This window comes from Corynebacterium sp. SA-MJD20WY100, assembly GCF_039822565.1.
Classification (GTDB): Bacteria; Actinomycetota; Actinomycetes; order Mycobacteriales; family Mycobacteriaceae; genus Corynebacterium; species Corynebacterium phoceense_A.
The window spans coordinates 57,672-115,342 of the sequence record NZ_JBCJKS010000007.1 but is presented as its reverse complement, the minus strand read 5'-3'; the positions used below and the strand labels follow the sequence as shown (position 1 = coordinate 115,342).

Here is a 57,671-nt window from a genome sequence, read left to right as displayed (position 1 = left end):
CATCGCGGATGAGTACGGCATTAACCTCGAGGTCGTCAACCCTGAGGTGGACGGCACTTTCCGCTTCATGACGCTCGACACGGACGGCAAGATCCGTATGGACTGCTCCTCGCCCAACGCCATGGCCTCGCTCGTGGCCAACCGCGACAAGTATGACATTGCGACGGGTAATGACGCAGACTCGGACCGCCACGGCATCGTCACCCCGGACGCGGGCCTGATGAACCCCAACCACTACCTCGCCGTCGCCATCGACTACCTGCTCCAACACCGCCCGGGCTGGGACGAGAACGTCGGAATCGGCAAGACGCTCGTCTCCTCCTCCATGATCGACCGCGTGGTCGAATCCCACGGCCGCCGCCTCGTTGAGGTCCCCGTGGGCTTCAAGTGGTTCGTGGACGGCCTTATCTCTGGCGAGATTGGCTTCGGCGGCGAGGAGTCCGCTGGCGCGTCCTTCCTTCGCTTCGATGGTTCCGTGTGGTCCACGGATAAGGACGGCCTCATCCTCGACCTGCTGGCCGCTGAAATCATCGCCGTGACCGGCAAGACGCCCTCCCAGCGCTACGCCGAATTGGCCGCCGAGTTTGGTGCGCCCGCCTACGCGCGTACCGATGCCCCCGCGAACCGCGAGCAGAAGGCCGTGCTCAAATCCCTGAGCCCCGAGCAGGTCACGGCGAGCGAACTCGCCGGCGAGCCGATTACCGCCAAGCTCACGGAGGCCCCTGGCAACGGTGCCGCCATCGGTGGGCTCAAGGTTGTGACGGAGAACGCATGGTTTGCTGCGCGCCCGTCTGGTACCGAAGATAAGTACAAGATTTACGCGGAGTCCTTCCTTGGAGAAGAGCACCTCGCGCGGGTTCAAGAGGAGGCCCAAGCTGTGGTTTCCCAAGTTTTAGGAGTTTAGGCGTAAAGTGAACAGGGTGAAATCTAAGTTAAATAAAACGCTGGCGTTAGACATCATCAGCTTCGTGGCCCGCTTCTATATGGCGTTCGTGTGGATCAAGGCTGGACTCCATAAGGTCAACACGTACATGGACACGAGCCAGTCGATCACCGCGTACAAGATTTTCACCCCGGAGTTTTCGGGCTATCTTGCGACCATCATCGGCCCTCTGGAGATTGCCGGCGGCGTCCTGTTGCTGCTGGGCATCTTCCTCAAGCAGTCTTCGAAGGTCGCAACCATCGTGCTCATCCTCTTTATCATTGGTATGGGGCAGGCGTGGGCGCGCGGTCTCAATATCGAGTGCGGATGCTTCGGCGTGCAGCCCAGCTCCAATCCCACGGCGGCGCACTTCGCGACCTCCATTGCCCGTGACTTCCTCTTTGTATTCCTCACGGTGTGGACCATCTACCGCCCGTTTAAGAAGTGGGCTATCCACGCATAATCTCTCGTCTGGCTGCGTGCTGTGCGTTACACAACCTGCACAAACGCGGCCCTTCATAGTACCCTGACAGACGTTTGCAACGACCTCGTCGTCATCAGACCCAACTAATAAGGAAATTTCGTGAGTACCAAAGTCACTGACCCGAACGCCAAGGGCTCCTCGGGCTTTATCTGGGCCATCGCTGCCCTGCTCGTTATCGTTGCCGCCGTCATCGGCTACATCGTGTGGAACGGCCAGGGTGCCAAGACGGCCAGCCTAGCCGAGCGCGAGCAGCAGGACGTGAACATGACCGTTGAGTACGCCGACGGCGCCATCACCCTGTCCTCGGAGAAGGCCACGAAGGACACTCCGACGGTCGAGCTCTTCGAGGACTTCTCGTGCCCACACTGCGCTGATCTGGCTGTCGCCACCGATGGCGACATGAAGACCGCCATCGAGGATGGCTCCCTCAATGTGGCTATCCGCCCGCTCAACTTCCTCGACGTCTCGGGCTCCCTCGACGAGGCCACCCTCGCCGGTGCTACCGGCCACTCCACCAAGGGCGTTGCCGCGACCATCGAGCTCGCCAAGTCCGGCAATGCTGCTGCCTACTGGAACCTGCGTAACACGCTCATGGTCGACCAGCAGGTCGTGTACAACAAGTGGGAGATGAAGGACTTTGCTGACGCCGCCAAGCAGTTCGGCGCAGACGACGCCACCGTCGACGCCATCAAGGACGCCGACCTCAAGGCAGACGGCGGCGACATCGCTGCGTCCAACGCCATGGAGCTGAAGGAGGAGACCGGCCAGGTCTCGTCCCCACGCGTCATCCACGACGGCAAGGACCTCATTGGCGACAATGAGGACATCACCACCTGGGTCGAAAAGGCTCAGGGTCTCAAGGATTAATACCTCGCAGGCGGTGCCTGCGTGCAGGCGATTTGGTAGCCTGCACGCACCGCGTGTACATTAATGCGAGTTGCGACTAGTGGAGATTCCTCCGGTAGTTCGCACCTCGTATGAGGGGCTATGGCGCAGCTGGTAGCGCACCACACTGGCAGTGTGGGGGTCACGGGTTCGAATCCCGTTAGCTCCACTTATATAATTTCATACCACTCAAGGGGCTATGGCGCAGCTGGTAGCGCACCACACTGGCAGTGTGGGGGTCACGGGTTCGAATCCCGTTAGCTCCACGTCACATGAAAGCCGCCACGCACTCGCGTGGCGGCTTTTGTACTCTTAAAGGTATGAGCAACCGCGACGACGTCTTTATCAAGCGCACCCAGGTGCCTGCCCAGGCTGGCTATGAGGCCGCGGGATTGGCCTGGCTTGCCGATGCCGTCCCAGGCTCCGTCGTGCCCGTCCTCAGCGTCGGCGGGACGGAGCTCACTATCGAAAGGCTCGCCGGGGTGCGGGCCACTCCACGCGCGGCGCACGAGTTCGGTGCGGCACTCCGTCGCCTCCACCAAGCCGGTGCGCCCGCCTTCGGCGCCCCTCCCGCGGGCTGGGCCGGACGAACGTACATTGGCAGCATCGAGCAGCCTTGCGAGCCGACGGATAACTGGGGCGAGTTCTACGCAGAGCAACGCGTGCGCCCCTTCGCCCGCGCCGCCGCACGGGTGGGCAACCTCACCGCGCAGGCCCTCGCCCTCGTGGAGCGCGCCTGCGACGCCATCGCTGCCCGTGACTGGGACGTCGCCCCCGCGCGCCTCCACGGCGACTTGTGGTCCGGCAACCTCATCTTCACCCCGACCCCGGGCGGGCGAGTGCGCGGCGTCATGATTGACCCCGCCGCGCACGGTGGTCACCCCTACACCGACTTGGGCATGCTCGCGCTGTTCGATGCCCCCTTGCTCGACGAGATCTTTGGCGGCTATGACGCACCGGAGGATATCTGGGAGCAGCTCCCGCTCCACCAGCTTCATCCGCTCGCAGTGCACGCGCAGACACATGGCCCCGCCTACGCCCAGCCACTGACGCGCGCGGCACAGGCGACGCTCGAGCTCTTGCGCTAGCGCCGCCTGCGGCGGAGTGTCCGCCTCATTGGTGACGCTTAATTAGTGACCGGACCGCCTGGCATGCGGCGCTTGTGTGCGCCGCGGCGCCACAGCTCTTCGATGCGCTCCTGCGCAGCGGGTGAGACCTCCTTGCCTTCCAGGAAATCATCGATGTCGGTATACGTCACGCCGAGCGCCTGCTCGTCCGGCAGCTGTGGCCTGTCCTCCTCGAGGTCGGCCGTGGGGACCTTTTTCCACGTGGAGTCCGGCGCGCCGAGAGCCTGGAGGAGCGCTGCACCCTGGCGCTTATTGAGTCCCTCAAGCGGCAGCAGATCCGCTGCGCCGTCGCCCCACTTGGTGAAGAATCCTGTGACATTTTCTGCGGCGTGATCCGTTCCGAGCACGAGCGCGCCCACCTCGCCGGCGAGCGCGTACTGCGCCGTCATGCGTAGGCGAGCCTTCACGTTGCCACGGTTGAAGTCGCCAAGGTCGGCCTTACCCAGCTGCTCTGCGACTGCGTCATCAAGCGCCGTCGTTGCGTCCTTGATATTGACCGTGAGGGAGTGATCCGGCTCAATAAACCGCAACGCCATCTGCGCGTCCTCCTCGTCCGCCTGCACGCCGTGGGGCAGGCGCACGGCGTAGAACTCCGCGCCGTCGACGCGGTCGCACGCCAGCTGGGCGAGCTTGCCGGCGAGAGCGGAATCCTGGCCGCCGGAAATGCCAAGGACAAAGCCCTTCGCGCCGGTCGTGCGCAGGTAGTCCACGAGGTAGGTGACGCGGGTCTCAATCTCTCGGTCTGGATCGATAAAGGGCTTAACACCCAGCTCTTTTATGATGGTGGACTGGAGATTTCCGTTGGTAGTAGACATGCAGCCCATTGTAGTGGGCTGGAACAATAGCTGCTCGTGAATGAACGCACTTACATTCGCCTTGTCGCGGGCATAGCCGCGCTCGGCGGAGTACTTTTCGGCTATGACACAGGCGTCATGTCCGGGGCCCTCCTTTTTATTGCGCCGGAGTTTGGCATGACTGCTCACCAGGAAGGGCTGGTGACCTCCACGCTGCTCATCGGCGCGGCCCTGGGCGCGCTCGCGGCCGGCCGCGTCGCAGACCTCCTCGGCCGCCGCATCACCCTCATCCTCGGCGGCATTGTCTTCGTCCTGGGCTCAGTGTGGTGTGCCCTGTCGGTATCCATAGCGGGGCTTGCCTGCGCCCGCGCCTTCCTCGGCGTCGCCGTCGGCACCGTGTCCATCGTGTCGCCCATGTATATCGCGGAGATGGTTCCCGCCCGCGTGCGCGGACGCATGGTCTCGCTCAACACTCTCATGATCGTGGTGGGGCAGCTCGCCGCCTATCTCGTGAACTCCGCCTTGGCCAGCGGCGGCAACTGGCGCCTCATGTTGGGGCTTGCTGCCGTTCCTGGCACCCTGCTCGCCGTGGGCATGGCCTTCCTCCCGGAGACTCCCACGTGGCTCACGCAGCACGGCCACAGCCGCACCGCCGCACGCGTGGCGTGCCGAACCAATATGTCTGTTCCTGACATGGATACGGATGACGCCGCCCCGTCTGTCGGCACGCAGCTACGCGAGCTCCTCAGCAGTCGCTGGATGCGCGTCTCGGTAGGTCTGGCCATGCTCATGGGGCTTACGCAACAGATCACCGGGGTGAACGCCATCGTGTACTTCGCCCCGACGATGATGAACCACGTGGGCATCTCGACGCAGAACTCTGTCTACACCTCCATGCTCATCGGTGTCGTCTCCGTGGTTGCGTGCTGGGCCGGGCTCCACGTCGTCGACCGGATTGGCCGCCGGCGCCTTCTTCTCATCGGCCTCGCGGGTAACACCGTGTCCCTCTTTATCCTCGCCGTGGTCTATTCCTTTGCGGAAGACTCCACGGTCATGGCCATGGTCCCGCTCATCTTCATGGCGGTCTTCATTGCCTCGCAGCAGGCCGCCGTCTCGCCCACGACCTGGCTGCTCATCTCTGAGCTCGTGCCGCTGCGCGTGCGCGGGCTGGGCATGGGTATCGCGGGGCTGACCCTCTGGGCCGCGAACTGGGTCGTGGCACAATTCTTTTTGCCGCTGGTCGAGTGGCTCACCGGTCCCATAGCCTTCGCGATCCTCGGCGTGCTGGGTATCGTGGCCATGGGTTATACGCGTGCGCTCGTACCGGAAACGATGGGCCGCAGTCTTGAAGAGGTGGGCCGCACCCTGCGGCGTCGCTACTCCGAAGACTAAGCGTTTTGGTGTATGGGCAGGGCGTGGGGTAACATTTCACCTCGTGTCATGACGCGTATGTGTCATGCTATATTATTCACCCGCTGTTTATTTATAGCGCATAACGAAAGGAGCGCCCGATGAAGGTCCGCAAGTCGCTTCGGTCGCTGAAGAACAAGCCGGGCGCTCAGGTTGTGCGCCGTCACGGCAAGGTCTTCGTGATCAACAAGAAGGATCCGCGCTTCAAGGCTCGCCAGGGCTAAGAACTGCACATCTTTCACTGCGCCCCGCGCCACGGTTTTGTGGCCGCGGGGCGCAGTGCGTTTTGTCTTAGCCTTGGGGTGGCTGGGGAAATGGACGAAAGTCGAATCGACGGAGTGTGAGGGTCACGCTAGGGTCGGCTGGGTTGTGGCTCCGGGGCGTAGTCATCCCTGTGGGAGTGCGGGCTGTCGTGCGGGCCGTTCTGGCCGCGAGGGGCCTGGCAGTGTGCGCCTAACGCGAAGGCAGGGGAGAAGGGGCGATGGCACGAGTTCGGCGGCGTTGAGCGACGTCACAGGCTATCGGGGAACGTCCGGCAGGGGATGGCGGTTGCACAAAAAATGTGACGTTGCTCACATGCCCTGTGAATTTCCCAGGGACGGGTTGTGGATAAGTCTGGGGAATTCCATGTGTGTAACTTCGTGGGTGTGAAGCGGCTACCAACATGTAGGGCTGGGGGCAGTGCCCAGCTGGGAATTCCACCCCTGTAACTACTATATCTAGTATCGGTTGCGGCATATGGCCACAAAGTATAGTGTCATTCATGTTGAAGCGGTCGAGCTAAGGCGCTCGCTTGTGGCGGTCAGCAGTCCTCCGGGGAAGGAGGAAATGGGCCCGCTGCGACGCAATCGCACACGCCTTCAACGACCGAGAAACTCAGCTTTATCTTAAGGGAATCGCCGCTATGTCTATCACCGTTTACACCAAGCCCGCTTGCGTCCAGTGCAACGCTACGAAGAAGGCTCTCGACCGCGCAGGTCTTGAGTACAACATCATCGATGTCTCCATGGATGACGAGGCTCGTGACTACATCATGGCTCTCGGCTACGTCGCCGCACCGGTCGTCGAGGTCGACGGTGAGCACTGGTCTGGCTTCCGTCCGGACCGCATCAAGTCCCTGGCGAAGGCTGCTGCCTAGTTCTGGCTAGCTCCGGCAGCGTGGTCTCCTCGTGAGCCGCGCAGCACTATTTCATACCGCACAAACAAAGGAGGTCGCACCATGTTGGTCGTGTATTACTCCTCCGCCACGGAAAATACGCGCCGCTTCGTAGACAAACTTGGTCTGCCCAGCGCCCGCATTCCCCTCCGCAAGTCGGAAGAGCCGCTCCTCGTTGATGAGCCGTATGTGCTGGTGTGTCCCACCTATGGTGGCGGCGCGAGCATCTCGCACCAGAACTCGCGTCCTGTGCCGCCACAGGTCATTCGTTTCCTTAATGACGAACACAACCGTTCGCTTATCCGCGCGGTGATTGCCGGCGGAAACTCGAACTTCGGTGCAGACTTTGGCAAGGCGGGCGATGTTATCGCTGCCAAGTGCAAGGTTCCCTATGTCTATCGCTTCGAGCTCCTGGGTACGGACGAGGATGTTCGTCTGTGCCGCGAGGGTCTCCTGGGAGCGGCCCAGGATCTGGGCCTCGAGGCGGCGTAAAACTTCATATTTCCATCCCTCGGCCAGGCGCCGTCTGCGCCTGCCGGGGGTTTATCAGTTCAGTGCTGTGACCACGTGCCCTGCGGCCGTGGCCAAGCAAAACTAAAGTGGGCGTACGCAGTCGTTATACCCCACGAATTTTAGGAAGGGCTCATACGTGTCGAATCTTGTAGGAAAGACCGTTCCGGAACCGGTCACCCAGGAGCAGCAACTCGATTACCACGCGCTCAACGCGCTTCTTAACCTCTATGACGAGAACGGTCGCATCCAGTTCGACAAGGACCGTGAGGCGGCAAACCAGTACTTCCTTCAGCACGTCAACCAGAACACGGTCTACTTCCACGATCTGGAAGAAAAGATCGACTACCTCATCACGAACAACTACTACGACAAGGCCGTCATCGACGCCTATGACTTCGCCTTCATCAAGTCGCTGTTCAAGCGTGCGTACTCGTACAAGTTCCGCTTCCAGTCCTTCCTCGGTGCGTTCAAGTACTACACGTCCTACACGCTGAAGACCTTCGATGGCCGCCGTTACCTCGAGCGCTTCGAGGATCGTGTGTCCATGACGGCGCTCTTCCTCGCTGATGGTGATACGGCTCTCGCTGAGAACCTCGTGGATGAAATCATGACCGGCCGCTTCCAGCCGGCCACCCCGACCTTCCTCAATGCAGGTAAGGCGCAGCGCGGCGAGCTCGTGTCCTGCTTCCTCCTGCGTATTGAGGACAACATGGAATCCATCGGTCGCTCCATCAACTCCGCTCTGCAGCTGTCCAAGCGCGGCGGCGGCGTGGCTCTGCTCCTGTCGAATATCCGCGAGTCCGGCGCGCCCATCAAGCATATCGAGAACCAGTCCTCCGGTGTCATCCCGGTCATGAAGCTGCTCGAGGATTCCTTCTCCTACGCCAACCAGCTCGGTGCTCGCCAGGGCGCCGGCGCGGTGTACCTCAACGCCCACCACCCGGACATCCTGAGCTTCCTCGACACCAAGCGCGAGAACGCGGACGAGAAGATCCGTATTAAGACCCTCTCGCTCGGCGTCGTCATCCCGGATATCACGTTTGAGCTGGCTCGCAAGAACGACGATATGTACCTGTTTAGCCCGTACGACGTGGAGCGCGTCTACGGCAAGGCCTTCGGCGATATCTCCATTACCGAGCACTACGCCGAGATGGTCGAGGATCCGCGCATCCACAAGAAGAAGATCAACGCGCGCCACTTCTTCCAGACCATTGCGGAAATCCAGTTTGAATCCGGCTACCCGTACATCATGTTCGAGGACACCGTGAACCGTGCGACCCCGGTGAAGACCGGCTGGATTAACATGTCCAACCTCTGCTCCGAGATCATGCAGATCAACGAGCCCTCTGAGTTCAATGACGATCTCTCTTACGAGAAGATGGGCTCCGATATCTCGTGCAACCTCGGATCGCTCAATATCGCGATGACCATGGATTCCCCGGACTTCGCCAAGACCGTGGAGACTGCCGTGCGTGGACTGACCTCCGTCTCGGATAACACGGCAATTAACTCTGTGCCGTCCATCCGCAAGGGCAACGATGACGCGCACGCTATTGGCTTGGGCCAGATGAACCTGCACGGCTACCTCGGCCGCGAGCACATCTACTACGGCTCGGAGGAAGGCTTGGACTTCACCAACGCCTACTTCGCGGCGGTGCTGTACGCTGCGCTGCGCGCCTCCAACGCCATTGCGAAGGAGCGCGGCGTGCGCTTCGCCGACTTCGAGAAGTCCGAGTACGCCTCTGGCGCGTACTTCGACAACTTCGATCCGGAGGAGTTCAAGCCGCGCACCCCGCGCGTCCAGGAGCTTTTCGACTCTTCCTCGATCCACACCCCGACCGCGGACGAGTGGGCGCAGCTTAAGGCAGACGTCATGGAGCACGGCCTCTACAACCGCTACCTCCAGGCCGTCCCGCCGACGGGTTCGATTTCCTACATCAACAACTCGACCTCGTCCATCCACCCGATTGCCTCCAAGATCGAGATCCGTAAGGAAGGCAAGATCGGCCGCGTCTATTACCCGGCTCCGCACATGGATAACGACAACCTCGAGTACTTCCAGGATGCGTACGAGGTGGGCTACGAGAAGATCATCGACACCTACGCTGAGGCCACAAAATACGTGGACCAGTCGCTGTCGCTCACGCTCTTCTTTAAGGACACCGTGACCACTCGCGACATCAACAAGGCGCAGATTTACGCATGGCGCAAGGGCATCAAGTCCCTGTACTACATCCGCCTGCGTCAGATGGCGCTCGAGGGCACCGAGGTCGAAGGCTGCGTGTCCTGCATGCTCTAAGCAGCACGCGATATGACGAATGCCCCGTCGCTCCGTTCACACTGAATGGAGCGACGGGGCATTCGCCGGTGAGGGGGCGCTGTGCCGAGGGTAGGGGGCATCGGCAAGCGCGGCGCTGGTGGAGCCTGTGGCTAGATGCTGGTGGAGCTGGTCTCGTCCAGAATCTCGCGGGCGAGATGTTCGGCCTGAGCGGCCTTGCCATCGCGGATGGCCTCTGCCAGCTCGATGTGGAGATCCACAGTGCCGGAGATGGGGTCACGCTTGCGGGAACCGTAGACGGACTTGCCCTTGAGCATGGCCAGCAGAGACGGCGCCAAGGCCGCGAACATCTCATTGCCGGAGGCGTAGAGAATGGACGCGTGGAAGCGGAGATCGATAGCCAGCTCCTCGCCGACACGGTGGCTGGGGGAGACCTCTAGCTCGTGCAGGCGCAGTGCCAGATCGAGGATCTCTCCACGCTGCTCCTCGCTGGCGGTGCTGGCGGCGAGACGCGCGGCGATGGGCTCAATGGCCAGACGCACCTGGTTGAGGGAGTGCAGCTGGGCGCCGCGGGACTTCTCGCCGGCCAAGCGCCAGTTGATGACTTGCTGGTCGAAGACGTTCCATTCGGACATGGGGAGGACGGTAAGTCCCACTCGGCGTGAGGACATGACCAGGCCCATCTGCTCGAGGGCGCGCATGGCCTCGCGCGCGACGGTGCGTGAAATGCCGAAACGCACGGAAATGTCCTGCAGCGTGAAGCGTTGATCGGTCTTGATCACGCCGGTGACGATTTCTGCACCGATTTCATCGAGAACGTGCGACAAGAGGGGGACTGCCGCCTCTGCGCGGGTTGAGGTGGTCATTGTGCGCTCCTTTGGGGAAGGTAGGGGGAATAATATGAAGTTTGTGGAAACTAGACCTTGGCCTCTCCATCATTAAGATAAATCGTAAGTCGTATCAAAGCTAGACTTGAAGCGAAAGGCCATGTAAAAAATGTGAAATATGACCTGCACACAAGGTTTTGTGCGGTATCGATCGCAGAATAAAAATCTTACCTGATCCCAGTGACCTGCGGCTGTGCTGGAGGGTTCGCGGGCGGGTAGACTTGCACAAGTTATATACATCCTTTTCCGACAGAGTAAGGGGAGTCCGCAGTGACGCAGGATTACGAGGCGTACGTCAATAGCCATGAGAAGCCCATCAAGGCGATCAACTGGAACACCGTTCCGGATGAAAAGGACGCGGAAGTCTGGGATCGCCTGACCGGCAACTTCTGGCTGCCAGAAAAGATTCCGGTGTCCAATGACATCCCGTCCTGGAAGACGCTCAATGACAAGGAAAAGGAAACCACCATGCGTGTGTTTACCGGCCTGACCTTGCTTGACACCATCCAGGGCACCGTGGGCGCTATCTCGCTGTTGCCGGATTCCCAGACGCTGCACGAGGAGGCCGTCTATACCAATATCGCGTTCATGGAGTCCGTCCACGCGAAGTCGTACTCCAATATCTTTATGACGTTGGCCAGTACGCCGGAGATCAACGACGCATTCCGTTGGTCTGAGGAGAATGAAAACCTGCAGAAGAAGGCGAAGATCGTCCTGTCGTACTACGAGGGCGAGGATCCGCTGAAGAAGAAGGTCGCCTCGACGCTGCTCGAGTCCTTCCTTTTCTACTCCGGCTTCTACCTGCCCATGTACTTCTCCTCGCGCGCGAAGCTGACCAACACGGCGGATATCATCCGCCTCATCATTCGCGACGAGGCCGTGCACGGTTACTACATCGGCTACAAGTACCAGCAGGGTGTGAAGAAGCTTGGCGAGGCCGAGCAGGAAGAGCTCAAGGCCTACACCTTCGATCTTCTCTACGATCTCTACGACAACGAGATCGACTACACCGAGGATCTGTACGACGACCTGGGCTGGACTGAGGACGTCAAGCGCTTCCTGCGTTACAACGCGAACAAGGCGCTCAACAACCTGGGCTACGAGGGTCTCTTCCCGGCGGATGAGACGCGCGTATCGCCGGCCATCCTCTCCTCGCTGTCGCCGAACGCGGACGAGAACCATGACTTCTTCTCGGGCTCTGGTTCGTCCTACGTCATCGGCAAGGCCGAGGACACCACGGATGACGACTGGGACTTCTAGTCTCAGGGCCAGCGCGCCGCGGGGGAGCGCGCAGCGCGCCTATATATAAGGAAAGCGTCGGTGTCGTGCCGGCGCTTTCGTCGTGTCTTGGGGGCGTAGCCCAATGGGTAGGGGGCTGAAGCCTCAGGGGCGATCAACCGATCGGTTGATACCTACCGGGGGTACAGTTCGTAGGTTTTTCCCAGGCACGTCCCAGCGTTTCTGTGGGGTACACCACTTAAAAACCTTGGGTGGATATGGAACTATTTCGACGGATGGTGCACGTCCTGCAGGAATGTGAGTCACATGTGTCACATGCGCAGGTGAGCGGAATGTTCAACATTGGGAAGGGCTGGAAAAACGCCCGCCGACTCGCCTATTATTAACGCCTGTAAACCAACGGCGCGCGCGGACTGCAGTCCCACGCGTCTTACATTCAGGAGGATTTTATGACCGCTGTGGCGCCAAGGCTGGAAAATTATGTCCAGCCCACCCGCCCGGAGCCTCAAGGAAACGGCAAGAACGGTTCCAAGGCTTGGGTGTTTTTGACCACCACCGACCACAAGCAGCTCGGCATCATGTATTTGATCATGGCCTTCAGCTTCTTCTTCCTCGGTGGCCTCATGGCACTGCTCATCCGCGCCGAGCTTTTCAGCCCGGGTCTGCAGTTCCTCTCTAACGAGCAGTTCAACCAGCTGTTTACCATGCACGGCACCGTCATGCTGCTGCTGTTTGCTACCCCGGTTGTCTGGGGCTTCGGTAACTACGTCCTGCCGCTGCAGATCGGCGCACCGGACGTGGCTTTCCCGCGTTTGAACTCTTTCGGTTTCTGGATCACCTTGCTCGGCGGCATCGTCATGCTCCTCGGTTTCGCTACCCCTGGTGGCGCTGCTGACTTCGGCTGGACGATGTACATGCCGCTGGCAGACTCCGTCCACACGCCGGGTATCGGCGCTGACATGTGGATCGTCGGCGTCGGTGCTACCGGTGTCGGTACCATTGCTTCCGCTATCAACATGGTCACCACCATTTTGACCATGCGCGCACCGGGCATGACCATGTTCCGTATGCCGGTCTTCACCTGGGCCATCTTCACGGCGTCTGTTATCGCCCTGATGATCTTCCCGCTGCTGACCGCTGGCGCTCTGGGCGTCCTCTACGACCGCAAGCTTGGCGGCCACATCTACGACTCCGCTAACGGCGGCGCCATCCTGTGGCAGCACCTCTTCTGGTTCTTCGGTCACCCGGAGGTCTACGTCCTGGCCCTTCCGTTCTTCGGCGTTATCTCCGAGATCGTCCCGGTCTTCTCCCGTAAGCCGGTCTTCGGCTACATCGGCCTTGTCTTCGCCGTCCTGGCGATTGGCTCCCTGTCCATGGCTGTGTGGGCACACCACATGTTCGTCACGGGCGCCATCCTGCTGCCGTTCTTCTCCTTCATGACGTTCCTTATCGCGGTCCCGACCGGCGTGAAGTTCTTCAACTGGGTCGGCACCATGTGGAAGGGTCACATCACCTGGGAGACCCCGATGATGTGGGCCATGGGCTTCCTGGCAACGTTCCTCTTCGGTGGTATGACCGGCGTTATGCTGGCTTCCCCGGCACTGGACTTCCACCTCGCTGAGTCTTACTTCCTCATCGCGCACTTCCACTACACGCTGTTCGGTACCGTCGTGTTCTCCGCCTTCGGTGGTCTGTACTTCTGGTTCCCGAAGATGACCGGCCGTATGCTGGACGAGCGCCTGGGCAAGATCCACTTCTGGCTGACCTTCATCGGCTTCCACGGCACCTTCCTGGTTCAGCACTGGGTCGGCAACATGGGTATGCCGCGCCGTTACGCCGACTACCTCGAGTCTGACGGCTTCACGGTCTACAACCAGATCTCCACCGTCTTCTCCTTCGTCCTCGGTGCTTCCGTTATCCCGTGTGTCTGGAACGTCTTCAAGTCCTGGCGTTACGGCGAGATCGTCACCGTCGATGACCCGTGGGGCTACGGCAACTCCCTCGAGTGGGCTACCTCCTGCCCGCCGCCGCGCCACAACTTCGTGTCCCTGCCGCGCATCCGTTCGGAGCGCCCGGCCTTCGAGCTGCACTACCCGCACATGGTGAAGCGCATGCGCGTCGAGGCGCACGCCGGCCACAAGCCGGACGCGCGCGAGGGCGTTGCACGCACGAACCCGTCCGGTAAGGGCATCACCGCTTAATTCGGTACTCTCCTGAAGCTCTCGCCGCCGCCCGTTACGGGCGGCGGCTTTTGCCGTTTTTCCTATAGAGGGTCATAATCCTATCTATGACTAATGCTGTGATTACCACCACGGGCCCGGATAAACCTGGCGTCTCCGCCGCCTTCTTCCGCGTTCTCGGCTCCTACAACGTGGAGCTCGTGGACGTTGAGCAGGCCCTGTTCTCGGGCCGCATTTCATTGTCTGCCTTTGTCGACGTGGAGCCCAACCGCCTCGAGGATATCGAGCAGGGGCTGCGCAATACCTTGAGCATTTACCAGCAGCAGATTTCCGCGGAGCTTTCCGATGCCCTGCCGCGCCCGCGTTCCACTCACGCCGTGGTCGTCATGGGTCGCCCCGTCACGGCATCTCACCTGTCTTCTGTTGCGCAGGAACTGGCCAACTTCAATGTCAACATCGATCGTATTCGCGGCCTGTCGCAGGAGCCCGTCACCGCTCTCGACCTGTCTGTGACGGTGCCGGGCGAGGAGGAGCCGCTGCGCAAGGCGCTGGCGGCACTCTCGGCACAGCTGGGTATCGACATCGCGGTGGAGTCCGCTGGCCTGTCCCGTCGTTCGCGTCGTCTTATCTGCTTCGACTGCGACTCCACGTTGATCACAGGTGAGGTCATCGAAATGCTCGCGGGCCACGCCGGTAAAGAGGCCGAGGTTGCCGCGGTCACGGAGCGCGCCATGCGCGGCGAGCTTGATTTTGAGCATTCCCTGCGTGAGCGCGTTGCGACGCTCGCGGGTCTGCCGGCTAGTGTCATCGACGAGACCGCCGCGTCGCTCACGCTTACCCCGGGCGTGCGCACAACGATTCGCACGCTGAAGAACCTGGGCTACCGCGTGGCGGTGGTCTCGGGCGGCTTCATCCAGGTGCTGGAGGGGCTGGCCAAGGAGCTGGACCTCGACTACGTGCGTGCTAACACCCTGGAGATCGAGGACGGCAAGCTCACGGGCCGCGTCATTGGCAAGGTAGTCGACCGCCAGGCGAAGGAAGCCTTCTTGCGCGAGTTCGCTGCGGATGCGGGCATTTCCATGTCGCGCACGATTGCGGTGGGCGATGGCGCAAACGATATCGACATGATTACCGCCGCCGGACTGGGTATCGCGTTTAACGCCAAGCCGGCCTTGCGCGAGGTGGCCGACGCCCAGGTCAACCACCCGTACATGGACGAAATCCTTCAGATCCTCGGCATCCCGTCTGATGACGTCGTGCGGGCTGAGGACGCCGAATGAGCCTCCACGTAGCGCATGCGCGTCTCGCCGCGGCGTGCAACGACCGGTCCTGGCGCGATGACCCGGAGGATCCGGACTGTCCGGAGACCATCCAAGCCATGCAGATTGTCCTCAACCTGCCCAAGCAGGACACGCCCACACGCACGGAGGTCCTCGAGGCCGCTGCACGTGCCGTCGTCGCGGCGTGCCTTGACCCGCGTGCCGGCGACGACACCGCTTATGCCGAGGCTTTCGCGGCGTGGTACGGCCACCGCATTCGCAAGGTGGCCCGCCGCGCCCGCAACAAGGCATGGCGCGACGTCCAGAACCTGCCCGGCGTAACAGTCGCTGACCGTGCTCGGGCGTTTGCGCCCTCGGCGGTGTCAGACGTGGACCCGCTCATCTCCAAGCTGCAGATCGGCCACACCGAGCTCGAGCACGATATGCCCGGGCCCGCAACGCCGGGCGAGCCCGTCATCTACATCGACGAGGGACTTGCGATGACCGCCGGCAAGGCCGCCGCCCAGGTCGGCCACGGTTCTATGCTGCTCGCCGCGGCACAGCCTTATGCCTGGGTCGAGGACTGGGCCGAGCGTGGTTTCCCGCTGTCCGTACGCGAGCTGCCCACGGCTGAGTTCCAGGCCGCCTGCGCACGCCCCGGTGCTGTGATTGTTCGCGACGCGGGCTACACCGAGGTTGCGCCGGACTCGGCGACGGTGGTCGCGCTTCGTGCGGCCTAGGCTCGCCGCTGACACCTGGTGCTGGAGTCTGCAACGACGGAGCCGGAATATTACGACATCGAAGGCCCAGATTTTCGAAAAATCTAGGCCTTCGTTGTTCTGAAATCCGGCGCGTGGCCGGCGCGAGCGCGAGCTAGAGCTGCTGCACGAGCCGTGTGAGTGCGCCGCGGACGGTCTCCGGGTTCGTGGTTTGCCAGAAGCGCGGCATCGAGGCCTTGAGGAAGCCGCCGTAACGCTTGGTCTCCAAGCGCGGGTCGAGGACGGCCACGACGCCACGGTCGCCGACGTGGCGCAGCAGCCGGCCGGCGCCCTGTGCCATGAGGAGTGCTGCGTGCGTCGCCGAGACTTCCATGAAACCGTTGCGGCCCGCGGCCTTGGCGGCATCGGCGCGTGCCTGCATGAGGGGATCATCGGGGCGGGGGAACGGAATGCGGTCGATGAGGACGAGCGAGCAGGCCGGTCCGGGGACGTCGACGCCCTGCCACAGCGTGAGCGTGCCGAAGAGGCAGGAATTCTCGTTCTTCGCGAATTTATCGACGAGCGCGCCGATCGTGTCGTCTCCTTGGACGTAGAGGTCGAAGGGGAGGCGGGCACGGAGGGCATCGGCAGCCTGGATCGCGGCGCGGCGGGAGGAGAAGAGGCCGAGGGTGCGCCCGCCGGCGGCCATGATGAGCTCATAGATTTCCTCGAGGGTGTCCGGGGACAATCCGTCGCGGCCGGGCTGCGGCAGGTGTGCTGCGGTGTAGAGGATGCCGGACTTCGCGGGATCGAAGGGCGTGCCGGCGTCGAGTGAATCCCACGTGCCGGTGGGCAGGCCCCATTGCGCAGCCATGACGTCGAAGCGGCCGCCGAGGGCCAGCGTGGCTGAGGTGAGCACGACGGTCTGTTCACCAAAGAGAGTAGAGCGCAGCAGGTCCGCGACAGATAGCGGCGCGACCGCGAGAGTGGCGGGGCCGTCCCCATTGCGGCGCGAGAGCCATACGACGTCCTCGTGCTCAGCCGGGTTGCCTTGGGCAAAGACGGCGCGCATGCGGGCGACCGCCTCGGCGAGATCGGAGAGGTGATTGGTGAGGTTCTGGCGCTCCGCGAACTTCTCTGGGTCGTCCTTCTGCTCGCCTTCGGGCGCACGGGCGATCTTTTCACGCATGCGCCGAAGGGTGTCCTCCAAGCCGGTGAGGTGCTGGGAGACGGGCTCGGGCATGTCCGTCCAGCGGCCCTCAGGGCACTCCGCGGTGACGATGGTGAATTCCTCTGCGAGGTCCGTCAAACCAGAGTCCGAGGCGAGTGCCTTGACGCGGTTGCCCGCCATGGAGATGACGCGGGCGGTAATCTCCGCGGTCGTGACGGAGGTAATTCGGTCATCGAGTTCGTGCGCCTCGTCGATGACCACGGCATCGTGGTCGGGCAGGATATTGGCCTCGGAGAGCGCGTCGATGGCGAGCAGCGCGTGGTTGGTGACGATGACGTCTGCGTCCGCGGCCTCGCGGCGAGCGAGCTCTGCAAAGCAGTCCTCGCCGTGCGGGCAGCGCGAGGCCCCTAGGCACTCGCGGGAGGTGACGGAAAACGCCTTCCACACGTCGTCTGGGACGCCCGGCTCGAGGTCGTCACGGTCCCCCGTCTCCGTTTCCTGGGCCCATTCCGTGACGCGTGTGGCGGCGCGCTCGCGCCATGAGCCACCATCGAGCCCCTCGCCGTCATCGAGCATGGCTTCCGGCGACTCCGGTTGCGCCAGCTTATTGAGGCAGAGGTAGTTCGCGCGGCCTTTCATAATGGCGAAGGTGGGCTCGCGGTCCATCTCCTCGGCCAGCGCCTCGGTGAGCCGCGGGAGGTCGCGGTGGACGAGCTGGCGCTGCAGCGCGAGCGTCGCCGTTGAGACGATGACCGAGGTCTCCGCGCCTTGGGCGTGACGCAGGGAGGGGACGAGGTAGGCCAGCGACTTACCTGTACCGGTGCCCGCCTGGACGGCGAGGTGGCGCTGGGTCTCGAAGGCCTTGGTCACGGCCTTGGCCATGCGGACCTGGCCTTCGCGGCGGGCACCACCCAAGGCGGCGACGGCGGACTCTAGAAGCTCTTCGGTCGATTTCTCCACCCGGCCAGTCTAGCCTGCTGCCCCAACGTGCTGAAGGCAGCTAAACATGCGGAAGGGCGACGAGGCGTGGACGCGTCAGGCGATCACCGTGCGGGAAAGAAAGCCGATGGACTACTTGGCTGGCGGGAAGCCCACCATGCGCGTTGACACCGGCACATCGCCCTTGGACAGAGCCAGGCCCTCCCACGGCAGGGTGCCGCGGATTTCAGCGAGGAAGGCTCGGGATTCCTCGAGCGTGGGCAGGCCCTCGACCACATGTCCGTCGCGCATGAGCGGCACGGTGAGCTCGCGCACCGTGAGGTGCGAGGGAACTTCCGGCTGCTCCGCGTCGAAGGGGAAGACGATTTCCTCGAGTGCGACGCCAGTCGAGCGGTGCGTGCGAATGGCGCGCTTGGCTCCGCCCACGGAGCGCTTGGAGGAGGAACGCTTGGCCACGGGGTGGCCCTCGACCTCAACAACCTTGTAGACCATGGACGCGGTCGGCTCGCCGGAGCCTGTGACCACGGAAGTGCCCACGCCGTAGCCGTCGACCGGGTCGCCGCGCAGACCTGCAATGGAGAACTCATCCAAGTCGGAGGAAACAACAATGCGCGTGTTGTGCGCGCCCAGGTCATCGAGTTGCTTGCGCACGCGGCGCGTCACGGCTCCCAAGTCGCCGGAGTCGATGCGTACGCCGCCGAGATCCGTGCCCGCGACCTTGATGGCCGTCTCCACACCCTTCGTAATGTCGTAGGTGTCGACGAGCAGGGTGGTTTCCACGCCGTCCGTTTCAATCTGGGAACGGAAAGCGGCCTCCTCGTTCGGCGTGCCGTCATCGTTGACGTGGGCGAGCGTCCACGCATGCGCCGCCGTGCCAGAAGCCGGAATGCCGTAGCGGTACGCTGCCTCAAGGTTCGACGTGGAGGTAAAGCCCGCGAGGTACGCGGCGCGGGTCGCGGTGACCGCAGCGTACTCGTGCGTGCGGCGCGAACCCATCTCGATGATCGGGCGGCCGTCTGCGGCCACCACCATGCGGGAGGCTGCCGATGCCACCGCGGAGTCCGCGTTCATGATGGACAGGATGACCGTTTCAAGGATGACGCATTCGCCAAACGTGCCGCGCACGGTAAGCAGCGGCGAATTAGGGAAGTAGAGCTCGCCTTCGCGGTAGCCGTCCACCTGGCCGGAGAAACGGTAATGACGCAGATACTCAATCGTCTGCTCGTCGAGGAAGTCGAGGTCCGCGAGCTGCTCCTCGGTGAAGCGGAAGTCCTCAATGGCTTTGAGCACGCGCGGGATGCCCGCGACCACGCCGTAGCGGCGCTCGCCCGGCAAGCGGCGGGCGAAAACTTCGAAAGCGGCCTTACGGTGCGCGGTGCCGTCACGCAGCCCTGCCTGAAGCATGGTGAGCTCGTACTTATCGGTCAACAAGCCCGTCGAGCGGCTGGCAGGGGAGGAAACGGCGGAAGCAGAGTCATTCATGCCGCTTAATCATACGCGGCGCACGATATTTGTGAGGCCTTTAACCAGCCCCAGTCCAGATCACCACGGCAACGCAGGGGGCTCGCGAACTTACTCCATCGTCACAACGGTGTCGACGTAGCCGCTGTTGTAGTCGTACGCTACGCCGATCGTGGTGAGCGAGGGGTTGGGCAGCATCTCACGTCGTCCATCGGTGGAATCACCCGCCGGGGTCGAGGAGCCGTCCTTCGCGGCACCGACGAAGATGAAGAGAGTGCCAATGAGGGCTGCGACCGTCCACGCAGTTGTGACCAGATTGACCAGACTCTACAGACTCAGATTGCCGTTGCGAAGCTCGGCACAGAGCTGGGGGACGTTGATGGGTTCGTTCACAGAGGGAGGGGAGAGAATGCAGCTCTCGAAATAGGAAATAAACAGTTTCTGAGATTAATTTACGCCCTTGGCAAGGCAATTGCGCTCTTTCTCACGCGCCGGTGGGGCGGACTGTGGTCGAAAGAGGGACAGATTGATTAGGCTAAGTACCATGAATCTCTCCCTTAACCCGACCCTCGGTTCGCCGATGGCCACCCCGGAGCTGGATGAAGACATTCAGATTGATGTCGCCACGAGCGAAAACCTACCGTGGATGTGCATCGTGTGGGACGACCCGGTCAACCTCATGTCCTATGTCTCCTATGTCTTCCAGACCGTGCTGGGTTATGACAAGAAGCGCGCGAACGAGCTCATGATGCAGGTCCATACCGAAGGCAAGGCCGCAGTGAGCACGGGCGAGCGCGACAAGATTGAGGCCGACGTAAAGAAGCTGCAGATTGCTGGTCTGTGGGCCACCATGCAGCAGGCCGGCTAAAGCAGACAGGACTGAATACATGCAGGCATGGAAGAAGAAAAAGTCGCTCATGCGTCCGGCGCGGTACGTCACGCGCTTTGAACCCATCGAGCGCGAGGTCATAGGCGATCTCACGGCGACGGTTTCCGAGGCGATCATCAAGCGCGCCCAGTCCGCGCCCAAGGACGACTTGGCGGAGATGATGGGCATTGCCTCCGGCCATAAGGAGGCCCCGGAGGATCCGTCGCTCGCGCGTCTCTTCCCGGACTTTGAGAAGGAAGGAGACGAGGAATTCGAAGGCGATAATGCGCTGCTGCGATCACTCCACGAAAACGACATCGCGCGCGCAAAGCTACAGAACCTCCAGGTCATCAACGAGGCACTCGGCCCCACCGGCGGCGTCGAGGTCTCCATCGAAGAATCCGAGGCCCCCGCGTTTGTCGCAGGCCTGAACGACCTGCGCCTCTACGTTGCCGCGGGCGATATGCGCGGCGAGGGAGCCCTTGCGGATCAGGAAGCCATCATCGAGTGGCTCGCCTTTGCGCAGGACTCGCTGCTCCAGGCCATGATGAACTAGGCGGTCGGGCTCATGGTTTCCATCGGCCACGCCACGCTCGGAGACACGGGCGTCACCGTCCTCTACGCCGGCCCGCAGGGCGCCGTCGCGTCCGTCGATGTCCGCGGCGGCGGTCCCGGCACCCGTGAGACAGATCTTCTCGAGCCGCATAATACGGTAGAGCGCGTCCACGCCATTGTTCTCTCCGGTGGGTCCGCCTTTGGCCTCGCTGCGGCGGACGGCGCCATGCGCGAGCTCGCCACGCACGATATTGGCTTCCCTGTATTCGGCGAGGACCGCCCTGGCCCGCGTGTGCCCATCATCCCTGCGGCCGTCATCTTCGACCTCATCGTCGGCGAGGTCCACTATCCCACCGCCTCCGATGGCGCCGCCGCCCTGCGTGCCGCGCTTTCCGATGCCGCCTTCGCACCACTGCTGGAGGTTTCCGGCACCGTCGGCGCCGGGACGGGCGCCACGGCTGGCCGCCTGCGCGGCGGCTTTGGCAGCGCGAGCGTCACCGCACATGCGCCGTCTCACAACTATCAGGTCACCGCTTATATGGTCGCGAACCCGGCGGGTGAGGTCGTCGACGCCGAGACCGGAGAGCTCTTCGGCGCCCGCGCTTACGAGCGCGCGACGGGGGAGAGCCTCGAGGCGCTCGACCCGGAGGCCTACGCCGCGGTGCCGGACCCCAAGCAGTCGAAGCTCAACACGACCATTGGCGTGGTCGTCACCGACGCCCCAGTGACCAAGGCCCAAGCCAAGCGCTTGGCGCTTACAGCGCACGACGGCATCGCCCGAGCCGTGCGTCCGGCGCACTCGCCGCTCGATGGCGACACCATCTTCGCCCTCTCTGCTCCCCCTGCCGACGCGACAGCGGCGGCACCGACAGCGGCGGCAGGCGTGGACACGCCGACCATGATGGCGCTCGGCGCTGCGGCAGCTGACGCGGTCGAGGCCGCCATCGTCGACGCCGTCGTGCATGCCGCGCCGGGATTTGGGCTTGCGACGTACGCGACGCTGCCGAAACGCGCCTGATGTCGCCCGCCGCGCTAAAGTAGGTCGCATTATGACTTATGGCGGAATGCAGAATTACCAGTACCGGCCCGGCGGCGCGCCCGCCCCGCGCCGGAATTCTGGTGATTCGAAGAATTACACGGGCAGCGGACGCATCCGTGCAGGCCTGACGTTTGCTATTGGCTACCTCGTCATCGAGTGGGGCGTGCACATCATCAACGCCTTCATCTTCGGCGGAAACCTGGGCTACTTCGGCATCCGCCCGCTCGACTTTTCCGGTATCTGGGGCATCTTCTTCGCGCCCTTCCTTCACGCCAACTTCGAGCACCTCATGGGTAATTCCATTCCGGGCGCCATCTTCTGTTTCATCGTGGGCTTGTCCGGACGCCGCGCGTTCTGGGAGGTTTCCGCTATCGTTCTGCTCGTCGCTGGCGTGGGTACGTGGCTCTTTGGCGGGCCGGGTACCTTGCACATTGGCGCCTCAGGCATGGTCTATGGTTGGCTCGCGTACCTCATCGTGCGCGGTGTGTTTAACCGTTCGCTCGTGCAGTTCTTCACCGGCGTTGTGTTGGCCTTCGCCTACTCCGGTCTTATCTGGGGCGTGCTGCCTGTCTACGAGGGCGTGAGCTGGCAGGGCCACCTCTTCGGCGCCATCGGCGGCATTCTCGCCGGCATGACCATTACCTCCGATGATCCGGTCAGGGCTCTGTCTGGTTCGCGAAAGCAGGAACTGCGTTGAGTTCTCCTGCTGCAGACGCTCCCATCGGCGTCTTTGATTCTGGTTTGGGTGGGCTCACCGTGGCCCGCACGATCATGGACCAGCTGCCTCACGAGTCCATCCACTACATCGGCGATACTCTTCACGGTCCGTACGGCCCACGCCCCATTGCCGAGGTGCGCCAGTTCTCTCAGAACATCGCGGACGAGCTCGTGGAGCGCGGCTGCAAGATGATCGTCATTGCATGTAATACGGCAACGGCGGCGTTCCTGCACGACGCACGCGAGCGCTATGACGTACCCGTTGTCGAGGTCATCCGTCCTGCTGTACGCCGTGCGATGGCGACAACCCGCAACGGCAAGGTGGGTGTGATTGGCACGCAAGGAACCGTGAACTCTGGCGCGTACCAGGACCTCTTCGCGGTCAATCCGGGCATCCAGGCCTTCGCCACCGCGTGCCCGGACTTCGTGCCCTTCGTGGAGCGCGGCATTACCTCCGGCCGCCAGATTCTGGGCGTGGCGGAAAACTATCTCGCGCCGCTGCAGGCCGAGGGCGTCGACACGCTCGTACTCGGCTGCACGCACTACCCGTTGCTCTCCGGTGTCATCCAGCTCGCGATGGGGGACAATGTCACGCTCGTCTCCTCTGCAGAGGAAACCGCGAAGGACGTGCTCAAGGTGCTCACGGAGTCCGATATGCTGCGCGCGAACACCGAGCCACCCACCCGCGTCTTCGAGTCCACTGGTGCACCGGAGCTCTTTGATAAGCTCGCCGTGCGCTTCCTCGGCCGCGGCCCCGGTGAATTCAACCACATTCAGGGATAACCCAGAAGTTTCTCGCAATCGAGTGACGATTGCCTGACTTTTGGGTACTTTCATGCAACGATATACCCATGAAGTTGACCATTCTTGGTTGTTCCGGCTCTGTGCCCACGCCTGCTAATCCGGCGTCAGGCTACCTCGTGTCCTTCGATAACGCCCCGTCCATCGTCATGGACATGGGCCCGGGGACGCTCGCACAGCTGCAGAAACACCAGGATCCGTGTGACGCTCACGTGACCTTTAGCCACCTCCATGCTGACCACTGCATGGATTTCCCGTCGCTCATGGTCTGGCGTCGCTTCCATCCCACGGCCCCGGCCGCCGCGCGCAACCTGTGCTTGGGCCCGGCCGCCACTCCGGTGCACCTCGGCCGCCTGTCCGCAGACGTGCCGGATAAGGTCGACGATTTCTCGGATACCTTCGCTTTCGACAGCTGGCGCCAGGGCGAGCGCCAGCTCGTTGACGAGGTCTACATGACGCCGTACCGCACCATCCACCCCATCGAGACGTTCGCACTGCGCGTGGAGCACGCGAAGTCGGGCCGCGTTATCGCATACTCCGGAGACTCCGCATTTACCGAGGATCTCATTCCGGCCGCCCAGGATGCGGATATCTTCCTCTGCGAGGCGGGCTGGGGCGAAACCTCGGAGGGCATGGCGCCGAATATGCACATGTCTGGTGGCGAGGCAGGGCGTCTCGCGACACTCGCCGGTGTGCAGAAGCTTGTGCTCGTCCACCTCCAGCCGTGGGGCGACCGCGAAGCCACCGTGGCTGCGGCCCACGCCGAGTTCGATGGAGAGATCGTCGTTGGCGCTCCCGACATGGAGTTTGAGCTCTAGTACGCTAGAGCCCATGTCTGACTTCATTCGCTTCGATGGCCGCGCGCTCGATGAGCTGCGCCCTGTTCGCATCACCCGCAATTTCACGACCAACCCGGCAGGCTCCGTCCTCGTCGAGTTCGGCAACACCCGCGTCATGTGCACCGCGTCCGTCGAATTTGGCGTCCCGCGCTTTAAGAAGGACTCCGGCGAAGGCTGGCTTACTGCCGAGTACTCCATGCTGCCGTCCGCAACGCACGAGCGCATGCCGCGCGAGTCCATGAAGGGCAAGGTCAAGGGCCGCACGCATGAAATCTCCCGTCTCGTCGGCCGCTCCCTGCGCGCCGCCGTGGACCTGCGCGAGCTGGGTGAGAACACCATCCAGCTCGACTGCGACGTCCTCCAGGCCGATGGCGGCACCCGCACCGCCTCCATCACCGGCGCCTATGTCGCGCTGGCTGATGCCGTCGCACACCTCAAGGAAGCAGGCGTCGTTCCCGGCGAGCCGCTGCTCGACCCCATTGCCGCGGTCTCCGTGGGCATCATTGACGGTCGCCCGTCACTCGACCTGCCCTACGAAGAGGACTCCCGCGCCGAGGTCGACCTCAACGTCGTCATGGCCTCCTCCGGCAATTTCGTGGAGATTCAGGGCACCGGCGAGCACGGACTTTTCGGCCGCACTGAGCTGAACCAGATGCTCGATCTCGCGGAGAAGGGCTGCTACGAGCTTATCGAGGCCCAGAAGGCAGCGCTCGGCTGGAACTAGGACTGGGACTTCACATGCAGATTCTCGTCGCATCGAATAACAAGAAGAAACTGGGCGAGCTCGAGACCATCCTCGCCGAGGCTGGCATCGTCGGTGTCGAACTCCTCCCGCTGTCCGCGGTGGAGGCGTACGAGGAGCCGGTCGAGGACGGTCGCACCTTCGCCGACAACGCGCTCATCAAGGCACGCGCCGGCGTCACCCACACGGGCTTGGCCACCATTGCAGATGACTCCGGCATCGCCGTCGAAGAGCTCAACGGCATGCCGGGAGTGCTCTCCGCGCGTTGGTCCGGCACCCACGGCAACGACGAGGCGAATAACGACCTTCTGCTCGCACAGATGGCGCACGTGCCGGATGAGCGCCGCGCCGCCGCCTTCGTGTCCACGTGCGCGCTCGTCACGCCGGATGGTCAGGAATTCCTCGCCGAAGGTCGCTGGCCGGGCATGCTCCTGCGCGAGCGCCACGGCGAAAATGGCTTCGGCTACGACCCACTCTTCCAGCCGGAAGGGGAGGAGCGCTCCTCGGCCGAGATGACCCCCGCCGAAAAGAACGCTGTCTCGCACCGCCACCGCGCGCTCGAGCAGCTCGTGCCTCACATCGCGGAGCTCGCCACGTCCGCATAAAAAATCGCCGATCCCGCGTGGGGACCGGCGATTTTTTATGCTTCTTAAAGGCTGAACGCTGCGATGACTTCCTTGCGGCGCTTGGCTTCCATGAAGAAGGAGAAGAAAGGCACAACGCCGGCGAGGGCGGTGCCGAGCATCTTCGGGAAAGGCCACAGTGCCTTGGTGCCCAGGTTGAGCACGGAGAGCAGATAGCAGACGTAGACCCAGCCGTGGGCGATAGCGATCCACGTGGCCCACTCCGGGATGTCGAGCTTCAGAATGTACTGGCACACCATGCGGACAACGAGGGCGAGCAGGAAGACACCGGTGACCCAGGCGAAGACGGAGAAGATGTTCAGGGCGGTCTTCACGCGTGCCTGGCGTTCGGGGTGGTGCTGCGCGGGCTGGTTAGTCATTGCTTTCACTTTCGTTGCGGGTTGAAGGGCGCTCACGGCGCTGGACATTCAAGGCGTTAAATTCCTCGACGTCCATCTGGGGACGGGAGGGCAAAAAGTCCTCGTCGATGGCGGTCATCGTATGTTTCGGCGCTTCGCGCTCGGAGACATACTGGTAGTTCTCGTCGCCGTCGGCGGCCGCCGCGTTCTCGGCGTCGATGCGCTCGTTTTCGTACTTGAGCGCTGTGCGGTAGGCGTAGACCACGAAGACGGCGAACAGTGGCCACTGGAAGGCATAGCCCAGGTTCTGAAACGTGCCGGAGCCGGACTGGAAACGCGTCCACTGCCACCACGCGAGGAACAAGAACGTCACCACGAAGAACGCGATCAAGAGGATGTGCCACCACTTGACCTTGATCTTTTGACGTTTACGCGGTTCCTTGCTGCTCACTCGTCATAGCCTACCCACCCCGTGCCCCAATTTTCTAACCCCGCGCATTAACTCCTCGCCCAGCCCACTTGCTAAGCTTTATCCCGCACGCGCCCGTGGCGGAATTGGCAGACGCGCTAGATTTAGGTTCTAGTGTCTTAGGACGTGGGAGTTCGATTCTCCCCGGGCGCACAATAAAAGGGCCGGCCCCGTATCGAACGAGGCCGGCCCTTCGCGCGTCTGCGGCCAGCTTTGGGTTTATGGCGGTTGGTGGTGCGGTACACGCTTCGAAACGCCATAAACCCAAAGCCAGGCTCGCGGGGCGCGGATGGCGAGCTCGGCGTTGCTAGTCGATTTCCGTGAACTTGCGGTCCCACGCCGAGCGCACGGGGTTGGCGTCGGCGAGCAGCAAATCGAAGCGGTCGTTGGCGATTTCTACGATTTCGCTCAGCGCCACGCGGCGTTCCTGTTCTTCGGAGTTGGCGAGACGGCGCACGCCCGCGTCAAGGACGCGCTCGACCGTGTCGGTGGTGTCGAGATACGCCACGAAGGGCAGCCCAAAGCGCGAGCGATAGGCGGCGGAGAGCTCCTGCAACTTCTCCGACTGGACATCGTCAAGCTCGGCCAAGCCAATGGAGCCGCGGTCGGCCGTGGCGACGTCCTGCGGGCGCAGGAGGAGGTCGTCCATGGCGGGGTAATCGTGGATAAGCGCCTCGCGGCGCTTCGAAGGAGCGGTGAGCACCGCGATCTGGATGGCCGCGCGCAGCTCGTTGATGTCGGCGAAGGGGCGGGCTTCCCAGGCGGTCTCCAGCGGCCACGTCTCGTTGTTGAAGAGGGGGCGCAGGGCTGCGACGAAATCGTCGCGTTCCATGGTGTTGAGCTCGTCGAGAGAAACGCCGGTGCCCGTCGCGCGCGAGACGTCGGAGCCGGACTGGCGGCCGAGGTGGAAGAAGAGGAGATTGAGCACGATGGCCGTGAGCGCGCCGATGGACATGCCGGAGGAGACGAAGGTCTGTGCCCAGTTCGGGAAGGCGGCCGCGATATCCGGCTTGAAGGTGACGAGCATGGCCAGGCCGAGGGCAGTGGTGACGATAGCGGCGTTGCGGCCGTCAGAGAGGTCCGACTTGGCGATGGTCTGCAGGCCGACCCAGGCGACGTTGGCAAACAGCGCGAGCGAGGCGCCGCCGAGGACCGGCGAGGGGATGGCGGCGACGATGGCGCCGGCCTTGGGAAGCAAGCCGAGGAGAATCATGAAGCCTGCGGCGGCGACGGCCACCCAGCGCGACTTGACGCCAGTAAGCCGCACGAGGCCGACGTTTTGGGCGAAGCAGGTGTACGGGAAAGAGTTCATGACACCGCCGAGGACGGTGGATACGCCGTCAGCCCGGATGGCGCGCACGACGTCGTCGCGGCGAATGCGTTTCTTGACGATTTCGCCGGTGGCGAAGACGTCGCCAGTGGTCTCGACCATGGTGATAATCATGACGATGATGAGGGAGAAGATGGCGACGAGGTCGAACTTCGGAATGCCGAAGTAGAAGGGCGTGGTGATGCCAAACGCGTCGGCGGTGGCGACCTCGGCAAAGGAGGCATCGCCCAGCGCGAGGGCGACGGCAGTGCCGAGCACGAGGCCGATGAGAACAGAGAGCGTACCCAGGAAGCCGCGGAAGAAGCGCTGGACAAGGACGATGACGGCGAGGGTGCCGAAGCCGTAGAGGAGGTCGCGGGTGGCCGGCACGCCTTCCGCGTAGTTGATGAAGTCGTTGGCGGAGACCGCGAGCAGCGATGTGCCCATGACGAGGAGCACCGTGCCGGTGACGATAGACGGGAAGAAGCGCAACACCTTGCCAAAGACAGGAGCGGCGAAGAAGGTGAACAGACCCGCGACGATGATGGCGCCATAGATGGTGGGCAGGGAGGCGGTGCCGCCTTCTCCGTTTGTCGCACCCAGGCCAATGGCGATGATGGGGGAGACCGCCGTGGTGGTCACGCCTTGGATGATGGGCAGACGCACACCCACGTGCTTGCCGATGCCCGCCGATTGGATAAGGGTCGCCAGACCACAGGTGAGCAGGTCAGCGTTGATGAGGTGGATGGTCGTCGCGGTGTCGAGATTGAGCGAGCCCGCAATGAGGAGAGGAACGATGACGGCGCCGGCGTAGAACGCGAGGACGTGCTGGAGGCCGAGCGCGGCGAGCTTGGGCGCAGGAGGGACGGCATCGACAGCGTTGGTGGGACGGGAGGTCACAGTTTTCGCCGTGTCTGGGGGAGGAAGCGGAGAAGAAGTCATGCGAATAAAAGTAGCCGGTGCGCAGTGCGGAAGCCTAGTCGCGTGACGTGAGCGAAGTCTGAACATACCAATCTGAACCGCTTCAGCACCGGGGGCGATGGGGGTAATTTGCCCCCGATAGATACGGAACGGCCGTTTTATATGAATTCGCTGAGCAGTAAGCACGGAAAAACTTGTGGTATTGGTCTCTTTGTGACCCAGGACTGAGGTAGGAAACAAGCAGGTGCGCGGGTAAATTCGAGCGTGTCAGGGCACTGCCGGTTGAAGTAAAACGGCGAGCCCTTAAAAACGTCGAAACAGAAGGGAGTCACGCCTCGTGACCACCGCAACCGAGCCGCTGCAGTTTACCGCCTGGGAAGGTTTCAACCCGGGACCGTGGACCGAAGGAATCGACGTCCGCGACTTCGTGCAGCGCAACTACACTCCGTACGATGGCGACGCTTCGTTCCTCGAAGGCCCCACCGAGAAGACCATGCGTACCTTCGATTACTTGGAGAAGAACTACCTCTCCATCGAGCGCAAGAAGCGCATCTTTGATGTCGATACCCACACCGCCAGCGATATTGACGCTTTCCCGGCTGGCTACATCTGTGAAGACGACAACGTCATCGTCGGTCTGCAGACGGATACGCCGCTCAAGCGCGCCATGATGCCGTTCGGCGGCTGGCGCATGGTCGAGCAGGCCATCAAGGAAGCCGGCAAGGAATACGACCCGGCCGTGAAGGAAATCTTCACGCGCTACCGCAAGACCCACAACGACGCAGTCTTCGATATCTACACCCCGCGCATTCGTGCCGCTCGTTCCTCGCACATCATCACCGGCCTGCCGGACGCCTACGGCCGCGGCCGCATCATCGGTGACTACCGCCGCGTCGCCCTCTACGGCGTCGACTACCTCATCGAGGAAAAGCAGCGTTCCAAGGACGCCGTGGCAGACCTGGGCTTCTCTGAGCACTGGGCACGCTACCGTGAGGAGCACGCAGAGCAGATCAAGGCTCTGAAGAAGCTGAAGAAGATGGCTGAGTCCTACGGCTTCGATATCTCCGGCCCGGCTTCCACCGCTCATGAGGCTGTTCAGTGGACCTACTTCGGCTACCTGGCCTCCATTAAGTCCCAGGATGGCGCTGCCATGTCCATCGGCCGCCTGTCTGCATTCTTCGACTCCTACTTCGAGCGCGACTTCGCTCGTGGCATCCTTACCGAGTCCGAGGCCCAGGAGATCATCGACTCCCTCGTCATGAAGCTGCGCATCGTCCGTTTCCTGCGTACCGAGGATTACGACCAGATCTTCTCGGGCGACCCGTACTGGGCAACCTGGTCTGACGCCGGCTTCGGCGACGACGGCCGCCACATGGTCACCAAGACCTCCTTCCGCCTCCTGCAGACTCTGGTCAACCTGGGCCCGTCCCCAGAGCCGAACATCACCATCTTCTGGGACCCGAAGCTGCCTGAGGGCTACAAGAAGTTCTGTGCTCATATCTCGATTGAGACCTCGTCCATCCAGTACGAGTCCGACCGCCAGATTCGTGAGCAGTGGGGCGACGACGCCGCCATCGCGTGCTGCGTGTCCCCGATGCGCGTTGGTAAGCAGATGCAGTTCTTCGGCGCTCGCGTCAACGCTGCAAAGTCCCTCCTCTACGCCATCAACGGTGGCCGCGACGAGGTCACGGGCAAGCAGATCATGACCGGCTACGAGCCCATCCAAGGCGACGGCCCGCTCGACTTCGAAGAGGTCTGGGCAAAGTACGAGGACATGCTCGACTGGGTCATCGGCACCTACGTTGAGGCCCTCAACATCATCCATTACTCGCACGATAAGTACGCGTACGAAGCAGTCGAGATGGCTCTGCACGACTCGGACATCGTCCGCTCCATGGGCTGCGGCATCGCCGGTCTGTCCATCGTGGCCGACTCCCTCTCCGCCATCAAGTACGCCAAGGTCTACCCGGTCCGCGACGAGACCGGCCTGGTTGTCGACTACCGCACCGAGGGCGAGTTCCCGTTCTACGGCAACGACGATGACCGCGCGGATGACATCGCCGCCACCGTGGTCCACACCGTGATGGACAAGATTAAGGCCATCCCGATGTACCGCAACGCCATCCCGACCCAGTCCGTCCTGACCATTACCTCCAACGTGGTCTACGGCAAGGCCACCGGTTCCTTCCCGTCCGGCCACAAGGCTGGTACCCCGTTCGCGCCGGGCGCTAACCCGGAGAACGGTGCCGACTCCCACGGCATGGTCGCCTCCATGCTGTCCGTGGGCAAGCTGGACTACCAGGACGCACTGGACGGCATCTCGCTCACCAACACGATTACCCCGACCGGCCTGGGCCGCACGCCTGAGGAGCGCATCACCAACCTGGTGGGCGTCCTGGACTCCGGCTTCATTATGGACAACGCGGAGTAGTCCGAACCCCCCATCCTTGCCGCGGCCAGCTCGGCCGCGGCACCCCAACCACTCACCACATTTCAGGAGACATACACAATGGCAACCCACACCTTCGAAGAGCGCCTGGCCGACATGAAGGCACAGCGCGACGAGCACAACATGAACTCGGGTCTGTACCATGCCAACATCAACGTGCTGGACAAGTCCACCCTCGAGGATGCTGTGGAACACCCGGAGAAGTACCCGAACCTCACCGTTCGCGTCTCTGGCTACGCCGTGAACTTCGTCAAGCTCACCCGCGAGCAGCAGCTGGATGTTATCTCGCGTACCTTCCACCAGGGCAGCTAGTAACACTCACTTATCCAGTAGCGGTCGTCGGCTCCCACGGAGCCTGCGGCCGCATTGGACTATTCGCAAGGAGCATTGAGCAATGGCAGATGGCGTAACCGGCGTCGTTCACCTCGAGCCGGAAGTCGGCGAGAAAGTCCGCGGCGTCGCGGGCGGCCTCGGCTCTGATAACCACTTGGACGAAATCACGCGCCCGGAGCTTATGGAAGCCCGTCGCACCGGCGATATCGCACTCATTCACTCGTGGGAGCTCGTCACGGCCGTCGACGGCCCTGGCACGCGCATGACCATGTTCATGTCCGGCTGCCCTCTGCGCTGCCTGTATTGCCACAACCCCGACACCATGGAGATGAAGACTGGCGCTCTGGAGACCATCGAAGACGTGGTCAAGCGAATCAAGCGCTACAAGCCCATATTCAACGCCTCCGGCGGCGGACTGACCATCTCCGGCGGCGAGCCGCTGTTCCAGATTGCCTTTACCCGCCGCGTGCTCAAGGAAGTACATGACGCTGGCATTCACACCGCGATCGATACCTCCGGCTTCTTCGGCGCGCGCCTGCGCGACGAGGATATCGACAATATCGATCTCTTCCTCCTCGACGTGAAGTCGGGTGACGAGGAGACCTACAAGAAGGTCACCGCTCGCGAGCTGCAGCCCACCATCGACTTCGGTGACAAGCTGCACCGCATGGGCAAGAAGGTGTGGATCCGCTTCGTCGTCGTGCCGGGTCTGACTGACTCCCCGGAAAACGTCGCCAACGTCGCGAATATCGTGGCCCGCTGGAAGGGCAACGTCGAGCGCGTCGAGGTCCTCCCGTTCCACAACATGGGCAAGGATAAGTGGCACGAGCTGGGCATGGACTACAAGCTCGAGGACGTTAAGCCGCCCGCAGTCGACGAGATGGAGAAGATCCGCGACGTCTTCCGCGAGAAGGGTTTCACGGTCTACTAGCCTGGAGCGCATGAAGCGCTTTGGTCACGAATTCAAAGAACATCACGTCACGGTCCCGTGGGATTACTCCAATCCCGAGAGCGGGACCTTGGACGTTTTCGCCCGCGAGATCATCCCGCCTGGCGGCGAGAATTATCCCGCGCTCGTCTACATGCAGGGCGGCCCAGGCTTTCCGGCCGAGCGCCCCGCCGCCGGTCTCGGCGGGCTGCTTAAGGCGGGGCTCACGCGCTACCGCTGGATTTTGTTCGACCAGCGTGGCACCGGCCGCTCGCATCGCATTGACGAGCTTTCCGATGCCGCCGACTTCAACAAGCTTCATCTCCTGCGCCAAGACAACATCGTGCGCGACGCCGAGCGCGTCCGCGAGCACCTGGGCTTGAAGAAGTGGTCGCTCTACGGCCAGTCCTTCGGCGGTTTTATCATCACCGCCTACCTGTCCATGTTCCCCGAATCCGTTGAGCGCGCCTTCCTCACCGGAGGCCTGCCCACCACGCGCTTGGGCGCCGACGACCTGTACCGCGCGACGTATACGAAGCTGCGTGCCCGCGAGAGCCAGTTCTTCCGCGAAATTCCTTGGGCGCAGCAGCGTATCGAGGAGATTATCGACCATCTCGACAACCACGAGGAGACTGTGCCCACGGGCGAGCGTCTGTCCTCCCGTCGCTTCCGCACCATCGGCATTGAGCTCGGCCGAGGCGCCGGCTTCGATACGCTCGCGTTCCTCCTCGAGGAGCCTTTCCGCACGGTGCGTGGGGAAAAGCGCCTGCGCTCGGATTTCCTGCAGGACGTCGGCCAGCGCGTGTCCTTTCAAGGCGGCCCGCTCTATGCAGCTATTCACGAGTCCATCTACGGCGGCGTCGTCGGCTCCACGCCCACGAACTGGGCGGCGCACCGCGTCCGCGAGGAATTCGACGAGTTCGCCGAAGACGGAACGTGGCTCACCGGCGAGCACATTTACCCCTGGCAGTTCGACGAGGATCCTGCGCTACGCCCGCTCAAGGCTGCTGCAGAACAGCTTGCTCAGCACCCGTGGGAGTCCAGCCCCTACGACCCGGAGGTCCTCAAGGACGCGCCCGCCATTGCTGCGGCGGCCGTCTACCTCGACGACATTTTCGTGCCCTTCGAGGAATCGATGCACACCGCACGCCTCTACCGCGACCTGCGCCCGCACGTGACGAATAAGTACCAGCACAACGGCATCCGCGTGGACGGCGAGGCCATCTTCACCGAGCTCCTGCGGCTGGCGGACGACCACTAAAGACGCGCATTTTTATCGACTGCATCCTATAAAACTGCGAGTTTATCGACCGTAGCCGATAAAACTGCGAGCCGGATGCCGCAGAATCTTCACTGAGTTGTTACGTCTTTCGGACGAGCATGAGGCCCGTAGTTATGGCACCCTATGTAGTGATAACCCCTCTCACTACGAAGGAGCTCTTTCATGTTCGGTGCCATTGTCGGTGTGATCTTTGCTCTGATCATCATCGCCACCATTCTCGACGGCTTCGTGGTCGTGCGCACGCGCGAAGCCGCCATCATTGAGCGCCTGGGTAAATTCCAGCGCGTCGCCCACGCGGGTCTCAATCTCAAGATTCCTTACATCGACCGCGTCCGCGACAAGATCAACTTGAAGGTCCGCCAGCTTGATGTCATGGTGGAGACCAAGACGCAAGACAACGTCTTCGTCCAGATCCCCGTCGCCGTCCAGTACCAGGTCGTCGAGGGCCGCGAGCGCGAGGCGTACTACATGCTCTCCAACCACGAGCAGCAGATCATCGCCTACGTCCAGGACAACGTCCGTTCCTCCGTCGCGAACATGGGGCTCGACGAGTCCTTCTCGTCCAAGGACACCATTGCCCGCAATGTCGCGGTCTCCCTGCGCGATAACATGGCGGCCTACGGCTGGAACTTCGTTAACACCCTGGTCACCGATATCCGCCCGGACTCCCGCGTCCGTGAGTCCATGAACTCCATCAACGCCGCGCAGCGCGAGCGCGAGGCCGCCATCGCCCAGGCAGAAGCCGAGAAGATTCGCGTCGTCAAGGAAGCCGAGGGTGCCGCCGAGGCCCGCAAGCTCCAGGGCCGCGGTGTCGCAGAGCAGCGCAAGGAGATCGTCGAAGGTATTGCTGCCCAGTACGAGCTGCTGCGTGCCGCCGGCGTCGAGGAGAACCCAGAGACCCTTATGCTCGTCTCGCAGTACCTCGACGCGATGGTCGACGTTGCGGACCGCTCCCACACGAACGTCCTGTATATGCCGTCCAACCCGGGCGGTATGACGGAGCTTTTCAGCGGCATGCGCGACGTCCTGCTCTCCACCAATGCGCTCACCCAGGCCGAGCAGGCTGCCGATGCCCCCACCCCCTCGCCGCGCCCCAAGCGCTCGGCGAAGCCCCAGGCACCGTCCCAGCCGCAGACCGCGAGCGAGGTCTACGGTGCCCAGTCCGGCTCTGAGCTCGAGGGCCCCTACGCTGAAATTAAGCGCCAGATCGAGGGCAACATGTAGCTCTGAGGGCTTCTCCGGTGCGATGAGGCACCGCATCATTCCTCCATCCCCGCGTCCGACTCGCTTGGGCGCGGTGGGTGGATTTTTTGTGCGGCTGTGCGGGCGCGGTGGGCGTTGTGCCGCGGCATTCTTCGAGAGCGCGCAGCTGGTGCCCCTCGGCATCGAAGTTGGCAGGGTCGAGCCACTGTTCGAATCCGGCGCGAATCGCGGGCCATTCGGAGTCGATGATGGAAAACCAGGCGGTGTCGCGAGAGCGTCCCTTGTAGACCTGTGCATTGCGGAAGATGCCCTCGAAGGGGAAACCGAGGCGTCCGGTGAGCGCCGACATCGTGGGGCGCTCGCGGGGCCTCTAACGGGGGAGCGCAGGGCCGATGCTCATGGACGAAAGCTTAAGCGCAGCGTGCGAGTTGGCGGGCGAGCGCGTCGCGTTCGGCCTGCGTGACCCATAATCCGTAGGTGGACTTCACGTCGATGATGCGCTGTGCGTAGTCGCAGCGGAACGCCTTATTGGGCGGCAACCACGTTGCGGCGTCGCCCGCGCCCTTCTGCTGGTTGAGGCGTCCGTTCACGGCGAGCAGGTTGCGCGGGTCGTTGGCGAAGTTGCGGCGCTGCTCTGGCGTCCAGGTCTGCGCGCCTTTCTGCCAAGCATCCGCGAGCGGGACGACGTGGTCGATCTGTACTGCCGAGGATGTGGACTTTCCGCGTTGGAATGCGATGTCCGTGCCCGAGTACGGGTCGTGCAATGTGCCGGAGAGCACCACGCACCCGTGCGTATTGTCTTTAATGACAACATTTGTGAGGTCGCGGCGCAGGATGTCGTTGCGGGTATCGCAGCCGTTATGGCCGAACTCGACGGTGACATCGTCCGACCAGCGCTGACCGAACTGCTCGCGTTCGTAGCCGGTCTTCGGCGCGCGACCCTTGACGGTCAGTGCGTCGAGACTGGCGAGTTCGACGGTGGTGTCGGTGGCGGCGTTGGTGTCTTTGGTCTCGGCGGCAGAACCAGAGCTAGAGCCGGGCAGCTCCGGCGTGGGCGCGTGATAGAACTGCGTCACCGCAATGAGAACGGCGGTGAGCGCAGCGACAACGTAGGGGGACTTGGACATGACCCAGATATCCTAACGCGCGGTAGGATCACGAGCCATGAGCATCGATAAGTTATTCGACGACTACCTCGCGGAGCAGGGCCTTGAGCGCCGAGTCGAAGAGGGCTTGGACTACGACGTGCCGGTCGACGAGGCGCTTAGCCGCGTGCGCGAGGGGCTAGCGCCACGGCCAGACCAAGAATGACGGGTACGGCGCCCACGGCCACGATGTACGCCGTCTCCTGGTCGAGCGAATAGAACGTGGAGATCGTTCCGGTAAGAGCGGTGCCGATGGCCATCGTGAGGAAGTAGAGGGCTGAGAAGCGCGTCGCGAAGGCGCGCGGGGCGTGCGCCGCTGAGGCTGCCATGCCTACCGGTCCGATGAGCATCTCGCCCAGGCTCAGCGTGGCGATGCACCCGGCGAGTGCGATAAACGGCGCGGTGCCGCCGCCCGAGTAGGGCAGCAGCAGGAACATTCCGGCGCCGGCGAGCGCAAGCCCGCCGCCCATGAGCACGCGACGGGCGGGCATGCGGTAGCGCGCCATGATGGCCGCAATGGGCAGCGTGAAGACCAAAATGTAGAACGGGTTGAGCGACTGCGTCCATGCGGCCGGGATCTCAAAGGAACCGATGGTGCGGTCGAGACGCTCGCGCGAATAGACAGCGAGCACGCCGTAGATCTGCGACTGCAGTGCCCAGTAGACCGTGGAGCACGCGAAGAGCGGAATGAAGGCAAGGACGCGGCGGCGCTCGGGTGCGTCAACCTGCGGGGAGCGCAGCATCTGCATGAAAAGCGCGAGTGCTGTGCCCGCCGTGAGAATGAGCAACGTGAGTGCCAAGCGCGAGGGAGGTAGGAGCGCGATGGCACCGAGGACAAGGGCTGCGACAGCAGCGATAGCCAGCACTGCGCGGCGCGGCGCGATGGGCGAGGTGGGGGCGAGGATGAAGGGGGCATCGGCAAGCGAGGCAAGCGCGCGGCGGCGCAGGGAGAGATAAAAGACGCAGCCGATTGCCATGAGTCCGGCCGCCGCGGCAAAACCTGCGTGGTATCCGTGGTACTCGGCGAGCCAGCCGGTGAGCAGGGGGCCTAGGAGCGCGCCGACGTTGATGCCGAGATAGAAGATCTGGAATGCGCCATCGCGCTTGCCTGCCTCAGGCGGGAACGCGGCGCCGAGGATAGTAATCGCTGCGGTTTTGAGCAGACCCGAGCCCAGCGCGAGGGGGACAAGCCCCGCGATGAGTCCGGCGTAACCGGGCACGAGGGAGAGCGAAAGATGCCCGGCCATGAGGAGGGCTGCGCCGGTAAGCAGGGTTTTCTCCGCGCCGAGGAGGCGGTCTGCTACCCAGCCGCCGGCGTAGGTGCACAGGTAGAGCGCGGAACCGTAGGCACCGACGAGCGCGGTGGCCTGCGCTTGATCCATGCCCAGGCCGCCCTCGGCGGCGGTGGAATAGAGGTAGTAGGCGAGCAGTGCCTGCATGCCGTAGAAACTGAAACGTTCCCAGGCTTCCACACCGGCGATGGCTGGCAAAGTAAGCGGAATACGCGTTCTTGAACGCCGTTCAATTATGGTCATGGATATTGAGTATGCACCATTCGGGCGTGTGGTAGACCTATTTTTATGAAAAACTTGAACAGTGTTCAATTTGTCCTTGACGTGGACTCTAAACATATGTGGCACCCCTACGCCGCGCCTGGTGCGCCGGCTCTGCCCGTCGCGCGCACCGAAGGCGTGTACCTGGAACTCATGAATGGGCGGCGGCTCATCGATGCCATGAGCTCGTGGTGGGCCGCGGCCCACGGGCATTCGCATCCGCGGCTCGTTGCGGCGGCGAAAGGCCAGATTGACCGGATGAGCCACGTCATGTTCGGAGGGCTCACGCACGAACCTGCGGCACGGTTGACGGAGGACCTCATGACGCTCACGCGCGGGGACTTCGCGCAGGTCTTCTACTCGGACTCCGGCTCGGTGGGCGTGGAGGTCGCGCTCAAGATGGCGCTGCAATATGCGCGCGGCACGGGACATCCGGAGCGCACACAGTTCTTGACATGGCGCTCGGGCTACCACGGCGACACCTTCGGCGCGATGAGTGTGTGCGACCCGGAAGGTGGCATGCATGCGATGTGGGAGGGCATCCTCGCCCGTCAGATCTTTGCGCCGGCGCCGCCCGTGCGGGGTGCCTCGGCCGAGGAGCGCGCCGCGTACCTGCGGGAGTTCGAGTCCTTTATTGATGGGTCGATCGCGGCCGTCATTATCGAGCCCGTCGTGCAGGGTGCGGGCGGCATGCGCTTCCACGACCACGAGCTCGTCGCGGGAGTGAGGGAAATCTGCGACCGGCGGGGGATTGTGCTCATCGCCGATGAAATCGCCACCGGTTTCGGGCGCGCTGGTGACCTTTTTACCACCCAAACGGCCGGTATCGTGCCCGATATCTTATGCCTGGGCAAGGCGCTCACAGGCGGGTTCATGACGCTTGCAGCGACGCTGGCCACCGCGAAGGTGGCTGAGGGCATGGCGCCGCGCGCGCTCATGCATGGGCCGACGTTTATGGCGAATCCGCTCGCGTGTGCTGTGGCGGCCGAAGCGACGCAGATGATCCTCGACGGGGACTGGCGCACGCAGGCTCCCGCCGTAGAGGAGGGGCTGCGCCGTGGGTTGCACAATGCGTGGGAGATCCCCGGCATCGCGGACGTGCGGGTGCTCGGCGCCATCGGAGTGATTGAGATGGACCGCGACGTCGACATGACACGCGCGACTGCGGCCACGGTGAACGAAGGTGTGTGGCTGCGCCCCTTTGGCCGGCTCATCTACGCCATGCCGCCATTTATCGCGACGTCCGAAGAAGTCCAGGCCATCTGCCGCGGCATGTGTGCCGCGGCGCGGAACTACTAGGAGAAGACATGATTATCTGCGTAACCGGCACGAATACGGACGTCGGGAAAACCATCGCCACGGCGGCGTTGGCGAGTGTTGCGGCGGGCGACGGCGTTGACGTCGTCGTGGCCAAGCCCATCCAGACCGGCGAGCCCGACGGACAGGGGGATGCGAACACCGTTGCCCGGCTCACGGGGCTCGAGACCAAGGAGTTCGTGCGCTACCCCGAGCCGCTCGCGCCGAACCTCTCCGCGCGCCGGGCGGGCATGGCCGAGCCGGACCGGGCGGAGCTCGCTGCCTGGATTCAGGGGCTCGATGCGCCGGGTCGTCTCGTCCTCGTCGAGGGCGCTGGCGGTCTGCTCGTGCGCCTGGGCGATGAGCTCACCCTTGCCGATATCGCGGCTGACCTGGGCGCGCCGCTCGTCGTCGTGACGTCGATGGGGTTGGGCAGCCTCAATGCGGCGGAGCTTACCGTCGAGGCGGCCCGCCGCCGCGGACTATCGGTGAAAGGCCTGGTGGGCGGCTCGCTGCCGGAGGAGCTGGACCTCGCCACGCGCTTGAATCTTGAGGAGATGGAGCAGGTGACGGGGGAGGAGTTCTGGGGTGCGTTGCCTGGGGGCATCGGAAAGCTGGGGAAGGGGGAATTCGCGGCGGTGGCGCGGGAGGTCTTTCCGCATGTCACCCAAAAGATGATGGATCCCTCATGATTTTGTGGCATGCTTAGTCATTGACTTTGTATCACTGACAAAACTGATCGCAGGACAAGAGGAGCACTTTCCATCGTGAGCTCAATCAACACCGAGTCATTTACCCTGCCCGCCGGCGCGCGCCCCCTCATCGAGCGCCTGGCCGAGGAGCCCTTTGCGCTGGAGTTTTCCGGCCAGGGCTATGCGTGGCTGCCCACCCTGCGTGCGCAGACTGTCGCGCACGCCACGGTGGCAGGCTATGTCACGCAGGCGGCTGCCGTGCTCGAACCGCTCGCCGATGAGCTCGCTCCCTTCTTCCCGCACGGCTTCGATCCGCTCACCTGGGCGCGCGAGTCGGCGCCGGGCGACCCGACCGACGCGGCAGTGTCCACGCCGGGTATCCTCGTCACGCAGATCGCCGTGCTGGAGCAGCTTGCGGCGCAGGGCCTGGATATCTCTCGCGCGGTAGCACGACTGGGCCATTCCCAGGGCACCCTTGCCACCTTCGTGGCGGACGGCTCCATGCAGCCGGAGCATGCTATCGCCCTGGCACAGCTCATTGGCGCGGCGCTCACGCGTACCGCGCGCGCCGAGGGACTCCTGCGTACAGCGGACAACGCCCCGATGCTTTCTGTGCAGGGTGCGACCCGCGCGCAGCTCGAGGCCGCTGGCGCGACGATTGGCCTGCGCAATGGCCACAAGAACTTCGTCATCGTGGGCGCGGACAACACTGCCGTGCGCGCACGGCTGGAGAAGGCCGCGGCGCGCTCTGCCCAGGCGCATGAGAATAAGGAACGCGGTGGCGCCGCGTTCGCGCCGAAGTTCACTGAGCTCGATATTCAGACGGCCTACCACCACGCGTCGCTGGAGGCCGCGGTCACGCAGGTCGTGGCCTGGGCATCTGATCTTGGTCTGGATGCGCAGCTTGCCGAGCGCGGTGCGCGTGCTGTGCTCACCGACACGGTGGACTGGATTGCAGAAGTTTCCAGCGCCGTCGAGGCCGGTGCAAAGTGGATCCTCGAGTGCGGGCCCGCCGGTGGCGTCGCATCGCTGACCCGCGAGCTTGTCGCGGGCCGCGGCGTAGGCGTCCTCGCCGTCGACTCCGCCGCAGGCCAGGCCGCGCTCTTCGACGCGGGTCGCGCGCCGGAGCTGCCGTCCTCGTGGGAGCGCTTCGCGCCTCGTATTCTTCCGGGGACCGAAGGTCCCCGCGTGTCGACGCGTTTTACCGAGGTCACCGGCTACTCGCCGGTCATGCTCCCGGGCATGACCCCGTCCACCGTGGACCCGGCCATCGTCGCCGCGGCCGCGAACGCTGGCCACTGGGCTGAGCTCGCTGGTGGCGGGCAGACGACGAATGCGTTGCTCGCTTCCAATCTCGAGCGCCTAGAAGAGCTCCTCGAGCCGGGCGTCAACGCCCAGTTCAACGCCATGTACCTCTCTGCCTCGCAGTGGCGCCGCCAAATCTCCGGCGAACGCGCGGTGCCCAAGGCGCGCGCGAATGGCGCCCCGATTTCCGGCATCATCGTCTCCGCCGGCATCCCGCCGCTCGAGGAGTCCGTCGCGCTCGTGGAGCAGCTCCACGCCGATAACTTCCCGTGGGTGGCCTTCAAACCGGGCACCGTGCGCCAGATCGATCAGGTGCTCGCCATCGCTGACGCGGTGGAGACGCCTGTGATCATGCAAGTCGAGGGCGGCCACGCCGGCGGCCACCACTCGTGGGAGGACCTCGACGAGCTCCTCATCGCCACCTACGCCGAGATTCGCGAGCGCGACAATGTCATCCTGGCTGTGGGCGGCGGCATCGGCACGCCGGAGCGCGGCGCCGAGTACCTCACCGGTTCCTGGGCTGAAGCCTACGAGCTACCTGCGATGCCGGTCGACGCCATCATGGTGGGCACCGTCGCCATGGCGACCCTCGAGTCCACCGCGTCCCCGCAGGTCAAGCAAGCCCTCGTCGACGCGCAGCCCGTCACCGACAACGACGGCTGGGCCGGCGCTGGCCAGGCCCGCGGCGGCATCGCGTCCGGCCGTTCGCAGCTGGGCGCCGATATCCATGAGATCGATAACGCCTGGGCCCGTGCGGGCCGCCTCCTTGACGACGTCGCTGGCGACGCCGAGGCCGTCGCCGCCCGTCGCGACGAGATTATCGCCGCCATCAACACGACGGCCAAGCCCTACTTCGGCGACCTCGAGTCCATGACCTACGAGGAGTGGCTCAACCGCTACCTCGAGCTGTCTTACCGCGGTGAGTGGGCGGATGTCTCCTGGGCCAACCGTTTTGCCCAGATGGTCGCGCGCGTGGAGGCCCGCCTCAATGATGTGGACCACGGTTCCTTCGATGCACTCGTCACGGTCGGCTCTCACCCGGCCGATGCTGTTGCGGACCTGCGCGCGGCTTACGGCGATAAGCTTGACCTCACGCTCGTTGCTGCCGATGCCGCTTGGTTTATCACTTTGCTCGGCGAGCGCGGCAAGCCCGCTAACTTTGTGCCCGTCATCGACGCGGACGTGCGCCGCTGGTGGCGCCAGGATTCCCTGTGGCAGGCCCACGATGACCGCTACGACGCGGATGGCGTCTCCATCATTCCGGGCACCACCGCCGTTGCTGGCATCACCCGCGTCGACGAGCCGGTGGCCGAGCTCCTCGGCCGCTTCGAGGCCGCCGTTGCTGCCCAGGTTTCTGAAACGGCTACCGTGGCCCCCACCATCGCCGACGCTCCCTCCGTCAACTGGGCCGGCCGCGAGCAGGCCAATCCGTTGCGTGTTACCGCTGAGGTCGAAGGCGTGCACTTCAACGGCTCGACTCTGACGGTTCCGCTCGCCGGTGCCATCAAGGGCGCGGAGCTCAACATTTCCTTCACCGAGCCCACCATTCCGGGTGCCTCGCCGTTGATCACCGAAACCGACGCCGTGAATTCTATGCGCGAGCTCGCCCGCGTCGCCGCCGGCGGTAAGCTGCCGTCCGTGACGGAGGGCACCGCAACCTGGACGGCGGAGCTGACCGCCGAGGACCGCGCATCTTACGAGAACGTCACCGCTGGCTACGCGTCCGGCGAGACCGGCGTGGCCGCCGACATCCTGGTCGGCAAGGCCTGGCCGGCCGTCTTCGCGCTCATCGCCGCCGCTGAGACGTCGGATGGCGCGCCCGTCGTCGAGGGCCTGCTCAACCTCGTCCACCTGAACCACCACCTGGAGCTGCGCCGCGAGCTCCCGAACGCCGCGCAGCTCGACATCACCGCGAAGCTTGGCGAAGTCGCCGACACGCAGCTCGGACGTGTCGTCCCCGTCGCGGTCGAAATCGAGGCCGATGGCAAACTCCTTGCCCTCCTCGACGAGCAGTTCGCCATCCGTGGACGCAAGGGCGGGGACGAAGTCCCGAAGACAGCGGGTGGCGAGCCCGTCGTCGAGAAGACCAAGTCGCACCGCCACCGCCTCGAGCTCGACGCGCCGGAGTCCATGCACCCGTTCGCCGTCGTCACGGGCGACCGCAACCCGATCCACGTCTCGGACGCCGCAGCCAAACTCGCCGGCCTGCCCGGCGTTATCGTCCACGGCATGTGGACCTCCGCTGTGGCCCAGCTTGCCGCCGGATTCGATGGCACGCGCCTCGAGTCCTGGGACGCGCAGATGCTCAGCCCCATCCTGCCTGGCGCGCATCTCGTCATCGACGTCGCCCGCACCGCGCTGTCGGCCCGCGGCGGCGAGGTCCGCACCGTGACCGTCAACGTCGACGGCGAGCCCGCGCTCGTCGGTACCGCCACGATGGCTGCACCGGTGACCTTCTACGGTTTCCCGGGCCAGGGTATCCAGTCCCCGGGCATGGGTATGGACGCCTTCGCCAATTCGGCTGCGGCCCGCGACGTGTGGGAGCGCGCGGACCGCCACACCCGCGCCAAGCTGGGCTTCTCCATCCTGGAGATCGTGCGCACCAACCCTCAGTCAGTCGTCGTGGCAGGGGAGACCTTCGCTCACCCGGACGGCGTGCTCTATCTCACGCAGTTCACGCAGGTCGCTATGGCGACCCTGGGCTGCGCCCAGATCGCGGAGATGGAGGAAGCCGGCGTGCTCCAGCGCCCCGCCTTCTTCGCGGGCCACTCCGTGGGTGAGTACAACGCGCTCGCCGCGTACGCGCAGGTCCTCTCGCTCGAGGCGGTCGTTGACATCGTCTACGCTCGCGGTCTCACCATGCACCGCCTCGTCGAGCGCGACGAGCACGGCGTCTCCAACTATGGCCTGGCGGCCCTGCGCCCCAATAAGATGGGCATCTCCGCCGAGGACGTCTTCTCGCACGTCGCCGCCATCGCGGAGCAGACCGGCGAATTCTTGGAAATCGTCAACTACAACATTGCTGGCGTCCAGTACGCCGTCGCCGGCACCAAGGCTGGGCTCGCTGCGCTCGCCCAGGACGCAGAACGACGCGCCCCGGGCACGCGGGCCTTCATCCAGATTCCGGGCATCGACGTGCCGTTCCACTCCTCGCACCTGTTGAACGGCGTTCCGGACTTCCGCGCGCACCTCGACTCGCTCATCCCGGCTGACGTGGACCTCGACGTCCTCGTCGACCGCTACATTCCGAACCTCGTCGCGCGCCCCTTCGAGCTCACTCGCGAGTTCGTCGAGTCCATGCTCAGCGTCGTGGAATCCGAGATCCTCGCCGGTATCCTCGCAGACTTCGACTCCGCCATGGAGGACCCGGTGAAGCTCGGTCGCACCCTTCTCATCGAGCTGCTGGCCTGGCAGTTCGCCTCGCCCGTGCGCTGGATCGAGACCCAGGACCTGCTGCTTACCGACCTGGGCGTCGAGCGCTTCGTCGAGGTCGGCGTCGGTTCCTCACCGACGCTCGCCAACATGCTGGGCCAGACCCTGCGCCTGCCGCAGTATGCGGAGTCCACCATCGAGGTCCTCAACATCGAGCGCGACCGCCCGAAGGCCTTCGCCGAGGATGCTGCCGATGCCCCCGCTGCTCCCGTGGCAGAGCCCACTGAGGAAGCTCCCGCCGAGGAGACCCCGGCTCCGGCCGCCGCTCCGGCAGCAGCGCCTGCTCCGGTCTCCGCTGCTCCCGGGGGCGCCGCCGCGCCGGCGGACAAAGCCTTTTCTGCCGCCGATGCCGTGGAGATGCTCGTCGCCGTGTGGACCAAAGTTCGCCCGGACCAGATGGGCGCCACGGATACCATCGAAGCCCTCGTCGAGGGCGTGTCCTCCCGCCGCAACCAGCTGCTGCTCGACCTCGGCGTCGAGTTCGGCCTCGGCGCCATCGAGGGCGCTGCCGATGCCCCGCTCGACGACCTCAAGCAGACCGTCGCCGGCATGGCCAAGGGCTACTCCGCCTTCGGCCCGGTGCTCGCCGACCAGGTTGCGGACACCCTGCGTCGTCTCACCGGCCCGGCGGGCAAGAAGCCGTCCTACATTGCGGAACGCGTCACCGGTCCGTGGGGCTTGGGCTCCGGCTGGGTGGACCGCGTGACCGCCGAGATCGTTCTCGGCGCGCGCGAGGGCGCCTCCCTGCGCGGCGGCGACCTTGCCACTCTGCCCACGGCTGCGGCCAACGCTGCGGCGCTCGACGACCTCATCGATGACGCTGTGCGCGCCGCCGGCCAGAAGGTCGGCCTCGACATCGCTATGCCGTCTGCCGGCGGTGCCGCCGGTGGCGTTGTCGACTCCGCTGCCCTCGACGAGTTCGCTGGCCAGATGAACGGCGCACTCATCGAGACCGCCCGCACGCTGCTCGCCAAGCTCGGCGTCGAGCGGGCCACCACGGACTTCTCCGATGCTCCAGATGAGCTCGCGGACCTCGTGGCCAACGAGCTCGGCTCCGACTGGCCGCGCCTCGTGGCACCGGCCTTTGATGCGGACAGGGCCGTCCTTCTCGACGACCGTTGGGCCTCCGCCCGCGAGGACCTCGCGCGGGTCGCGAACGGCGAGGATCTCCAGGTCGACGTCACGGGCGCCGGCGAAGAAGTTGCACAGATCGCGGATTACCTGGGCCTTGAAGAACACGCCAGCGCCGCGCGTACCACCGTGGCCCTGGAGCACGCGAACGATATCGCGGTCGTCACCGGCGGTTCGCCGCGCTCCATCGCAGCGAGCGTCATCGGCGAACTGCTCCACGCAGGTGCCACCGTCGTCGCGACCACCTCGCGTCTGAACCACGAGCGCCTGGAGTTCTACAAGGAGCTCTACCGGACCCACGCCCGCGGCCGCGCCGCACTGTGGGTCGCCCCGGCGAACCTGAGCTCCTTCGCGGACCTCGACGCCTTCATCGACTGGGTCGGCCATGAGCAGACCGCGACCGTCAACGGTAAGTCCACGCTGCTTAAGCCGGCGCTCATCCCGACGCTGCTCTTCCCGTTCGCGGCTCCGCGCGTCCAGGGCACCCTCGCCGATGCCGGCGCTGCCGCCGAGTCCCAGATGCGTCTGCTGCTGTGGTCCGTGGAGAAGCTCATCGCGGGTCTCTCCGCACTTGGTGCCGACACCCACGTGGGCCAGCGCCTGCACGTCGTCCTGCCGGGCAGCCCGAACCGCGGCCGCTTCGGTGGCGACGGCGCCTACGGCGAGGCCAAGGCTGCTCTCGACGCGCTCGTGACCCGTTGGAAGTCTGAGCCCGTCTGGGGCGATCGCACCTCGATCACCCACGCCCACATCGGCTGGGTCCGCGGCACGGGCCTGATGGGCGGCAACGACCCGATGGTCGAGCTCGTCGAGGCCAAAGGCGTGACCACCTACTCCACCGAGGAGATGGCCGCCAAGCTCGTGGGTGAGGGCGCCAACGCCGAGACCCGCGCACAGGCCCTCGAAGCACCCGTCACGCTGGACTTCACCGGCGGCCTGGGCGACGCGGACCTCAATCTGCCGGAACTCGCGCGCCAGGCGGCGGCGAAGGCTGGCGCGTCTGCGGAGACGGAGTCTCTTACTGCGCCAGTGACCGTGCGCGCGCTGCCGAGCCCGCGCCAGCCTATCGCTTGGACGCAGCCGGACTTCTCCGGCGTGACGATGAACCTCGAGGACATGGTCGTCATCGTCGGCGCCGGCGAGCTGGGTCCGGTGGGCTCCTCGCGCACGCGCTACGAGGTCGAGCTCACCGGCGATCTCACCGCGGCGGGCGTGCTCGAACTCGCCTGGACCACGGGCCTTATCAAGTGGGATGAGACCAACCGCACGTGGATGGCCGGCGACGAGGCCATCGCGGAGGAAGACATCTACGAGCGCTTCCACGATGAGGTCCTCGCGAACGTGGGCATCCGCCGCTACCACGATGACTTCGGCCCGCACCTGCCGATGGTCGACAACCTCGCGCCGGAGCTCACCACTATCTACCTCGAGCGCGACATGACGTTCGCGGTCGCCGACGAGGCCACGGCCAAGTCCTTCGTCGACGAGGTCGAGGGCGCGTCCGCGTACTTCGACGGCGAGGAATGGCAGGTCACCCGCCCGAAGGGTTCGCCGGTACGCGTGCCGCGTCGCGTCGCCATGTCGCGCTACGTCGGCGGGCAGGTGCCGAAGGACTTCGACCCGGCTGTCTACGGCATCCCGGCGGACATGATCGATAACCTCGACCGCGTCGCGCTGTGGAACATTGTGTGCACCGTCGACGCGTTCCTCTCCGCGGGCTTCAGCCCGGCCGAGCTGCTTAGCATGGTCCACCCGGCGCGCGTGTCCTCCACGCAGGGCACCGGCATGGGAGGCATGGCGTCGCTGCGCTCGCTCTACGTGGACAAACTGCTCGCGCAATCGCGACCGAACGACATCCTGCAGGAGGCGCTGCCCAACGTCGTAGCCGCGCACGTCATGCAGTCCTACGTCGGCGGCTACGGCCAGATGATCCACCCGGTCGCCGCGTGTGCGACCGCGGCGGTCTCCGTCGAGGAGGCCATGGATAAGCTGCGCCTGGGCAAGGCGGACTTCGTGGTTGCTGGTGGTATCGACGACCTCTCCATCGAAGGCATCACCGGCTTCGGCGACATGGCCGCCACCGCGGATTCCGCGGAGATGGACGCCAAAGGCATCGACCACAAGTACTTCTCGCGTGCGAACGACCGTCGTCGTGGCGGTTTCATCGAGTCCGAGGGTGGCGGCACTCTGCTGCTGGCCCGCGGCTCCTTCGCCGCGGAACACGGCCTGCCGGTCCTGGGCGTCGTCGCGTTTGCCGAGTCCTTCGCGGACGGTGCGCACACCTCCATCCCGGCTCCTGGCCTGGGCGCGCTCTCCGCTGCTCGCGGCGGCGTGAACTCCCGCCTGGCGGTGGCGCTGCGCGAGCACGGCGTGACCCCGGACGAGGTGTCCATCATTTCTAAGCACGATACCTCGACGAACGCGAACGACCCGAACGAGTCGGACCTGCACGAGCGCATCGCTGCCTCGATGGGCCGCGCGGAGGGCAACCCGCTGTACGTCATCTCGCAGAAGTCGCTCACCGGTCACGCAAAGGGTGGTGCCGCGGCCTTCCAGCTCGTCGGCCTTACCCAGGTCCTGCGCGAGGGTATTCTCCCGCCGAACCGCTCGCTTGACTGCGTGGATCCGGCGCTGCGTCAGTACAGCCACCTCACCTGGCTGCGTCGTCCGCTTGACCTGCGCTCCGCGGCGCCGAAGGCGGGGCTGGTGACCTCCCTGGGCTTCGGCCACGTCTCGGCGCTCATTGCAGTCGTTCACCCCGGCGCGTTCCTTGCGGCACTCGCCGAAACCTGCAGCAACGCCGCGGCGCAGTGGCAGGAGGCTGCTCATGCTCGCGAGGCCGCCGGCCTTGCCCGCTATGATGCCGCCATGCACGGCGGGTCCGCTCTCTTCGAGCGTCCCGTAGACCGCAACTTGGGTGGCAACGGCGATGCCGTCAAGGACCGCGAAGTTGCCGTCCTCCTCGACGAGAGCGCGCGCCTCGTGGATGGCGTGCTCACGCCGGGCGCCTAAGTTCCTGCCGAAAATCCCCTCCCGCGTTGATGCGGCGAGAGGATTTTCGGCAGCAACTGTCTTGTTCCTTGCGAAAATCTCCTCCCTCGTTGCTCGCAGGAGGAGATTTTCGCAATCAACGGCGTAGCTTTCAGCGCAGGCGGAATTTTTGGCCGACGAAGCGCACGTGAGGGCAGGGGCTGAGGGCCTTGTTGGGCGAAAAATGTGCACGGGCACATGCGAGGAGTGAACCGACCCATCTTTTAAAGAACACGCTGGCATGAGACGGGGCCGCGAATGGGGGTACAAGAGCGTAGGAAAAGCGCAGGCGGTGTGCGCTTGAACGATAAAGGTGCAGGTCATCGGGGTTGAGCTGGGGGAGTGGGGTGGGGCACGATACTCGAATGAGAAAGATGTGGAAGGCTTGGGCGACCGTTGTGACGGTCGCGGCGTTGGCGGGATGCTCGGCGACGGGTGGTGCGCCACGCAAGGATGCGGGCGGTGGAATGGCCGGTGGTGTCGACACGCCGCGGCTCACGGTCGCGATGGTCTCGCACGGCGCGCCGGGCGATACGTACTGGGACCTCGTGCGCAAGGGCGCGGAGGACGCGGCGCAGAAGGACAATATCGAGCTGCGTTACTCTTCGGACCCGCAGGCACCGAACCAGGCGAACCTCGTGCAGTCCGCGATTGACGCGGGCGTCGATGGTATCGCGGTGACCATGCCGAACGCGCAGGCCATCGGGCCGGTCGCGCAGAAGGCCGTGGACGCGGGGATTCCGACCGTGGGCCTGAACGCGGGCATGGATGAGTACGAAAAGTATGGCATGAGCGCGTTCTTCGGCCAGGACGAGTCCGTCGCCGGTGAGAAGGCCGGCGAGAAGCTCAAGGACGAGGGCGCGAAGCACACGCTGTGCGTCATCCACGAGCAGGGCAACTCCTCGCAGGAGGCGCGCTGCGCGGGCGTGAAGAAGGGCTCGGGCGCCAACGTGGAGCTGCTCTACGTCAACGGCCAGGACCTCACGGCGGCGCAGTCGACGCTGCAGGCGAAGCTGGCGCAGGACAAGAGCATTGATTGGGTCATGGCGCTGCAGGCCCCGGTGGCGTTGCGGGCTGTGGACGCGGTGAGAGACGCGGGCTCGCAGGCGAAGATTGCCACGTTTGATACGAACGCGGAGCTTGTCGGTGCCATCCAGGACGGCACCGTCGCCTGGGCCGTGGACCAGCAGCCGTACATGCAGGGCTACATGGCTGTCGATGCCCTGTGGCTGGCTAAGCGCAATGGCTCGACGCTCGGCGGCGGGCAGCCGGTCTACACAGGCCCGAGCTTCGTCGATGCCGAGAACGTCGACGCTATCGCCGAGTCCGCTAAGGAGGGCCTGCGATGAGTATTGCCGTGACAGAATCGGACTTCACCGCGCCGGAGACGGTGGGGGATGAACGCGTGCGGGAGCGAGGGGGCATCGGAAGGCTGGTGCGCCGCCCGGAGATGGCGAGCGTGCTCGGCGCGGTGCTCATCTTCGCGTTGTTTATGATAGTCGCGCCGGCGTTCCGGTCGCTCGAGGCGTTCTCGACGGTGCTCTACTCGAGCTCGACGCTGGGGATTGTGGCGCTCGCCGTGGGCCTGCTCATGATTGGTGACGAGTTTGACCTGTCGAGCGGTGTCGCGGTGACAACCTCGGCGCTCGTGGCGACGATGCTCAATTACAACCTGCACCTCAACTCGTGGGTCGGTGCGGGGCTGTCGCTGCTCGTGGCGCTGGGGATTGGTGCCCTGAATGGATACCTCGTGGTGCGCACGAAGATCGCGAGCTTCCTCATCACGCTGGCGGCGTTCCTCGTGCTGCAAGGCCTGAACCTGGCGGTGACGAAGCTGGTCACCGGCCAGGTGGCGACGCCGACGATTGCGGATATGGAAGGCTTTCCGTCCGCGCGCGTGGTCTTTGCGGGCACCATTCACGTGGGTGGCTTGAGTATTCGTGCGACGGTGCTGTGGTGGATCTTCTTCGTCGCCGCGGCGTCCTTCTTGCTCTATAAGACGAAGTTCGGCAACTGGATCTTTGCGGTGGGCGGCAACGCGGACGCGGCGCGCGCCGTGGGCGTGCCGGTCAAGCGCGTGAAGATCATCTTGTTCATGTTCGTCGGCTTCGCGGCGTGGTTTGTGGGCATGCACACGCTCTTCGCGTTCGACTCCATCCAGGCTGGCCAGGGCATTGGCAATGAGTTCTTGTACATCATCGCGGCGGTCATCGGCGGCTGCGCGATGACGGGCGGCCGGGGCACGGCGGTGGGCACGGCGATTGGCGCACTCATCTTCGGCATGACCAACCAGGGCATTGTGTACGCGGGGTGGAACCCGGACTGGTTCAAGGCTTTCCTCGGCGCCATGTTGCTGTGGGCGGTGCTCACGAACACCGGATTTACGAGCTGGGCGAAGAGGAGCTAGGACGATGACGGTCTTTGAAGCGCGGGATATCGCGCAGCAGTTTGGCAACTTCCAGGCTCTTTCCGATGTGTCGTTGCGGCTGGAGTCCGGCCAGGTGACGTGCGTGCTGGGCGATAACGGCGCGGGTAAGTCGACGCTCATCAAGATTTTGTCGGGCTTGCAGCGTCCGACCGCGGGAACGTTGGTGCTGGATGATGCTGAGGTTTCTTTCACCAGCCCGCGAGACGCTCTCGACCACGGTATCGCGACGGTCTACCAGGACTTGGCGCTCGTGCCGTCCATGCCGGTGTGGCGCAATTTCTTTGTGGGTCAGGAACTCACAGGAGCCTTCGGCCGGCTGAAGGAAGCCGAGATGCGCCGGATTACCTCGGAGCAGCTTCAGCAGATGGGAATCGATCTGCCGGATGTGGGCGTGGACCTGGAGGCGCTCTCCGGTGGCCAGCGCCAGGTTGTGGCGATTGCACGTGCCATCTACTTCGGCGCGGAGTTCCTCGTGCTCGACGAGCCGACCGCAGCGTTGGGCGTGAAGCAATCCGGCATGGTGCTGCGGTTTATCGCGGCGGCGCGCGATCGCGGGATGGGTGTTGTGTTCATTACGCACAACCCACACCACGCGCACCTGGTGGGTGATCACTTTGTGGTGCTCAACCTGGGGCGGATGGTCCTCGACGCGGCGCGCAAGGATGTCACGCGTGAGGAACTCACCCGCTGGATGTCCGGCGGGGCGGAGCTGGAGGTGCTCGAGCACGAGCTCGCCCGCTAGTCTGGAGACATGTTCTCCGTCGGCACAGACCTCGTCCACATCCCCGGTTTTGCGGAGCAACTCGCGCGGCCGGGCACGCGTTTTACGGGTGTGTTTTCCGCGGCGGAACTGCGCCTGGCCACGCAGCGCTTCGGGAGCGGCTCGGCGCGCCAGGCCGAGCACCTGGCCGGTCGCTGGGCCGCGAAGGAAGCATTCATCAAAGCCTGGTCGCAGGCGCTGTACGGGCGCCCGCCGGTCATCGCGCCGGATGATGTGGACTTCGCTGAGATCGAAGTGCGCGCGGACGCGTGGGGGCGCGTCGGGATTGAGCTGCGCGGCGCAGTGAACGACGCCGTGGACGAATCGCTGGGGCAGTGGACTGCGTCCCTGAGCATCAGCCATGATGGGGACTACGCGACGGCCACGGTGCTGCTTGTCGCTAACTCGTAGCGACCGCAAAGAGGTAGGCGACGAGCATGCGCTTGATCTCCGCGACGACGTGGTCGAAGTTTTCTTCCGGGCCCGACACAGCGTAGTTGAGCAGCGATACCACCGTGTGCACGAGAAATCCGGCAAGATCAATGCGGTCCTCGTAGGACAGCTCCACAGCGAGTGGCGCCAGCATCTCCGCCAGAGGTTCAAGCATCTCGCGCTCGGTCGCGGCCGCGGTAGCACGGGTGGCTGGCGTGGACTGGACGGCGTGCCACACGGCGCGGCGGGAGGGATCCTCGCGCCACATGCGCGCCAGATGGTCGATGAACTCGTCTAAAAAGTCCGGCCACTGGAGGGCAGGGACGTGCTCCGAAAAAGAACGGATTTCCGCGAGGTTCGCCGCGGTGTCTTGGCGGTCGAGCTCGCAGATGAGCACGTACTTGTTGGCGAAGAATTGGTAGAGCGTGCCGATGGGTACTTCGGCGCGCCGGGAGACCTCGTCAAAAGTAAAAGACTCGAAGCCGGCCTCGATGAGCACCGCGCGCGCCTCTTTGAGGATCCGCTCAAAGCGCGCGCGGCTGCGGGCTTGAGCGGGGCGGCGGCGCGGGACGAGGAGCTCGGCGTCGGAGGAACTGGTCATAAAACGCTAGTCGAGCTCTTTGAGAATACGCGCGACGTGGCCGGTGGCCTTGACGTTGTACTTGGCCAGACCGATGGTGCCATCCGGCTCGACGAGGAAGGTGGAGCGGATAACGCCCTGGACGACCTTGCCGTAGTTCTTCTTCTCGCCAAACGCGCCGTAGGCCGTGAGCGTCTCCTTCTCCGGATCGGAGAGCAGCGGGAAGTTGAGGTCGTGGTCCGCACGGAACTTGGCCAGGGCCTCCGGCTTATCAGGGGAGATGCCCACGATGGCGACGTCAGAGCCGTTGAGTTGCTCGAAGGCGTCGCGGAAGTCGCAGGCCTCGGTGGTGCAGCCGGGCGTATTCGCGCGCGGGTAGAAGTAGACGAGTACGCGCTGGCCCGCGAAGTCGGACAAGGAGACCGTGGTGCCCTTGTCGTCGCTCAGGGAAAAGGCGGGGGCGGTGTCGCCCTCAGAAAGTCGAATCTGCTCAGTACTCTTCTCAGTCATGTATCCCACCATACCGCGTAGGAGTGAGCAGCCTATCACAGCGCGCAGGGCTGCCGTGCGCTAGTGTGGGGAGAGCAAAAACTTAGGCGAAACTTTTAGGAGTACACCATGGCACGCAGCACCGATGACATCCAGCGCGATATCGAGCGCACCCGCCGCCAGCTGGCCAGCACCCTGGACGAGCTGACGAACCGCACGAAGCCGCAGAACTTCGTTAATGACGCAAAGGTACAGGCCACCAGCAAGCTGCAGGAGCCGCAGACACAGAAGGTCCTCGCCGGCGTCGCCGTGGCCGTCGTTGGCCTTATCGCCTTGGGCGTTGCCCGTTCGCGCCGCCGTTCCAACGACATCAAGGAGCTGCAGAAGCTCCTCGCGCAGCGTTAAATAATTTCAGCGCCGCCCTCTGCCAACTCGGTGAGGGCGGCGTTTCCGCGTTTTTCATCCACCGGCGAGCACAGCTCCCGCAGTACGCGCACCTCAAAGCCCGCCTTCAGCGCGTCGAGCGCCGTGGCGCGGACACAATGGTCCGTCGCAATTCCGCAGACGTCGAGCTTTCCGATGCCCCGCTCCCGCAGCCAGGCTTCCAGGCCCGCGCCCGAGCCATCACCGTTCGTGTCGGCCTCGAACCCTGAATACGCCGCGGTGTAGGCGCCCTTTTTAAAGGCGGCATCGGCAGGCTGGAGCGCCGGGTGAAGCTCGGCGCCGGGGGAGCCGGCGACACAGTGGACGGGCCACGTGTCGATGAAGTCTGGCTCGTCTGCGAAGTGCCCGGCTGGGTCGTTATGCCAGTCTTGGGTCGTGACCACCGTGTCATAGGTGCCCTGCAGAGCAGCGACTTTCTCGGCGACCTCGTTGCCGCGGGCGGTGCCACGCGCGCCGCCGGGGCAGAAGTCATGTTGGACGTCGACAATCACGAGTGCACTCTTCATGGCGCATAAGTCTATATGCTGGGCAGGCATGAAGACGCCGATTCCGTATTACCTGGGCCAGATTCTCGAGTCAGTCCGCGACGAGGACGGGGGAGAGGTCGCTGACTACATCCCGGAGCTCGCCAACGCCGACCCAAACAAGCTCGCCGTGGCGCTGTGCTCGTCTACCGGGCACGTCTACTCGGCGGGCGATGCGGAGCATGAATTTTCCATTCAGTCCATCTCCAAGCCCTTCGTCTATGCGCTGGCGCTCCAGGAGCTGGGACTCGATGCTGTGCGTGACGTCGTGGGCATGGAGCCCTCCGGCGAAGCCTTCAACGAGCTCTCGCTCGGCCGCGACCACCGTCCCGTCAACCCGCTCATCAACGCCGGCGCCATTGCGGTCAACCAGCTCATCAACGGCGTTGACTCCTCCGTCGAGGATCGCAACGCGCGTCTCAACGAGTACTTTTCCCGCCTTGCTGGCCGCGACCTTTCCGTTGACGCCAGCGTCTCCGACTCGGAGCTCAACCACGCCGACCGCAACCTCTCGCTCGCGCACATGCTGCGCAACTACGACATCATCAAGGATGACGCGCACGACGCCGTCCTCTCCTATACGCACCAGTGCGCCATCCGCGTGGACGTGCGTGACTTGGCCGTCATGTCCGCGACGCTCGCCAACGGCGGCCGCCAGCCCGTGACGGGCGACAAGATCCTCGACGCGGACGTCTGCCGCCTCACGCTCGCCGTGATGAGCTCCTGCGGCATGTACGACGGCGCTGGCCGCTGGATGGCCGAGGTCGGCATTCCCGCCAAGTCTGGCGTCGCCGGCGGCCTGTTGGGTACCCTGCCCGGCCAGCTCGGCGTGGCGACCTTCTCGCCCCGTCTCAATGAGTCCGGCAACTCCGTGCGCGGCGTCGAGGCCTTCAAGCTGCTCTCCTCCGACATGGGCCTGCACCTTATGAGCACGGACAACCGCGTGGGCACCCATCCCATCCGCGCCAAAGAGGAGGACGAGGACAACGCCGTCATTCACCTCCAGGGCCACATCAACTTCTCCGCCGCTGAGGCCATCCTCTACGAGCTCCAGGGCTACGACCTCGACGCGTGCCACGTGGCCCTCGACCTCTCCCAGGTCCCCAGCCTCAACCGCGTGGGCCGCCGCATGCTCAAAGAAGGCCTGCGCCGCCTGCGCGAGGGCGGCAACGAGATCGCCGTCATCGACCCCGACGGCACCCTCACCGACCGCCAGCTTTCCGATGGCACCGTCGTCCCCCTCGCAGACGCCGAGGACTATCACATCAACGGCGAGGACGTCCGCGACTAAGCCCCGGCTCCGTGTCCTGCGGTGACCTGCTCTTACCCTACGAGACGCCCACGCGAATATCGGGCGCGTGAGAGCCTATCTTCGCCTAGAATCGCTCGCAACGCGCCCGAAAACGACGTGCCAGCGCCGTAAGTCCCGCAGCGACGCGGAGCTCCCCTCAGGGCGGGCGGGAAAACGCAAAATCCCGCCGGGCGAACCCGGCGGGAAGATTGTGCGCCATCAGGGACTTGAACCCCGAACCCACTGATTAAGAGTCAGTTGCTCTGCCAATTGAGCTAATGGCGCTCACGTTGTCCGTCTGGGCTGTGCGCCCTGCCGTGCAACGAGAAATAACTTTAACCCGCGTTGGCTTGGATGTAAAATCGCCTGGTAGACACTGCTTTTTACCCCTGTTCTATCGTCCGAGACTAGCGCGAAAATGTGGGAAGCGTGCCTCGGCCTCTCGCGGTGGGGCGCTCTCTAGGTGCTCCGTACGCCGGTGGCCGTCGGTGATTAAAGGTGTGATGTGCCCGAATTTAAATCGGTGCCAACGCGGGCGATCGCCGCGGCGCAGTGGGCCATTGTACTGCCGCGCCACTCCGAGAATTGGGTTAGCAATTTAAGAAATTTCACATTAGGATATTGCGCGTATGTCTGCCCCCCTTATTACTTAAGGCTTGAACCGTGACAATTCCTCGCCGTCTGTCGGTCATTGCTACCCTGACCGTCGCCTCTATTTCCCTCGCTGCCTGCTCGTCCGCTGGTAACGGCGAAGACACCTCGCCCGTTGCGGAAGTTTCGTCCGTGGCCAATGAAGCTACTGACGCCGCCGCATCCTCGGCTGCACAGGCTGCGAAGAAAGCGCCTAAGTTCTCCGTGAAGAACAATGCGACGGGCGTCTCCGTCACGAAGCCCATTACCGTGACCTCGGACGAAGGCGACGGCCTCGCTAAGGTCACCATGACTAACGAGTCGGGCGGCGCCGTGAAGGGCACTCTCTCTGACGATGGTCAGACGTGGACCACCGCGGAGGTCCTCGGTTATGGCCGCGCGTACACCATCGTGGCCAAAGATAAGAACGGCAAGTCGAAGACGATCACGTTCACCACGGACAGCCCGGCGTACACCACGGGTGTGGGGCTGAGCCCGCTGCCGGATTCCACCGTGGGCGTGGGCCAGGCTATTGGTTTTAACTTCTCGTCCGCACCGGAGGACCGCCAGGCCGTTCAGGACGCCATTGAAATTGAAACCTCCCCGCACGTGGATGGCGCTTTCTACTGGCTGAGCCCCACGGTCCTGCGCTGGCGTCCGCAGAAGTTCTGGGAGCCGGGCACGCAGGTCAGGGTCAAGGCCAACATCTACGGCCTCGATATGGGCGGCGGACTCTACGGCGCGGAGGACAACGAAACGAACTTCACGATCGGTGATCGCGTTGTCTCCATCGTGGATGACAACACGAAGACCATGCAGATCTGGAAGAACAAGAAGCTCATCAAGACCATGCCGGTCTCCCTGGGCCTCGAGGTTCCTGGCCGCGTGACCCCCAACGGTTGGTACACGGTGGGCGACCAGTATGACCAGCTCATGATGGACTCCACCACCTACGGCCTGGCTCTCGATGCCGGCGGCTACCAGACTATGGTGGACGACGCGACGCAGCTGTCCTACTCGGGCATCTACGTCCACTCCGCCCCGTGGTCCGTGTGGGCACAGGGCAGCCAGAACACCTCGCACGGTTGCATCAACGTCTCCCCGGAAAACGCTCAGTGGTACCTGGATAACGTCAAGCGCGGCGACGTGGTCTACGTCAAGCACACCTCCGGTGGCATCCTGCCTGCCACGGATGGCTTGGGCGACTGGAACATGGGCTGGGACGAGTGGTCCGCAGGTAACGCGGAGCAGTAAATGCGTTTCTCTGTCCTCGACCGTGCCGCCCGTGCGACCGGCGAGGGCTTTCCTGACGTCGTGGGTCATGCCCGCCACGTCGAGCGCCTCGGCTTCGAGCGCTTCCTCGTAGCTGAACACCACGGCGTGCCCGGTATTCCCGCGGGCCAGCCCGCGCTGCTTGCTGCCCACGTCGCGGCGCACACGCAACGTATTCGTGTCGGCACCGGTGGCATCATGGTGCTCAATCACGCGCCTTTCATCGTCGCGGAGCAAATCCGCCTGTTGGAGACCCTCTACCCGGGCCGCATCGACATCGGCCTCGGCTCCTCGGTCGGCTTTACCGCGCCCATCCGCGAGGCCCTCGGCTCGCGCCCCAAGGAGCGCTTTGAGGCCCACCTCGGCGAGCTCCTCGCCCTCCTGGACGGCACTCCTC

General features: G+C 64.0%; 50 protein-coding genes and 4 tRNA genes (2 of these 54 cut by a window edge). 41 read left to right on the top strand and 13 right to left on the bottom strand.

Features of this window, described 5'->3' with window-relative positions; translation table 11 throughout:
- From pgm to ABJ196_RS05780, 6 genes are all read left to right on the top strand, one after another.
- On the top strand, positions 1–904 hold the 3' portion of the coding sequence (pgm, locus tag ABJ196_RS05805; RefSeq protein ID WP_347305607.1) for a phosphoglucomutase (alpha-D-glucose-1,6-bisphosphate-dependent). It extends 716 nt beyond the left edge of the window; the window shows 904 of its 1,620 coding nt (coding positions 717–1,620); its start codon lies off the left edge, out of view; it ends in the stop codon at positions 902–904.
- 16 nt (positions 905–920) lie between these two features.
- A complete protein-coding gene (locus ABJ196_RS05800) occupies positions 921–1,385 on the top strand; it encodes a DoxX family protein (protein ID WP_347305606.1) in 465 nt (154 codons plus the stop codon).
- A 120-nt stretch (positions 1,386–1,505) separates the two neighbouring features.
- Positions 1,506–2,273 (top strand): thioredoxin domain-containing protein, encoded by a 768-nt coding sequence (locus tag ABJ196_RS05795; protein ID WP_347305605.1) that lies wholly within the window; start codon positions 1,506–1,508, stop codon positions 2,271–2,273.
- Positions 2,274–2,387: 114 nt separating this feature from the next.
- Positions 2,388–2,460: transfer RNA gene (locus ABJ196_RS05790), tRNA-Ala, on the top strand.
- Between the two features lie 24 nt (positions 2,461–2,484).
- Positions 2,485–2,557 (top strand) — tRNA-Ala (locus ABJ196_RS05785).
- Positions 2,558–2,611: 54 nt separating this feature from the next.
- Complete coding sequence (locus ABJ196_RS05780; protein ID WP_347305604.1) at positions 2,612–3,379, top strand: fructosamine kinase family protein; 768 nt, start codon at positions 2,612–2,614, stop codon at positions 3,377–3,379.
- Positions 3,380–3,417: 38 nt separating this feature from the next.
- Here the strand turns inward: ABJ196_RS05780 and nadE are convergent, their stop codons facing one another.
- On the bottom strand, positions 3,418–4,242 hold the full coding sequence (gene nadE, locus ABJ196_RS05775) for an ammonia-dependent NAD(+) synthetase (protein ID WP_306430239.1): 825 nt from the start codon (positions 4,240–4,242) through the stop codon (positions 3,418–3,420).
- A gap of 27 nt (positions 4,243–4,269) precedes the next feature.
- Here nadE and ABJ196_RS05770 point away from each other — a divergent pair, with 27 nt between their 5' ends.
- From ABJ196_RS05770 to nrdE, 5 genes are all read left to right on the top strand, one after another.
- Positions 4,270–5,604 (top strand): sugar porter family MFS transporter, encoded by a 1,335-nt coding sequence (locus ABJ196_RS05770; RefSeq protein ID WP_347305603.1) that lies wholly within the window; start codon positions 4,270–4,272, stop codon positions 5,602–5,604.
- Between the two features lie 119 nt (positions 5,605–5,723).
- Positions 5,724–5,846, top strand: a complete 123-nt coding sequence (gene ykgO / locus ABJ196_RS05765) for a type B 50S ribosomal protein L36 (protein ID WP_012732041.1) — start codon at positions 5,724–5,726, stop codon at positions 5,844–5,846.
- A gap of 680 nt (positions 5,847–6,526) precedes the next feature.
- A complete protein-coding gene (gene nrdH, locus ABJ196_RS05760; protein WP_066491460.1) occupies positions 6,527–6,760 on the top strand; it encodes a glutaredoxin-like protein NrdH in 234 nt (77 codons plus the stop codon).
- 81 nt (positions 6,761–6,841) lie between these two features.
- Entirely contained in the window at positions 6,842–7,270 is a 429-nt protein-coding gene (gene nrdI / locus ABJ196_RS05755) for a class Ib ribonucleoside-diphosphate reductase assembly flavoprotein NrdI (RefSeq protein ID WP_347305602.1), read from the top strand.
- 157 nt (positions 7,271–7,427) lie between these two features.
- On the top strand, positions 7,428–9,590 hold the full coding sequence (nrdE, locus tag ABJ196_RS05750; RefSeq protein WP_347305601.1) for a class 1b ribonucleoside-diphosphate reductase subunit alpha: 2,163 nt from the start codon (positions 7,428–7,430) through the stop codon (positions 9,588–9,590).
- A 131-nt stretch (positions 9,591–9,721) separates the two neighbouring features.
- Here nrdE and ABJ196_RS05745 read toward each other — a convergent pair whose 3' ends face one another.
- Entirely contained in the window at positions 9,722–10,435 is a 714-nt protein-coding gene (locus ABJ196_RS05745) for an FCD domain-containing protein (RefSeq protein WP_347305600.1), read from the bottom strand.
- Positions 10,436–10,726: 291 nt separating this feature from the next.
- On the opposite strand from ABJ196_RS05745, the gene nrdF reads away from it, so the two are divergent.
- The 4 genes from nrdF (at position 10,727) to ABJ196_RS05725 (ending at position 15,874) form a co-directional block, all read left to right on the top strand.
- Positions 10,727–11,716 (top strand): class 1b ribonucleoside-diphosphate reductase subunit beta, encoded by a 990-nt coding sequence (gene nrdF, locus ABJ196_RS05740; RefSeq protein WP_066491475.1) that lies wholly within the window; start codon positions 10,727–10,729, stop codon positions 11,714–11,716.
- A gap of 428 nt (positions 11,717–12,144) precedes the next feature.
- The gene (ctaD, locus tag ABJ196_RS05735; protein ID WP_257054133.1) at positions 12,145–13,896 is read left to right on the top strand and encodes a cytochrome c oxidase subunit I; all 1,752 of its coding nucleotides are present in this window, start codon (positions 12,145–12,147) and stop codon (positions 13,894–13,896) included.
- Between the two features lie 86 nt (positions 13,897–13,982).
- Complete coding sequence (gene serB, locus ABJ196_RS05730) at positions 13,983–15,155, top strand: phosphoserine phosphatase SerB (RefSeq protein ID WP_347305599.1); 1,173 nt, start codon at positions 13,983–13,985, stop codon at positions 15,153–15,155.
- Entirely contained in the window at positions 15,152–15,874 is a 723-nt protein-coding gene (locus ABJ196_RS05725; protein ID WP_347305598.1) for a peptidyl-tRNA hydrolase, read from the top strand. The genes serB and ABJ196_RS05725 overlap by 4 nt, the downstream gene beginning before the upstream one ends.
- A 133-nt stretch (positions 15,875–16,007) precedes the next feature.
- Here the strand turns inward: ABJ196_RS05725 and ABJ196_RS05720 are convergent, their stop codons facing one another.
- A complete protein-coding gene (locus ABJ196_RS05720; protein ID WP_347305597.1) occupies positions 16,008–17,963 on the bottom strand; it encodes an ATP-dependent DNA helicase in 1,956 nt (651 codons plus the stop codon).
- 111 nt (positions 17,964–18,074) lie between these two features.
- Positions 18,075–19,424, bottom strand: a complete 1,350-nt coding sequence (locus tag ABJ196_RS05715; RefSeq protein ID WP_347305596.1) for a nicotinate phosphoribosyltransferase — start codon at positions 19,422–19,424, stop codon at positions 18,075–18,077.
- A 523-nt stretch (positions 19,425–19,947) separates the two neighbouring features.
- Between ABJ196_RS05715 and clpS the strand changes: the two genes are divergently transcribed.
- The 8 genes from clpS to rdgB all read left to right on the top strand — a co-directional run bounded on the left by clpS (position 19,948) and on the right by rdgB (position 25,569).
- The gene (clpS, locus tag ABJ196_RS05710; RefSeq protein ID WP_066491494.1) at positions 19,948–20,271 is read left to right on the top strand and encodes an ATP-dependent Clp protease adapter ClpS; all 324 of its coding nucleotides are present in this window, start codon (positions 19,948–19,950) and stop codon (positions 20,269–20,271) included.
- 19 nt (positions 20,272–20,290) lie between these two features.
- Positions 20,291–20,827 carry a DUF2017 domain-containing protein gene (locus ABJ196_RS05705; protein ID WP_066491496.1) on the top strand — a complete coding sequence of 179 codons (537 nt, stop codon included), beginning with the start codon at positions 20,291–20,293 and terminating at the stop codon, positions 20,825–20,827.
- A 12-nt stretch (positions 20,828–20,839) separates the two neighbouring features.
- A complete protein-coding gene (locus tag ABJ196_RS05700; RefSeq protein WP_347305595.1) occupies positions 20,840–21,844 on the top strand; it encodes a P1 family peptidase in 1,005 nt (334 codons plus the stop codon).
- 31 nt (positions 21,845–21,875) lie between these two features.
- Positions 21,876–22,562 carry a rhomboid family intramembrane serine protease gene (locus ABJ196_RS05695; RefSeq protein ID WP_347305594.1) on the top strand — a complete coding sequence of 229 codons (687 nt, stop codon included), beginning with the start codon at positions 21,876–21,878 and terminating at the stop codon, positions 22,560–22,562.
- Positions 22,559–23,365 carry a glutamate racemase gene (gene murI, locus ABJ196_RS05690; protein ID WP_347305593.1) on the top strand — a complete coding sequence of 269 codons (807 nt, stop codon included), beginning with the start codon at positions 22,559–22,561 and terminating at the stop codon, positions 23,363–23,365. The genes ABJ196_RS05695 and murI overlap by 4 nt, the downstream gene beginning before the upstream one ends.
- Before the next feature lie 68 nt (positions 23,366–23,433).
- Positions 23,434–24,201 (top strand): MBL fold metallo-hydrolase, encoded by a 768-nt coding sequence (locus tag ABJ196_RS05685; protein ID WP_347305592.1) that lies wholly within the window; start codon positions 23,434–23,436, stop codon positions 24,199–24,201.
- A gap of 13 nt (positions 24,202–24,214) precedes the next feature.
- A complete protein-coding gene (rph, locus tag ABJ196_RS05680) occupies positions 24,215–24,946 on the top strand; it encodes a ribonuclease PH (RefSeq protein WP_303938159.1) in 732 nt (243 codons plus the stop codon).
- 14 nt (positions 24,947–24,960) lie between these two features.
- Positions 24,961–25,569: an RdgB/HAM1 family non-canonical purine NTP pyrophosphatase gene (gene rdgB, locus ABJ196_RS05675; RefSeq protein WP_303938157.1), complete on the top strand. Its 609-nt coding sequence runs from the start codon at positions 24,961–24,963 to the stop codon at positions 25,567–25,569.
- A 44-nt stretch (positions 25,570–25,613) separates the two neighbouring features.
- Here rdgB and ABJ196_RS05670 read toward each other — a convergent pair whose 3' ends face one another.
- Together ABJ196_RS05670 and ABJ196_RS05665 are read right to left on the bottom strand one after the other, a co-directional pair.
- Positions 25,614–25,967 (bottom strand): DUF3817 domain-containing protein, encoded by a 354-nt coding sequence (locus ABJ196_RS05670; RefSeq protein WP_257036264.1) that lies wholly within the window; start codon positions 25,965–25,967, stop codon positions 25,614–25,616.
- The gene (locus ABJ196_RS05665; protein WP_347305591.1) at positions 25,960–26,397 is read right to left on the bottom strand and encodes a hypothetical protein; all 438 of its coding nucleotides are present in this window, start codon (positions 26,395–26,397) and stop codon (positions 25,960–25,962) included. Before ABJ196_RS05665 ends, ABJ196_RS05670 begins: the two co-directional genes overlap by 8 nt.
- An 89-nt stretch (positions 26,398–26,486) precedes the next feature.
- On the opposite strand from ABJ196_RS05665, the gene ABJ196_RS05660 reads away from it, so the two are divergent.
- A tRNA-Leu gene (locus ABJ196_RS05660) sits at positions 26,487–26,568 on the top strand.
- Between the two features lie 154 nt (positions 26,569–26,722).
- Here ABJ196_RS05660 and ABJ196_RS05655 read toward each other — a convergent pair.
- Positions 26,723–28,624 carry a solute carrier family 23 protein gene (locus ABJ196_RS05655; RefSeq protein WP_347305619.1) on the bottom strand — a complete coding sequence of 634 codons (1,902 nt, stop codon included), beginning with the start codon at positions 28,622–28,624 and terminating at the stop codon, positions 26,723–26,725.
- 358 nt (positions 28,625–28,982) lie between these two features.
- Here ABJ196_RS05655 and pflB point away from each other — a divergent pair, with 358 nt between their 5' ends.
- From pflB to ABJ196_RS05630, 5 genes are all read left to right on the top strand, one after another.
- Positions 28,983–31,076, top strand: coding sequence for a formate C-acetyltransferase (pflB, locus tag ABJ196_RS05650; RefSeq protein ID WP_066491537.1), 2,094 nt, complete (start codon positions 28,983–28,985; stop codon positions 31,074–31,076).
- 12 nt (positions 31,077–31,088) lie between these two features.
- Positions 31,089–31,406, top strand: a complete 318-nt coding sequence (gene grcA2 / locus ABJ196_RS05645; protein WP_347305618.1) for an autonomous glycyl radical cofactor GrcA2 — start codon at positions 31,089–31,091, stop codon at positions 31,404–31,406.
- Between the two features lie 82 nt (positions 31,407–31,488).
- Complete coding sequence (gene pflA / locus ABJ196_RS05640; RefSeq protein ID WP_347305590.1) at positions 31,489–32,358, top strand: pyruvate formate-lyase-activating protein; 870 nt, start codon at positions 31,489–31,491, stop codon at positions 32,356–32,358.
- A gap of 10 nt (positions 32,359–32,368) precedes the next feature.
- Positions 32,369–33,616, top strand: a complete 1,248-nt coding sequence (locus ABJ196_RS05635; RefSeq protein ID WP_347305589.1) for an alpha/beta fold hydrolase — start codon at positions 32,369–32,371, stop codon at positions 33,614–33,616.
- A gap of 183 nt (positions 33,617–33,799) precedes the next feature.
- The gene (locus ABJ196_RS05630; protein WP_347305588.1) at positions 33,800–34,861 is read left to right on the top strand and encodes an SPFH domain-containing protein; all 1,062 of its coding nucleotides are present in this window, start codon (positions 33,800–33,802) and stop codon (positions 34,859–34,861) included.
- A 389-nt stretch (positions 34,862–35,250) separates the two neighbouring features.
- Here ABJ196_RS05630 and ABJ196_RS05625 read toward each other — a convergent pair whose 3' ends face one another.
- Positions 35,251–35,922, bottom strand: coding sequence for an HNH endonuclease family protein (locus tag ABJ196_RS05625; protein ID WP_347305617.1), 672 nt, complete (start codon positions 35,920–35,922; stop codon positions 35,251–35,253).
- Positions 35,923–36,004: 82 nt separating this feature from the next.
- Between ABJ196_RS05625 and ABJ196_RS05620 the strand changes: the two genes are divergently transcribed.
- Complete coding sequence (locus ABJ196_RS05620; RefSeq protein ID WP_181734592.1) at positions 36,005–36,151, top strand: hypothetical protein; 147 nt, start codon at positions 36,005–36,007, stop codon at positions 36,149–36,151.
- On the opposite strand, the gene ABJ196_RS05615 is transcribed toward ABJ196_RS05620, so the two are convergent.
- On the bottom strand, positions 36,105–37,520 hold the full coding sequence (locus tag ABJ196_RS05615) for an oligopeptide:H+ symporter (protein WP_347305587.1): 1,416 nt from the start codon (positions 37,518–37,520) through the stop codon (positions 36,105–36,107). The genes ABJ196_RS05620 and ABJ196_RS05615 overlap by 47 nt on opposite strands.
- A gap of 45 nt (positions 37,521–37,565) precedes the next feature.
- Between ABJ196_RS05615 and ABJ196_RS05610 the strand changes: the two genes are divergently transcribed.
- The 7 genes from ABJ196_RS05610 to ABJ196_RS05580 all read left to right on the top strand — a co-directional run bounded on the left by ABJ196_RS05610 (position 37,566) and on the right by ABJ196_RS05580 (position 52,023).
- On the top strand, positions 37,566–38,837 hold the full coding sequence (locus ABJ196_RS05610; RefSeq protein WP_347305586.1) for an adenosylmethionine--8-amino-7-oxononanoate transaminase: 1,272 nt from the start codon (positions 37,566–37,568) through the stop codon (positions 38,835–38,837).
- 8 nt (positions 38,838–38,845) lie between these two features.
- Entirely contained in the window at positions 38,846–39,526 is a 681-nt protein-coding gene (gene bioD, locus ABJ196_RS05605; protein WP_347305585.1) for a dethiobiotin synthase, read from the top strand.
- A 75-nt stretch (positions 39,527–39,601) separates the two neighbouring features.
- Positions 39,602–48,406 carry a fatty acid synthase subunit beta domain-containing protein gene (locus ABJ196_RS05600; protein WP_347305584.1) on the top strand — a complete coding sequence of 2,935 codons (8,805 nt, stop codon included), beginning with the start codon at positions 39,602–39,604 and terminating at the stop codon, positions 48,404–48,406.
- Positions 48,407–48,789: 383 nt separating this feature from the next.
- Positions 48,790–49,773, top strand: a complete 984-nt coding sequence (locus ABJ196_RS05595; protein ID WP_347305583.1) for a substrate-binding domain-containing protein — start codon at positions 48,790–48,792, stop codon at positions 49,771–49,773.
- Positions 49,770–50,831, top strand: a complete 1,062-nt coding sequence (locus tag ABJ196_RS05590; protein WP_347305582.1) for an ABC transporter permease — start codon at positions 49,770–49,772, stop codon at positions 50,829–50,831. The genes ABJ196_RS05595 and ABJ196_RS05590 overlap by 4 nt, the downstream gene beginning before the upstream one ends.
- Before the next feature lie 4 nt (positions 50,832–50,835).
- Positions 50,836–51,594, top strand: coding sequence for an ATP-binding cassette domain-containing protein (locus tag ABJ196_RS05585; protein ID WP_257072209.1), 759 nt, complete (start codon positions 50,836–50,838; stop codon positions 51,592–51,594).
- Between the two features lie 9 nt (positions 51,595–51,603).
- Positions 51,604–52,023 (top strand): holo-ACP synthase, encoded by a 420-nt coding sequence (locus ABJ196_RS05580; RefSeq protein ID WP_347305581.1) that lies wholly within the window; start codon positions 51,604–51,606, stop codon positions 52,021–52,023.
- Here ABJ196_RS05580 and ABJ196_RS05575 read toward each other — a convergent pair.
- Entirely contained in the window at positions 52,013–52,645 is a 633-nt protein-coding gene (locus ABJ196_RS05575; RefSeq protein WP_257054173.1) for a TetR/AcrR family transcriptional regulator, read from the bottom strand. The genes ABJ196_RS05580 and ABJ196_RS05575 overlap by 11 nt on opposite strands.
- Before the next feature lie 6 nt (positions 52,646–52,651).
- The gene (gene bcp, locus ABJ196_RS05570) at positions 52,652–53,134 is read right to left on the bottom strand and encodes a thioredoxin-dependent thiol peroxidase (protein WP_070539162.1); all 483 of its coding nucleotides are present in this window, start codon (positions 53,132–53,134) and stop codon (positions 52,652–52,654) included.
- Positions 53,135–53,242: 108 nt separating this feature from the next.
- Here bcp and ABJ196_RS05565 point away from each other — a divergent pair, with 108 nt between their 5' ends.
- Positions 53,243–53,518 carry a DUF3618 domain-containing protein gene (locus ABJ196_RS05565; RefSeq protein ID WP_257054174.1) on the top strand — a complete coding sequence of 92 codons (276 nt, stop codon included), beginning with the start codon at positions 53,243–53,245 and terminating at the stop codon, positions 53,516–53,518.
- Here ABJ196_RS05565 and ABJ196_RS05560 read toward each other — a convergent pair.
- Entirely contained in the window at positions 53,515–54,063 is a 549-nt protein-coding gene (locus ABJ196_RS05560; protein ID WP_347305580.1) for an isochorismatase family protein, read from the bottom strand. The two genes, ABJ196_RS05565 and ABJ196_RS05560, sit on opposite strands and share 4 nt — an antisense overlap.
- Before the next feature lie 28 nt (positions 54,064–54,091).
- On the opposite strand from ABJ196_RS05560, the gene ABJ196_RS05555 reads away from it, so the two are divergent.
- Positions 54,092–55,372: a glutaminase gene (locus ABJ196_RS05555; protein WP_347305579.1), complete on the top strand. Its 1,281-nt coding sequence runs from the start codon at positions 54,092–54,094 to the stop codon at positions 55,370–55,372.
- A 212-nt stretch (positions 55,373–55,584) separates the two neighbouring features.
- On the opposite strand, the gene ABJ196_RS05550 is transcribed toward ABJ196_RS05555, so the two are convergent.
- A tRNA-Lys gene (locus tag ABJ196_RS05550) sits at positions 55,585–55,657 on the bottom strand.
- Positions 55,658–56,035: 378 nt separating this feature from the next.
- Here ABJ196_RS05550 and ABJ196_RS05545 point away from each other — a divergent pair.
- Positions 56,036–57,256, top strand: a complete 1,221-nt coding sequence (locus ABJ196_RS05545; protein ID WP_347305578.1) for an Ig-like domain-containing protein — start codon at positions 56,036–56,038, stop codon at positions 57,254–57,256.
- Positions 57,257–57,671, top strand: partial view of an MsnO8 family LLM class oxidoreductase gene (locus ABJ196_RS05540; RefSeq protein ID WP_347305577.1) — the 5' portion only. Its footprint extends 512 nt past the window's final position; only the first 415 of its 927 coding nucleotides appear in the window; the start codon lies at positions 57,257–57,259; its stop codon lies off the right edge, out of view.

What these genes read in the sequence shown, in the direction of transcription:
- ABJ196_RS05780 (WP_347305604.1), top strand. Translation starts at nt 2,612, where the DNA reads ATGAGCAACCGCGACGACGTCTTTATCAAGCGCACCCAGGTGCCTGCC.
- nadE (WP_306430239.1), bottom strand. Translation starts at nt 4,242, where the DNA reads ATGGGCTGCATGTCTACTACCAACGGAAATCTCCAGTCCACCATCATA.
- ykgO (WP_012732041.1), top strand. Translation starts at nt 5,724, where the DNA reads ATGAAGGTCCGCAAGTCGCTTCGGTCGCTGAAGAACAAGCCGGGCGCT.
- nrdH (WP_066491460.1), top strand. Translation starts at nt 6,527, where the DNA reads ATGTCTATCACCGTTTACACCAAGCCCGCTTGCGTCCAGTGCAACGCT.
- nrdI (WP_347305602.1), top strand. Translation starts at nt 6,842, where the DNA reads ATGTTGGTCGTGTATTACTCCTCCGCCACGGAAAATACGCGCCGCTTC.
- ABJ196_RS05745 (WP_347305600.1), bottom strand. Translation starts at nt 10,435, where the DNA reads ATGACCACCTCAACCCGCGCAGAGGCGGCAGTCCCCCTCTTGTCGCAC.
- ctaD (WP_257054133.1), top strand. Translation starts at nt 12,145, where the DNA reads ATGACCGCTGTGGCGCCAAGGCTGGAAAATTATGTCCAGCCCACCCGC.
- serB (WP_347305599.1), top strand. Translation starts at nt 13,983, where the DNA reads ATGACTAATGCTGTGATTACCACCACGGGCCCGGATAAACCTGGCGTC.
- ABJ196_RS05725 (WP_347305598.1), top strand. Translation starts at nt 15,152, where the DNA reads ATGAGCCTCCACGTAGCGCATGCGCGTCTCGCCGCGGCGTGCAACGAC.
- ABJ196_RS05715 (WP_347305596.1), bottom strand. Translation starts at nt 19,424, where the DNA reads ATGAATGACTCTGCTTCCGCCGTTTCCTCCCCTGCCAGCCGCTCGACG.
- clpS (WP_066491494.1), top strand. Translation starts at nt 19,948, where the DNA reads ATGAATCTCTCCCTTAACCCGACCCTCGGTTCGCCGATGGCCACCCCG.
- ABJ196_RS05705 (WP_066491496.1), top strand. Translation starts at nt 20,291, where the DNA reads ATGCAGGCATGGAAGAAGAAAAAGTCGCTCATGCGTCCGGCGCGGTAC.
- ABJ196_RS05700 (WP_347305595.1), top strand. Translation starts at nt 20,840, where the DNA reads ATGGTTTCCATCGGCCACGCCACGCTCGGAGACACGGGCGTCACCGTC.
- ABJ196_RS05695 (WP_347305594.1), top strand. Translation starts at nt 21,876, where the DNA reads ATGACTTATGGCGGAATGCAGAATTACCAGTACCGGCCCGGCGGCGCG.
- ABJ196_RS05685 (WP_347305592.1), top strand. Translation starts at nt 23,434, where the DNA reads ATGAAGTTGACCATTCTTGGTTGTTCCGGCTCTGTGCCCACGCCTGCT.
- rph (WP_303938159.1), top strand. Translation starts at nt 24,215, where the DNA reads ATGTCTGACTTCATTCGCTTCGATGGCCGCGCGCTCGATGAGCTGCGC.
- rdgB (WP_303938157.1), top strand. Translation starts at nt 24,961, where the DNA reads ATGCAGATTCTCGTCGCATCGAATAACAAGAAGAAACTGGGCGAGCTC.
- ABJ196_RS05670 (WP_257036264.1), bottom strand. Translation starts at nt 25,967, where the DNA reads ATGACTAACCAGCCCGCGCAGCACCACCCCGAACGCCAGGCACGCGTG.
- pflA (WP_347305590.1), top strand. Translation starts at nt 31,489, where the DNA reads ATGGCAGATGGCGTAACCGGCGTCGTTCACCTCGAGCCGGAAGTCGGC.
- ABJ196_RS05635 (WP_347305589.1), top strand. Translation starts at nt 32,369, where the DNA reads ATGAAGCGCTTTGGTCACGAATTCAAAGAACATCACGTCACGGTCCCG.
- ABJ196_RS05630 (WP_347305588.1), top strand. Translation starts at nt 33,800, where the DNA reads ATGTTCGGTGCCATTGTCGGTGTGATCTTTGCTCTGATCATCATCGCC.
- ABJ196_RS05620 (WP_181734592.1), top strand. Translation starts at nt 36,005, where the DNA reads ATGAGCATCGATAAGTTATTCGACGACTACCTCGCGGAGCAGGGCCTT.
- ABJ196_RS05615 (WP_347305587.1), bottom strand. Translation starts at nt 37,520, where the DNA reads ATGACCATAATTGAACGGCGTTCAAGAACGCGTATTCCGCTTACTTTG.
- ABJ196_RS05610 (WP_347305586.1), top strand. Translation starts at nt 37,566, where the DNA reads ATGAAAAACTTGAACAGTGTTCAATTTGTCCTTGACGTGGACTCTAAA.
- bioD (WP_347305585.1), top strand. Translation starts at nt 38,846, where the DNA reads ATGATTATCTGCGTAACCGGCACGAATACGGACGTCGGGAAAACCATC.
- ABJ196_RS05595 (WP_347305583.1), top strand. Translation starts at nt 48,790, where the DNA reads ATGAGAAAGATGTGGAAGGCTTGGGCGACCGTTGTGACGGTCGCGGCG.
- ABJ196_RS05590 (WP_347305582.1), top strand. Translation starts at nt 49,770, where the DNA reads ATGAGTATTGCCGTGACAGAATCGGACTTCACCGCGCCGGAGACGGTG.
- ABJ196_RS05585 (WP_257072209.1), top strand. Translation starts at nt 50,836, where the DNA reads ATGACGGTCTTTGAAGCGCGGGATATCGCGCAGCAGTTTGGCAACTTC.
- ABJ196_RS05580 (WP_347305581.1), top strand. Translation starts at nt 51,604, where the DNA reads ATGTTCTCCGTCGGCACAGACCTCGTCCACATCCCCGGTTTTGCGGAG.
- ABJ196_RS05575 (WP_257054173.1), bottom strand. Translation starts at nt 52,645, where the DNA reads ATGACCAGTTCCTCCGACGCCGAGCTCCTCGTCCCGCGCCGCCGCCCC.
- bcp (WP_070539162.1), bottom strand. Translation starts at nt 53,134, where the DNA reads ATGACTGAGAAGAGTACTGAGCAGATTCGACTTTCTGAGGGCGACACC.
- ABJ196_RS05565 (WP_257054174.1), top strand. Translation starts at nt 53,243, where the DNA reads ATGGCACGCAGCACCGATGACATCCAGCGCGATATCGAGCGCACCCGC.
- ABJ196_RS05560 (WP_347305580.1), bottom strand. Translation starts at nt 54,063, where the DNA reads ATGAAGAGTGCACTCGTGATTGTCGACGTCCAACATGACTTCTGCCCC.
- ABJ196_RS05555 (WP_347305579.1), top strand. Translation starts at nt 54,092, where the DNA reads ATGAAGACGCCGATTCCGTATTACCTGGGCCAGATTCTCGAGTCAGTC.